The sequence below is a fragment of the Thioalkalivibrio sp. ALE31 genome, assembly GCF_000377405.1.
In the GTDB taxonomy this organism is placed as follows: Bacteria; Pseudomonadota; Gammaproteobacteria; order Ectothiorhodospirales; family Ectothiorhodospiraceae; genus Thioalkalivibrio.
In genome coordinates this window covers 420,465-476,596 of the sequence record NZ_KB905021.1, presented here as the reverse complement: position 1 = coordinate 476,596, position 56,132 = coordinate 420,465, and the positions used below count along the sequence as shown (strand labels likewise).

General features: G+C 66.5%; 54 protein-coding genes, 2 rRNA genes and 1 pseudogene (1 of these 57 only partly in view). 20 read left to right on the top strand and 37 right to left on the bottom strand.

The genetic code is table 11. From position 1 onward, the window contains the following. A protein-coding gene (efp, locus tag D103_RS0105715) for an elongation factor P (RefSeq protein ID WP_026279163.1) crosses the window boundary here: on the bottom strand, nt 1-509 show its 5' portion. It extends 55 nt beyond the left edge of the window; 509 of the gene's 564 nt are visible here — the first part of the coding sequence; the start codon lies at nt 507-509; the stop codon falls past the left edge of the window. A gap of 77 nt (nt 510-586) precedes the next feature. Between efp and epmB the strand changes: the two genes are divergently transcribed. The 3 genes from epmB (at nt 587) to D103_RS0105700 (ending at nt 5,711) form a co-directional block, all read left to right on the top strand. Beyond that, on the top strand, nt 587-1,615 hold the full coding sequence (gene epmB / locus D103_RS0105710) for an EF-P beta-lysylation protein EpmB (RefSeq protein ID WP_018876100.1): 1,029 nt from the start codon (nt 587-589) through the stop codon (nt 1,613-1,615). 134 nt (nt 1,616-1,749) lie between these two features. Further along, nucleotides 1,750-3,642 carry a hypothetical protein gene (locus D103_RS0105705; protein WP_018876099.1) on the top strand — a complete coding sequence of 631 codons (1,893 nt, stop codon included), beginning with the start codon at nt 1,750-1,752 and terminating at the stop codon, nt 3,640-3,642. Beyond that, nucleotides 3,639-5,711: an EAL domain-containing protein gene (locus D103_RS0105700; protein ID WP_018876098.1), complete on the top strand. Its 2,073-nt coding sequence runs from the start codon at nt 3,639-3,641 to the stop codon at nt 5,709-5,711. Before D103_RS0105705 ends, D103_RS0105700 begins: the two co-directional genes overlap by 4 nt. 290 nt (nt 5,712-6,001) lie before the next feature. Here the strand turns inward: D103_RS0105700 and dnaJ are convergent, their stop codons facing one another. The 4 genes from dnaJ to hrcA form a co-directional block, all read right to left on the bottom strand. Continuing rightward, complete coding sequence (gene dnaJ / locus D103_RS0105695; protein ID WP_018876097.1) at nt 6,002-7,150, bottom strand: molecular chaperone DnaJ; 1,149 nt, start codon at nt 7,148-7,150, stop codon at nt 6,002-6,004. A 121-nt stretch (nt 7,151-7,271) separates the two neighbouring features. After that, nucleotides 7,272-9,203: a molecular chaperone DnaK gene (gene dnaK / locus D103_RS0105690; RefSeq protein WP_018876096.1), complete on the bottom strand. Its 1,932-nt coding sequence runs from the start codon at nt 9,201-9,203 to the stop codon at nt 7,272-7,274. A 135-nt stretch (nt 9,204-9,338) separates the two neighbouring features. After that, complete coding sequence (gene grpE / locus D103_RS0105685; RefSeq protein WP_018876095.1) at nt 9,339-9,923, bottom strand: nucleotide exchange factor GrpE; 585 nt, start codon at nt 9,921-9,923, stop codon at nt 9,339-9,341. A 121-nt stretch (nt 9,924-10,044) separates the two neighbouring features. Then, on the bottom strand, nt 10,045-11,103 hold the full coding sequence (hrcA, locus tag D103_RS0105680; RefSeq protein ID WP_018876094.1) for a heat-inducible transcriptional repressor HrcA: 1,059 nt from the start codon (nt 11,101-11,103) through the stop codon (nt 10,045-10,047). A 400-nt stretch (nt 11,104-11,503) separates the two neighbouring features. Here hrcA and D103_RS0105675 point away from each other — a divergent pair, with 400 nt between their 5' ends. Continuing rightward, complete coding sequence (locus D103_RS0105675) at nt 11,504-12,382, top strand: NAD(+) kinase (protein WP_018865770.1); 879 nt, start codon at nt 11,504-11,506, stop codon at nt 12,380-12,382. Between the two features lie 4 nt (nt 12,383-12,386). Further along, nucleotides 12,387-14,048: a DNA repair protein RecN gene (gene recN, locus D103_RS0105670; protein WP_018876093.1), complete on the top strand. Its 1,662-nt coding sequence runs from the start codon at nt 12,387-12,389 to the stop codon at nt 14,046-14,048. A gap of 98 nt (nt 14,049-14,146) precedes the next feature. Here the strand turns inward: recN and D103_RS0105665 are convergent, their stop codons facing one another. From D103_RS0105665 to D103_RS0105655, 3 genes are read right to left on the bottom strand one after another with little or no spacing between them, the layout of a single operon-like run. Beyond that, nucleotides 14,147-14,629 (bottom strand): gamma-glutamylcyclotransferase, encoded by a 483-nt coding sequence (locus D103_RS0105665; RefSeq protein ID WP_018876092.1) that lies wholly within the window; start codon nt 14,627-14,629, stop codon nt 14,147-14,149. Between the two features lie 8 nt (nt 14,630-14,637). Continuing rightward, nucleotides 14,638-15,150, bottom strand: coding sequence for a YcgN family cysteine cluster protein (locus tag D103_RS0105660; protein ID WP_018865773.1), 513 nt, complete (start codon nt 15,148-15,150; stop codon nt 14,638-14,640). After that, nucleotides 15,143-15,844: a hypothetical protein gene (locus D103_RS0105655; protein ID WP_018865774.1), complete on the bottom strand. Its 702-nt coding sequence runs from the start codon at nt 15,842-15,844 to the stop codon at nt 15,143-15,145. The genes D103_RS0105660 and D103_RS0105655 overlap by 8 nt, the downstream gene beginning before the upstream one ends. A gap of 100 nt (nt 15,845-15,944) precedes the next feature. On the opposite strand from D103_RS0105655, the gene D103_RS0105650 reads away from it, so the two are divergent. From D103_RS0105650 to D103_RS0105640, 3 genes are all read left to right on the top strand, one after another. After that, nucleotides 15,945-17,078: a hypothetical protein gene (locus tag D103_RS0105650; RefSeq protein WP_018876091.1), complete on the top strand. Its 1,134-nt coding sequence runs from the start codon at nt 15,945-15,947 to the stop codon at nt 17,076-17,078. A gap of 90 nt (nt 17,079-17,168) precedes the next feature. Beyond that, nucleotides 17,169-17,384, top strand: a complete 216-nt coding sequence (locus D103_RS0105645) for a hypothetical protein (protein ID WP_018865776.1) — start codon at nt 17,169-17,171, stop codon at nt 17,382-17,384. Between the two features lie 53 nt (nt 17,385-17,437). Then, nucleotides 17,438-17,872 carry a hypothetical protein gene (locus D103_RS0105640; RefSeq protein ID WP_018876090.1) on the top strand — a complete coding sequence of 145 codons (435 nt, stop codon included), beginning with the start codon at nt 17,438-17,440 and terminating at the stop codon, nt 17,870-17,872. Between the two features lie 249 nt (nt 17,873-18,121). On the opposite strand, the gene D103_RS0105635 is transcribed toward D103_RS0105640, so the two are convergent. Next, nucleotides 18,122-18,799: a tetratricopeptide repeat protein gene (locus tag D103_RS0105635; protein WP_018865778.1), complete on the bottom strand. Its 678-nt coding sequence runs from the start codon at nt 18,797-18,799 to the stop codon at nt 18,122-18,124. Between the two features lie 206 nt (nt 18,800-19,005). Here D103_RS0105635 and D103_RS0105630 point away from each other — a divergent pair, with 206 nt between their 5' ends. Next, the gene (locus D103_RS0105630; RefSeq protein ID WP_018865779.1) at nt 19,006-19,260 is read left to right on the top strand and encodes a hypothetical protein; all 255 of its coding nucleotides are present in this window, start codon (nt 19,006-19,008) and stop codon (nt 19,258-19,260) included. Between the two features lie 96 nt (nt 19,261-19,356). Here the strand turns inward: D103_RS0105630 and D103_RS0105625 are convergent, their stop codons facing one another. The 18 genes from D103_RS0105625 to ffh all read right to left on the bottom strand — a co-directional run bounded on the left by D103_RS0105625 (nt 19,357) and on the right by ffh (nt 35,175). After that, complete coding sequence (locus D103_RS0105625) at nt 19,357-19,545, bottom strand: hypothetical protein (protein ID WP_018876089.1); 189 nt, start codon at nt 19,543-19,545, stop codon at nt 19,357-19,359. A 229-nt stretch (nt 19,546-19,774) separates the two neighbouring features. After that, nucleotides 19,775-21,913 (bottom strand): TonB-dependent receptor domain-containing protein, encoded by a 2,139-nt coding sequence (locus D103_RS0105620; protein ID WP_018876088.1) that lies wholly within the window; start codon nt 21,911-21,913, stop codon nt 19,775-19,777. 233 nt (nt 21,914-22,146) lie between these two features. Then, on the bottom strand, nt 22,147-22,320 hold the full coding sequence (gene hemP / locus D103_RS13810; RefSeq protein ID WP_018865782.1) for a hemin uptake protein HemP: 174 nt from the start codon (nt 22,318-22,320) through the stop codon (nt 22,147-22,149). Further along, entirely contained in the window at nt 22,317-22,733 is a 417-nt protein-coding gene (locus D103_RS0105610; RefSeq protein WP_018865783.1) for a biopolymer transporter ExbD, read from the bottom strand. Before D103_RS0105610 ends, hemP begins: the two co-directional genes overlap by 4 nt. 3 nt (nt 22,734-22,736) lie before the next feature. Continuing rightward, a complete protein-coding gene (locus tag D103_RS0105605) occupies nt 22,737-23,486 on the bottom strand; it encodes a MotA/TolQ/ExbB proton channel family protein (RefSeq protein ID WP_018865784.1) in 750 nt (249 codons plus the stop codon). A gap of 42 nt (nt 23,487-23,528) precedes the next feature. Continuing rightward, on the bottom strand, nt 23,529-24,491 hold the full coding sequence (locus D103_RS13805) for an energy transducer TonB (protein WP_231366581.1): 963 nt from the start codon (nt 24,489-24,491) through the stop codon (nt 23,529-23,531). A gap of 272 nt (nt 24,492-24,763) precedes the next feature. After that, the gene (locus D103_RS0105595) at nt 24,764-25,246 is read right to left on the bottom strand and encodes a peptidylprolyl isomerase (RefSeq protein WP_018865786.1); all 483 of its coding nucleotides are present in this window, start codon (nt 25,244-25,246) and stop codon (nt 24,764-24,766) included. 105 nt (nt 25,247-25,351) lie between these two features. Beyond that, nucleotides 25,352-27,262, bottom strand: a complete 1,911-nt coding sequence (gene htpG, locus D103_RS0105590) for a molecular chaperone HtpG (protein ID WP_018876086.1) — start codon at nt 27,260-27,262, stop codon at nt 25,352-25,354. Next, a complete protein-coding gene (locus tag D103_RS0105585; protein ID WP_018876085.1) occupies nt 27,259-28,167 on the bottom strand; it encodes a 23S rRNA (adenine(2030)-N(6))-methyltransferase RlmJ in 909 nt (302 codons plus the stop codon). Before D103_RS0105585 ends, htpG begins: the two co-directional genes overlap by 4 nt. 90 nt (nt 28,168-28,257) lie before the next feature. Next, complete coding sequence (gene soxX / locus D103_RS0105580) at nt 28,258-28,944, bottom strand: sulfur oxidation c-type cytochrome SoxX (protein WP_018876084.1); 687 nt, start codon at nt 28,942-28,944, stop codon at nt 28,258-28,260. A 231-nt stretch (nt 28,945-29,175) separates the two neighbouring features. After that, complete coding sequence (gene soxX / locus D103_RS0105575) at nt 29,176-29,865, bottom strand: sulfur oxidation c-type cytochrome SoxX (RefSeq protein WP_018876083.1); 690 nt, start codon at nt 29,863-29,865, stop codon at nt 29,176-29,178. A 28-nt stretch (nt 29,866-29,893) separates the two neighbouring features. Then, nucleotides 29,894-30,703 (bottom strand): sulfur oxidation c-type cytochrome SoxA, encoded by an 810-nt coding sequence (gene soxA / locus D103_RS0105570; protein WP_018876082.1) that lies wholly within the window; start codon nt 30,701-30,703, stop codon nt 29,894-29,896. Nucleotides 30,704-31,116: 413 nt separating this feature from the next. Next, nucleotides 31,117-31,683 carry a methylated-DNA--[protein]-cysteine S-methyltransferase gene (locus D103_RS0105565; protein ID WP_018876081.1) on the bottom strand — a complete coding sequence of 189 codons (567 nt, stop codon included), beginning with the start codon at nt 31,681-31,683 and terminating at the stop codon, nt 31,117-31,119. Between the two features lie 23 nt (nt 31,684-31,706). Next, nucleotides 31,707-32,063: a 50S ribosomal protein L19 gene (gene rplS, locus D103_RS0105560; RefSeq protein ID WP_018865793.1), complete on the bottom strand. Its 357-nt coding sequence runs from the start codon at nt 32,061-32,063 to the stop codon at nt 31,707-31,709. Nucleotides 32,064-32,072: 9 nt separating this feature from the next. Then, entirely contained in the window at nt 32,073-32,840 is a 768-nt protein-coding gene (gene trmD / locus D103_RS0105555) for a tRNA (guanosine(37)-N1)-methyltransferase TrmD (protein ID WP_018876080.1), read from the bottom strand. A gap of 9 nt (nt 32,841-32,849) precedes the next feature. Further along, nucleotides 32,850-33,359 (bottom strand): ribosome maturation factor RimM, encoded by a 510-nt coding sequence (gene rimM, locus D103_RS0105550; protein WP_018865795.1) that lies wholly within the window; start codon nt 33,357-33,359, stop codon nt 32,850-32,852. A gap of 38 nt (nt 33,360-33,397) precedes the next feature. Then, nucleotides 33,398-33,658, bottom strand: coding sequence for a 30S ribosomal protein S16 (gene rpsP / locus D103_RS0105545; RefSeq protein ID WP_018865796.1), 261 nt, complete (start codon nt 33,656-33,658; stop codon nt 33,398-33,400). A gap of 128 nt (nt 33,659-33,786) precedes the next feature. Further along, nucleotides 33,787-35,175 carry a signal recognition particle protein gene (gene ffh, locus D103_RS0105540; protein ID WP_018865797.1) on the bottom strand — a complete coding sequence of 463 codons (1,389 nt, stop codon included), beginning with the start codon at nt 35,173-35,175 and terminating at the stop codon, nt 33,787-33,789. Nucleotides 35,176-35,338: 163 nt separating this feature from the next. Here ffh and D103_RS0105535 point away from each other — a divergent pair, with 163 nt between their 5' ends. The 4 genes and pseudogenes from D103_RS0105535 to D103_RS14285 all read left to right on the top strand — a co-directional run. Further along, entirely contained in the window at nt 35,339-36,139 is an 801-nt protein-coding gene (locus tag D103_RS0105535; RefSeq protein ID WP_018876079.1) for an inner membrane protein YpjD, read from the top strand. A 97-nt stretch (nt 36,140-36,236) separates the two neighbouring features. Next, on the top strand, nt 36,237-37,523 hold the full coding sequence (locus D103_RS0105530) for an HlyC/CorC family transporter (RefSeq protein ID WP_018876078.1): 1,287 nt from the start codon (nt 36,237-36,239) through the stop codon (nt 37,521-37,523). Continuing rightward, complete coding sequence (radA, locus tag D103_RS0105525; RefSeq protein ID WP_018865800.1) at nt 37,523-38,869, top strand: DNA repair protein RadA; 1,347 nt, start codon at nt 37,523-37,525, stop codon at nt 38,867-38,869. The genes D103_RS0105530 and radA overlap by 1 nt, the downstream gene beginning before the upstream one ends. Before the next feature lie 402 nt (nt 38,870-39,271). After that, a pseudogene (locus D103_RS14285) lies at nt 39,272-39,464 on the top strand (hypothetical protein); the annotation flags it as partial. 314 nt (nt 39,465-39,778) lie between these two features. On the opposite strand, the gene D103_RS0105520 reads toward D103_RS14285, so the two are convergent. The 4 genes from D103_RS0105520 to D103_RS0105505 form a co-directional block, all read right to left on the bottom strand. Continuing rightward, on the bottom strand, nt 39,779-40,390 hold the full coding sequence (locus tag D103_RS0105520) for a DUF3501 family protein (protein ID WP_018876077.1): 612 nt from the start codon (nt 40,388-40,390) through the stop codon (nt 39,779-39,781). Nucleotides 40,391-40,437: 47 nt separating this feature from the next. Next, on the bottom strand, nt 40,438-40,743 hold the full coding sequence (locus tag D103_RS0105515; RefSeq protein ID WP_018142071.1) for an encapsulin-associated ferritin-like protein: 306 nt from the start codon (nt 40,741-40,743) through the stop codon (nt 40,438-40,440). Between the two features lie 62 nt (nt 40,744-40,805). Next, entirely contained in the window at nt 40,806-42,158 is a 1,353-nt protein-coding gene (locus tag D103_RS0105510; RefSeq protein ID WP_018876076.1) for a heterodisulfide reductase-related iron-sulfur binding cluster, read from the bottom strand. A 153-nt stretch (nt 42,159-42,311) separates the two neighbouring features. Beyond that, the gene (locus D103_RS0105505) at nt 42,312-42,731 is read right to left on the bottom strand and encodes a rubrerythrin family protein (protein WP_017940769.1); all 420 of its coding nucleotides are present in this window, start codon (nt 42,729-42,731) and stop codon (nt 42,312-42,314) included. 235 nt (nt 42,732-42,966) lie between these two features. On the opposite strand from D103_RS0105505, the gene D103_RS0105500 reads away from it, so the two are divergent. From D103_RS0105500 to queD, 4 genes are read left to right on the top strand one after another with little or no spacing between them, the layout of a single operon-like run. Then, nucleotides 42,967-43,272 (top strand): exodeoxyribonuclease VII small subunit, encoded by a 306-nt coding sequence (locus D103_RS0105500; protein WP_018876075.1) that lies wholly within the window; start codon nt 42,967-42,969, stop codon nt 43,270-43,272. Nucleotides 43,273-43,282: 10 nt separating this feature from the next. Then, nucleotides 43,283-44,176 (top strand): (2E,6E)-farnesyl diphosphate synthase, encoded by an 894-nt coding sequence (gene ispA / locus D103_RS0105495; protein ID WP_018876074.1) that lies wholly within the window; start codon nt 43,283-43,285, stop codon nt 44,174-44,176. 14 nt (nt 44,177-44,190) lie between these two features. Continuing rightward, a complete protein-coding gene (gene dxs / locus D103_RS0105490; RefSeq protein ID WP_026280277.1) occupies nt 44,191-46,092 on the top strand; it encodes a 1-deoxy-D-xylulose-5-phosphate synthase in 1,902 nt (633 codons plus the stop codon). Nucleotides 46,093-46,134: 42 nt separating this feature from the next. Continuing rightward, nucleotides 46,135-46,518: a 6-carboxytetrahydropterin synthase QueD gene (gene queD, locus D103_RS0105485; RefSeq protein WP_018865805.1), complete on the top strand. Its 384-nt coding sequence runs from the start codon at nt 46,135-46,137 to the stop codon at nt 46,516-46,518. 322 nt (nt 46,519-46,840) lie between these two features. Here the strand turns inward: queD and D103_RS0105480 are convergent, their stop codons facing one another. Genes D103_RS0105480 through D103_RS0105470 form a run of 3 tightly spaced genes read right to left on the bottom strand, consistent with a single transcriptional unit; the run spans nt 46,841 to nt 49,380 of the window. After that, the gene (locus D103_RS0105480; protein WP_018876072.1) at nt 46,841-48,259 is read right to left on the bottom strand and encodes a PhoH family protein; all 1,419 of its coding nucleotides are present in this window, start codon (nt 48,257-48,259) and stop codon (nt 46,841-46,843) included. 32 nt (nt 48,260-48,291) lie between these two features. Then, complete coding sequence (locus D103_RS0105475) at nt 48,292-48,768, bottom strand: peroxiredoxin (protein WP_018876071.1); 477 nt, start codon at nt 48,766-48,768, stop codon at nt 48,292-48,294. A 57-nt stretch (nt 48,769-48,825) separates the two neighbouring features. Further along, a complete protein-coding gene (locus D103_RS0105470; RefSeq protein WP_018865808.1) occupies nt 48,826-49,380 on the bottom strand; it encodes a glycine cleavage system protein R in 555 nt (184 codons plus the stop codon). A gap of 228 nt (nt 49,381-49,608) precedes the next feature. Between D103_RS0105470 and dapA the strand changes: the two genes are divergently transcribed. The 3 genes from dapA to D103_RS0105455 are packed head-to-tail and all read left to right on the top strand — an operon-like array spanning nt 49,609 to nt 52,454. Further along, nucleotides 49,609-50,487 (top strand): 4-hydroxy-tetrahydrodipicolinate synthase, encoded by an 879-nt coding sequence (gene dapA, locus D103_RS0105465; RefSeq protein ID WP_018877304.1) that lies wholly within the window; start codon nt 49,609-49,611, stop codon nt 50,485-50,487. 8 nt (nt 50,488-50,495) lie between these two features. After that, nucleotides 50,496-51,662 (top strand): outer membrane protein assembly factor BamC, encoded by a 1,167-nt coding sequence (bamC, locus tag D103_RS0105460; RefSeq protein WP_018876070.1) that lies wholly within the window; start codon nt 50,496-50,498, stop codon nt 51,660-51,662. A gap of 21 nt (nt 51,663-51,683) precedes the next feature. After that, the gene (locus tag D103_RS0105455) at nt 51,684-52,454 is read left to right on the top strand and encodes an MBL fold metallo-hydrolase (protein ID WP_018876069.1); all 771 of its coding nucleotides are present in this window, start codon (nt 51,684-51,686) and stop codon (nt 52,452-52,454) included. 196 nt (nt 52,455-52,650) lie between these two features. Here the strand turns inward: D103_RS0105455 and D103_RS0105450 are convergent, their stop codons facing one another. From D103_RS0105450 to D103_RS0105440, 3 genes are all read right to left on the bottom strand, one after another. Beyond that, nucleotides 52,651-52,857: a hypothetical protein gene (locus D103_RS0105450; RefSeq protein ID WP_026279164.1), complete on the bottom strand. Its 207-nt coding sequence runs from the start codon at nt 52,855-52,857 to the stop codon at nt 52,651-52,653. A gap of 137 nt (nt 52,858-52,994) precedes the next feature. Continuing rightward, nucleotides 52,995-53,110: ribosomal RNA gene (rrf, locus tag D103_RS0105445) — 5S ribosomal RNA — on the bottom strand. A gap of 111 nt (nt 53,111-53,221) precedes the next feature. Beyond that, a 23S ribosomal RNA gene (locus D103_RS0105440) occupies nt 53,222-56,100 on the bottom strand. Nucleotides 56,101-56,132: the final 32 nt, after the last annotated feature.

Genomic DNA, 56,132 nt, shown 5'->3' with positions numbered 1-56,132 from the left:
TCCTCGACGAACAGCGGGACCTTGACCACCGCACCGGTCTCGAGGGTCGCCGGCTTGGTACCGCCCTGAGCGGTATCGCCGCGCACGCCCGGATCGCACTGGGTAATCTTCAGCTCGGTGAAGGCCGGCGACACCACCGACAGCGGCTCGCCGTTCCACAGGGTCACGGTGCAGATATCCTGCTCCTTCAGCCACTGCCCGGAATCGCCCAGCGCGGCCTCGCTCACGGCATACTGCTCGAAGGTGTCCGGCACCATGAAGTGCCAGAACTCGCCATCGTTGTAGAGATACTGCATCTCGGTGTCCATCACGTCGGCCGCCTCCACCGACTCGCCGGACTTGAAGGTCTTCTCCAGCACCCGGCCCGTGCGCAGATTGCGCAGCTTGACCCGGTTGAAGGCCTGGCCCTTGCCCGGCTTGACGAACTCGTTTTCCACGATGGCCTGCGGATCGCCGTCCAGCAGCAGCTTGAGACCGGCCTTGAATTCGTTGGTACTGTAGGTTGCCATTGCGTGCTGTTCCTCGATGATGCGTGGCGCGGGCATACCGCCCCGTCCGGAAACGATTCATGCCCACAAAGCCCGTCATGATAACGCGCGAGCCGCGCGGAACCCAGCCACCCGCGCCGCGTGCCACGCCGGCCTGGCAGCAGGCGCTGGCGCGCGCGGTCGCCGATCCCGAGGCCCTCGCCGCACGCCTCGGGTTGCCGCTCGACGACCTGCCGGGCATGCAGACCGGGCACCGACTGTTTCGCACCCGCATCCCGGAGAGCTACCTGGCGCGCGTGCGCCCGGGGGACCCGCGCGACCCGCTGCTGCTGCAGGCCCTCCCGGATGCCCGCGAGGCCCTGGAGGCCCCGGGCTTCGTCAGCGACCCGGTCGGCGATCACGACGCCCTGGCCGCACCCGGCGTGGTGCACAAGTACCACGGCCGCGTGCTGCTGCTGACCACCGGGGCCTGCGCCATCCACTGCCGGTACTGCTTTCGCCGCGAATTCGACTATTCCGAGCACAATCCGGCCCGGGATGACTGGGCGCCCGCGCTGGAGTACATCGCGGCGCATCCGGACATCCGCGAGGTCATCCTCAGCGGCGGCGATCCGCTGAGCCTCTCCGATACCCGCCTGGCCCGACTGGCCCAGCGGCTGGACGCCATCCCGCACCTGGAACGCCTGCGCATCCATTCGCGCCTGCCGGTCGTCCTGCCGGAGCGGGTCGACGACCGCCTGCTGGATTGGCTCGGTCAGGGGCGGCTGCAACACATCCTGGTGCTGCACGCGAACCACCCGCGCGAATTCGCCGCCCCGGCCGACGCGGCACTCGTCCGCCTGCGCGCCGCCGGCGTCACGCTGCTCAACCAGGCGGTCCTGCTGGCCGGGATCAACGACGATGCCGCCACCCTGATCGAACTGCAGGAGGCCGGCTTCCGCCTGGGCGTCCTGCCCTACTACCTGCACCAGCTCGACCGCACCCGCGGCACGGCCCATTTCGAGGTTTCGGATCGCCGCGCACAAGAACTCCACCGGGCCCTCCAAACGCGGCTGCCGGGCTACCTGGTTCCACGCCTGGCGCGCGAGATCCCGGGTGCATCCGGGAAGACCCTGCAAGCCCCGTAGGCCGGGCGTGAGCAAAGGCCGACGCCTCCCACACCAAAAACACGGTTTGCTGCTACAGTAGCGCCAGACCCGGGGCGTGAACGCGCCCTCCGGAAAGTCCCACGCAACCGGCCCAGCGACCACTGGACACGCCCATGCTGCACGCCCTGCCCGAGCTGCCCGCCCAACCGGCCGGCCCTGCCAGCTTCCCGCACCGGACGCCGCAGGCCCTGCGGGCCTGGTGCGCGGAACTGCCCGGCAGCGAGCCCGAGCTCGGCATGCAGCAACTCGGCGAGGCCCTCGAAGGGCTCAACCAGATCGCGCTGCAGCCCGGGGTTCGCGCCAGCCTGGTGCGCATACTGGAAGACCACCTCCTGCCCCTGTTCCCCGTGCTGGAGCGCCTGCTGCGCCAGCGCCCCCTGCCACTGGGGCGCCGCAGCCGCGATCGTGCCGAGGTCCTCGGCAGCGCCCTGCGCGCTCTGCTCCAGGCCGAACTGCTGGTGGTCCGGGAGCGCATCGACGCCGACGACACCCGGCACGCGGAACGCCTGACCGCGCCCCTGCAGGCCGCCGTCGCGCTGCTGGGCGCGCTCGCCGTGCACCACTGGCGGCTGTATCAGAACCTGCCCTCCGGTCACTGGCAGCAACTCTACGACCTGCTGCGCCTGGCACGGGCCCAGCACATCGCCGACCACGGCCCCGCCACCGACCAGCGCTTCGGGCCGCTGCATACGGATCGTATCGAGGCCATGAGCGCGCGCCTCATGGTGCTGGGGAGCACCGATCCGAACGCCCTGAAGATGGGCGAGATGGACCTGCTGGTTCGCTGGATCAACGGGATCGAGCTGACCTGTACCACCGCTCCCGACCCGGACCCGCATCCCGACCTGCCGGTGCTGCGCTGCGAGCTCGAGCGCGACCATGCGCCGGGACTGGTCCTCCGCGACCAGCCCGCCGGCGACCTGGCCTGCTTCGTGGAGCTGGGCCCGGCTCTGGCCGCACTGCGCGACGCCCCGGAAAACCTCGAGCCGGTGCAGACCGGAAATGCACAGGCCCTGGCCGAGCATCTCCTGCGCCTGTGGTCGCACCTGCCCACCCGGCGGCACAGTCGCGAGCGCGCGGGCGACCTGCAGCAGGTCTGCGTCATGGGACTGGAACGCATCCATGACTTTCTGCTGGCGGAGATGGAGCGTCGCCGTGACGCCAGCGCCCGGGAACTCGACACGGACGAGAACGGCGAGGCCGGCCTGAAGTCCGTGCAGCAGCGTGATCGCGGCGTCAGCGTCTTCGAGATGTCGCCCGCGGCACTGAGGGGGTCGGATCTCGCGCTGGTCGACAGCCCGCCCGCCGCCGGTCGCGACAGCGATCTCCGGCCGCTCGCGGACGACACCCCCGGCCCCGCCGCGACCGCCTGGGAAGACGTCGGGCGCGGCCTCGAGATCGCCGGCCACGACGAACCGACAGGGCCCATCACCAAGCGCCATCCGCCGGAACACTGGCAGGTGGACGACATCGGCGCCGGGGGCGTCCGCCTGTGCCTGGACGCACCACAGCAGCCCTTGTTGATTGGCGACCTGGTCGGGCTGCGCGCCGTGGACGGCCACCGCTGGACGGTCGGGGTGCTGCGCTGGATTCGCTTCGACGATCAGGTCGGCGAACGCATCAGCATCGGCGTGGAGTTTCTTGCCAATCGCTGCCTCCCCATGCAGATCCAGGATTTTCGCAACGGGGTCGCCGCCGGGGTCCCGCAGCCGGGCCTGTTTGCGCCACAACGAACGGATGCTGACGGGGCCGCCCTGTTTCTGCCGGCCCAGGTCTTCGACCACGAAAAACGGGTGGTCTGCTGGCTGAACGACCGCGCCCGCGTTCTGGAACTGGACAGCGAGCGCACGGGGACTACCCTGTTCACCGAGGTAGGCTGCCGCATGACTGCGCTCGAGGTCGGCAGCCCGACCGCGGAATCCCCCGGCACGGAGGCGGACCCCGGCCTCGCGAATGACAACGGACTGTCCCTCACCACCCGCAACCGCGACGACCAGGCCCCATGAACGAGACCATTCGTACCCTCTTCGTTACCAGTAATCCGAACCGGGCGGAAGAGGTCATCAGCAGCATCCGAACCCGCGGCAGTGCGATCCGCCCGGAGCAGGTTTCGACCACCGACGCCCTCGCCGAGGCGCTGGAGAACCGGCGCTTCGACGTGATCGTACTGATCGAACCCGGCCTGAGCCTGGCCCGCGAGCACGTGGACGAGGCCCAGCATGCCTCCGGCCGGCGGATCCCGGTCGTGATCCTGACCGAACGTCCGGAAGCGGAACGCGTGGACGACTACGAGGCCGGTGCGTACGCGGTGGTGGATCACGAACTGCACGAACTGGCCAGCCTCCTCACCATTCGCGCCGCCGAACAGTTCCAGCTGCGCCAGCGACTGGGTCGCATGGACGCGTCGCTGCAGGAATCCGAGCGCCGCTGCCAGCTGCTGCTGGACAACTCGCGCGACGCCATCGCCTACGTCCACGAGGGCATGCACATCTATGCCAACGCCTCCTGGCGCGAACGCTTCGGCATCGGTGACCCGGAGGACGTCGATGGCCTGCCGCTGATGGATCTGGTCGCGCCGGAGAGCCGCGACGAGCTGAAGGGCCTGCTGCGACGCTTCCAGAACGGCGAGGAGGGCGACCAGACCCATCAGGCCTTCCAGCTGCAGGCCTTCGACGGCACTCCGTTCGAGGCCAACCTGCGCCTCTCCACCGCCAGCGTCGAGGGCGAGGCCTGTACCCAGGTCCTGCTGGATTCGGCCCAGGAGGACCCGGAACTGGCGGAGAAGATCGATTACCTGTCGCAGCGCGATCTGGTCACCGGCCTCTACAACCGCCAGCACTTCACCGGCATGATCGAGACCGCGCAGGGCCAGGCCGCGCAGTCGGAGAAACCGTTCGCCCTGATCACGCTGGCGGTGGACCGCTTCGCGGAGATCCGCGCCAACGTCGGCATGTCCGCCAGCGACCTGCTGCTGGCCGACATCGGCAAGCTGATCGAGGACCAGTTCCCCGAGCCGGCCATCACCGCGCGCCTGGAGGCCGAGCACTTCGGCATCCTGGTGCCGGATACCCGCCGCAACGAGGTGGAGAGCCGCGTCCACGGGCTGATGGAGGCGGTCACCGGGCGCGTGTTCGAGCTCGGCAATGCCTCCACCAACTGCACCCTGTCCGCCGGCATCGTGATCGCCGACGAGACCGCGGTGGATACCGAGGAGCTACTGTCGCAGGCCGACCGCGCACTGCAGGAAGCGGTGGAAGCCGGCGGCGGGACCCACTGCTTCTTCCGCCCGGCCGAGGGCGAGATGACCCAGGCACAGGCCGACCAGCAGTGGCGGCTGCGCATCCAGGACGCCCTCGATCACGACCGCCTGGAGCTGCTGTACCAACCGATCGTGAACCTGCACGGGGCCGACCGGGCGCGCTATTCGGTGTTCGTGCGGCTGCGCGATGCCGAGGGTCATGTCCACGAACCGGAGGCCTTCCTGCCCAGCGCCGAGCGCACGGAGATGGCCCAGCCCATCGACCGCTGGATCCTGAAGACCGCCCTGGGCGTCCTCGCGGAACAGCTGAAGAAGGACCCCGGTACCCAGTTCTTCCTCAAGCTGACCAATGGCTCGCTCGGCGATCCCTCGGTTGTCAGCTGGCTGCACGACGACCTGCACGCCCTGCGCATCCCCGCCGACAACGTGGTGGTGGAGCTGAAGGAACCCACCGTGGTAACCCACCTGAAGCCGGCGATCCACGTGGCCCGGGGCCTGCAGGAGATGCACGGCCACCTGTGCATCGACGACTTCGGCAACGGCCTGAACCCGTTCCAGCTGCTGCAGCACCTGGAGGCGGACCACATCAAGCTGGACCCGTCCTACGTGAAGAACCTGGCCGAGAGCGAGGAAAACCAGCAGCTGATCCGCGAGCATACCGAGGCCGCGCACGCCAAGGGCAAGCAGGTGATCGTGCCGTATGTCGAGGACGCCAGTGTGCTCGCCGTGCTCTACAGCCTGAACGTCAACCTCGTGCAGGGCTACTTCCTGCAGGCGCCGATGCCGGCCCCCACCTTCGACTTCGCCTCAACCTGAGCCCCGCGCGCCCGCACCCCATTTTTCACCACAGAGCGCACAGAGAACACGGAGAAAAGCGGTCTACAGGAAGACGGGAAGATCGGAAGAGGGATGATGTGGGCGGTTGCGTGGGCACTATCGGTGCCGTGCCACGCGGCGGTCAACGGTCCATCCCTTCACCCAAAAAATCTTTCTGTCTTCCAAACTTCCTGTAAATCGCCCTTGCCCTTGCCCGTTTTTTCTCCGTGGCCTCTGTGCACTCTGTGGTGCAATAAACACGAGTGGTCCCCGGCACGACTATGGCCGGGTTACTTGGACCAGAAGTTCAGGTCCTCGAAGAAGCCCTTCACCCCGTCCACCCAGGACTGCGCCTGCGGACTGTGCTTGGTCCCACCGGCCTGAGTGGATTCCTCGAACTGGCGCAGGAGCTGCTTCTGCTCCTTGGTCAGGTTGATCGGCGTCTCCACCACCACGCGGCAGATCAGGTCGCCGACGGCACCGCCGTGCACCGACTTCACGCCCTTGCCGCTGACCCGGAACTGCTTGCCGGTCTGCGTCTCCGCGGGGACCTTCAGCTTGACCCGGCCGTCCAGCGACGGGACCTCCAGCTCGCCGCCAAGGGCGGCGGTCGCGAACGACACCGGCACCTCGCAGTGCAGGTCCGAGCCCTCGCGCCGGAACAGCTTGTGCGGCTTCACCCGCACCTGCACGTAGAGATCACCCGGCGGACCGCCATTCATGCCGGCCTCGCCCTGGCCGGCCAGACGGATGCGATCGCCCGAGTCCACACCGGCCGGGATCTTCACGTCCAGCGTGTTCTGCTCCTGCACCCGACCCTTGCCGTGGCAGGACTTGCAGGGGCTGGAGACGATCTTGCCGGAGCCCTCGCAGCGCGGGCAGGTCTGCTGCACCGAGAAGAAGCCCTGCTGGATGCGTACCTGCCCGACCCCGTTGCAGGTCGGGCAGGTCTCCGGCGAGGTCCCCGGTTCGGCGCCGGAGCCGTCGCAGGCCTCGCAGGACACCGTGGTCGGGATGCGAATCTTGACCTCGGTGCCGAACACGGCTTCCTCGAGCGTCAGGTCCAGGTTGTACTGCAGGTCGGAGCCCCGGTAGGCGCGCTGACCGCGGCCGCCTCCACCACCCCCGAAGATATCGCCAAAGATATCCTCGAAGATGTCGCTGAAGTTGGAGGCCCCGGCCCCGCCGCCGAAGCCGCCGGCCGAACCGTCCACGCCGGCATGGCCATAGCGGTCGTAGGCCGCACGCTTCTGATCGTCGCTGAGGACGTCGTAGGCGGCGCGCGCCTCCTTGAACTTGGCCTCGGCCTCCTCGTCCCCCGGATTGCGGTCGGGGTGGTACTTCATTGCCAGGCGGCGAAAGGCCTTCTTGATATCGGCGGCCGAGGCGTCCTTGGCGACGCCCAGCACCTCGTAATAGTCGCGTTGTGACATGGTCATTTCCAGGTAGATCGTTCGCGCGAACGCGGAGTGCCTTCACGCAAACGCCCGGAGGTACCGTGTACCCCGGGCGTGGCGTGTGGTCGAAGTCCGGCGGCGCCAAGGCGCCGCCGGACGGGCATCAGCCCTGCTTCTTCTGGTCGTCGTCGACTTCCTCGAACTCGGCGTCCACGACATCGTCGCCCTGCTGGCCGCTGTCGGCCTGCTCGGCACCGGCCTCGCCCGCGGCGTCCGCGTTCTGGGCATAGGCCTTCTCGGCCAGCTTGCCGGAGGCCTCGGCCAGCTTCTGCGTGGCCTGTTCGATGGCGTCGGCGTCCTCGCCTTCCATCGCGGTCTTGACCTCGGCCACGGCCGACTCGATCGCGGAGCGCTCGTCGTCGGAGACCTGGTCACCCAGATCCTTCAGCGACTTCTCGGCGGAGTGCACCAGGGCATCGGCCTGGTTGCGTGCGCCGACCAGCTGCTGGAACTTCTTGTCTTCCTCGGCATGGGCCTCGGCGTCCTTGACCATCTGTTCGACTTCCTCGTCGGACAGACCGGAGGAGGCCTTGATCACGATCTTGTTCTCCTTGCCGGTCGCCTTGTCCTTGGCCGAGACGTTCAGGATGCCGTTGGAGTCGATGTCGAAGGTGACCTCGATCTGCGGCACACCGCGCGGCGCGGCCGGGATGTCCTGCAGGTCGAAGCGACCCAGCGACTTGTTGGCGCTGGCCATCTCGCGCTCGCCCTGCAGCACGTGCACGGTCACCGCCGTCTGGTTGTCCTCGGCGGTGGAGAACACCTGGTTGGCCCGGGTCGGGATCGTGGTGTTCTTCTCGATCAGCTTGGTCATCACGCCGCCCATCGTCTCGATCCCGAGCGACAGCGGGGTCACGTCCAGCAACAGCACGTCCTTGACGTCGCCGCCCAGCACGCCGGCCTGCACCGCGGCGCCGACCGCAACGGCCTCGTCCGGGTTCACGTCCTTGCGCGGCTCCTTGCCGAAGAACTCCTGCACCGCTTCCTGCACCTTGGGCATGCGGGTCTGGCCGCCGACCAGGATCACGTCGTCCACCTCGGAGGCGGACAGGCCGGCGTCCTTCAGCGCGACCTTGCACGGCTCGATGGAGCGCTTGACCAGGTCCTCGACCAGGCTCTCCAGCTTGGCGCGGGTGATCTTCAGCGCCAGGTGCTTCGGCCCGGTGTTGTCGGCCGTGATGTACGGCAGGTTGACCTCGGTCTGCTGGCTGGAGGACAGCTCGATCTTGGCCTTCTCGGCGGCCTCCTTCACGCGCTGCATCGCCAGCGGATCGCCCTTGATGTCGATGCCCTGGTCCTTCTTGAACTCGTCGACCAGGTAGTCGATCAGGCGATTGTCGAAGTCCTCGCCACCCAGGAAGGTGTCGCCGTTGGTCGCCAGCACCTCGAACTGGTGCTCGCCGTCCACCTCGGCGATCTCGATGATCGAGACGTCGAAGGTACCGCCACCCAGGTCATACACGGCGATCTTGCGATCCCCGCGCTGCTTGTCCATGCCGTAGGCCAGCGCGGCCGCGGTCGGCTCGTTGATGATGCGCTTGACCTCGAGCCCGGCGATCTTGCCGGCGTCCTTGGTCGCCTGACGCTGGGAGTCGTTGAAGTAGGCCGGGACGGTGATCACCGCTTCGGTGACCTCCTCCCCGAGGTAGTCCTCGGCGGTCTTCTTCATCTTCTGCAGCACGCGCGCGGAGATCTCCGGCGGGGCCATCTTCTTGCCCTGCACCTCGATCCACGCGTCGCCGTTGTCGGCCTTCACGATGCTGTAGGAGACGAGCTTGATGTCCTTCTGGACCTCGCCTTCGTCGAACTTGCGGCCGATCAGTCGCTTGGCCGCAAACACAGTGTTCTGCGGATTCGTGACCGCCTGGCGCTTGGCGGACTGGCCGACCAGCACCTCGCCGTCGTCACTGAACGCGACGATGGACGGGGTGGTGCGGGTGCCTTCCGCGTTCTCGATGACCTTGGCCTGGTCGCCTTCCATCACGGCGACACAGGAGTTGGTGGTCCCGAGGTCGATACCGATGATCTTGCCCATGATTGAAATCTCCTGATGCGAAAAAGTGGCGCTGCAGAGCGTCGTTCTCTGCCAACTTGTACGGGAATCTGGGGCCCCGGGCCGGGTTTTCAAGGGGCGGATTCCTAACACCCCTGATCGGCCCGGGCGGTCGGGTCAGGCGCTCTCGTCGATGTTCGGCGAGCTCGGTGCCTTGGAGACCACCACCATGGCCGGGCGCAGTACGCGGTCCTGCAGCATGTAGCCCTTCTGCATGGTCGCCACCACCGTGTTCGGCGGGTGCTCCGGGTCTTCCTGCATGGACATCGCCTGATGGCGCTCCGGGTCGAAGCGCTGGCCGGTCGGGTCCTCGGCCTGGATGCCGAACTTGTCGAAGACCTTGGTCAGGTTCTTCAGGGTCAGCTCGGCCCCCTCGATGATGCGCTCGACATCCTGGGTCTCGCGGGCCGCCTTCAGCCCCATCTCCAGCGAGTCGCCGACCTCCAGCATCTCGGAGGCGAACTTTTCCATCGCGTATTTGTGCGCGTTCTCCAGCTCGCGCTCGAAGCGCCGGCGCTGGTTCTCCAGTTCCGCCTGGGCGCGCAGGGCCTGGTCACGCCGTTCCTCGGCCAGGGCCTCGAGCTCCTGCAGCCGTGCCTCGGTATCGCCCTCGCCGGGGTGGTCGCCATCGGCCTCGGGGGCCGCCTCGTTCCCGGTCTCGAGCTCTTCCGGTTGTTCCTGGGGTTCCCGCTGTTCCGACATGCTGGCCTCGCGAATCAATGAAAAGTGAAACCGCCCGCCGGGTCGCCAGCCGGCAGGCGGGGGTATTCGGGTTGACTACGGAGACTGTGGGGGCATCCGTTCGGGTTTCAAGGGCGACCCGCTACTTCGGGTCGCCCGGCGGCTGATCGCCCAGGGCCGAGCCGAGCAGACGCGCGGTCACGTCCACGATCGGGATTACCCGGTCGTAGGACATGCGCGTGGGTCCGATGACCCCCAGCACGCCGACCACCTCGCCATCCACACTGTAGGGCGCAGTCACCACCGAGCAATTCTCGAACCAGTCCAGTCCGGACTCGCGGCCGATGAAGATCTGCACGCGGTCGCTGCGAATGCACTGGTCGAGAATCCCGAGGATCTCCTGCTTTTCGTTGAAGGCCTCGAGCAGCTGCCGCAGGCGCTCCATGTCCGCCAGCTCCTCGTAGCCGAGCAGGTGAGTCTGGCCGGCCACGACCACGTCGTCCGGGTCCTCGTCACCGACCGCCTTCTCGCCCAGATCGATCGCCGCCAGCATCATCGCGTCCAGGTCGTCGCGCACGTCGCGCATCTCGCGCAGCAGCTCGGCTCGCACGGCGTGCAGGCTCTTGCCCGCCAGATGGGCGTTCAGGTAGTTGGCCATGCGCTGCAGCTCGTCCTGGCCGAAGTCGCGCTCCAGCTCCAGCACGCGGTTCTGCACCTCCTTGCCGTCGATGACCAGGATCGCGAGGATGCGTCCCTCGCCCAGGCGCAGAAACTCGATCTGGCTCAGCGCGACGTTGCGATGCCGCGGCAGGCGCACCATCCCGGCCATGCGCGTCACCCGCGACAGCAAGTTGCTGGTGGTGTCCATCAGATCCTGGGTACTGGCATTCGGGTCGAAGCCGGACTGGATCGCGCGCACCTCCTCCGGCGAGGGGTTGCGCACCTCCAGCAGGCTGTCCACGAACAGCCGGTAGCCGGCCGGCGTCGGGATGCGCCCGGCCGAGGTGTGCGGCGAATGGATCAGGCCCATGTCCTCGAGATCCGCCATCACGTTGCGTACAGTGGCCGCGCTCACGCTGAGCCCGGAGGTGCGGGCCAGGGTACGCGAGCCGACGGGCTGGCCGTCCCGGATGTAGCTCTCGATCAGGGTCCGCAACAGGGTACGGGCCCTGGCGTCCAGATTGATGAAAGCGTTTTCCATGGGTCGTCAGCGCTCCACTCGGTCGAGTGCCAGAAGGTACCAGTCTTGGATGGTGCCGGAATCGGGTCAAGGGAAACACTGATGAATGTATGCGTTCGCGCTCGAGTCGCTTTTGCGTGCGAACAAGGCGCGGCGACCGCCGTGCAGTCATTCTGCACAAGGGAGCCGCAACGCCGTGCGCGCTCAAAAGCGGCCGAGCCCCTTCAGGGTTGGCGCCTCATGTTCCCCGATCCTGCGTTGCGGCCCGAATCAGTCAACAACGGGCCGGTAGAACCACTACCGGCTGCGCACCGCGCCTGATCTCGGAAAACATGAGGCACCAACGCGAACGCATACATTCATCAGTGTTTCCCTGGAAACCCCGGGTGCAGTCGCGGTCCCTTTTCCGGATAATGCCGCCATGATGCCAGACTTCAACAAGGTCGGATTGGTCGGCAAGACCAGCGATTCGCGCACCGCCCCGCTGGTCGCCACGCTGGTCGGCCTGCTCCAGGAGCGCGGCCGCCAGGTCTTCATGGAGCAGGAGATCGACGGCTTCGAGCGTCCGGAGCGGGTCGGGCTCCTGCCGCTGGAGGAGCTGGCCAGCGCGGTCGATCTGCTGATCGTCATCGGCGGCGACGGAACCCTGCTGGCCACCGCCCGCAAGGTCGCCGACGCCGACACGCCGCTGCTGGGGATCAACCTGGGTCGCCTGGGATTTCTCGTGGATGTCTCCCCGGACACCGCCCCGGAGGAACTGGGCGAGGTCCTGGACGGGGCCTTCGAACGCGAGCCGCGGGCGATGCTGGAGGCCGAGCTGATCCGCGACGGGGTCACCATCCACCACGGGATCGCGCTGAACGACGTCGTGGTCCATGTACTGAGCGTGGTGCGCATCATCGAGTTCGACACCGCGATCGACGGCATGGACGTCGGCCGGCTGCGCGCCGATGGCCTGGTGGTGGCCACGCCCACGGGTTCCACTGCCTACGCCCTGTCCGCCGGCGGGCCGATCCTGACCCCGCAGCTGGACGCGATGGTCATGGTCCCGGTGTGCCCGCACAGCCTGAACCACCGCCCGCTGGTGGTCAGCGGCCGCTCCACGGTGGAGATCCGCCTGTCCAGTGGCAGCCGTTCCCCGGCCCAGGTCGCGCTGGATGGCCAGGAGAACGTGGACTTCGCCCCGGGCGACCTGCTCCGCATCCACCGTCGCGAACAGGCCCTGACCCTGATCCATCCCCGCGAACATCACTTCCTGCGCGTGCTGCGAACCAAGCTGCGCTGGGGCGAGCAGCCCTGATCCCATGCTGCGACTGATCAGCATCCGCGACTTCGCCATCATCGACCAGCTGGAACTGGAGCTGGACACGGGCCTGAGCGCCCTGACCGGCGAGACCGGGGCAGGCAAGTCCATCCTGATCGACGTGATCGGCCAGCTGCTGGGCGACCGCGCCGACGCCGGCATGGTGCGCGAGGGGGCCGAACAGGCCGACCTGTCCGCGGAGTTCGCCCTGACCGACACGAGCCCGGCTGGCACGTGGCTGGCGGAACAGGACCTCGCGGACCCCGACGACGACGCGGTGCTGCTGCGGCGGGTCCTGACCCGCCAGGGAAAGAGCCGTGCCTGGATCAACGGCCGACCGGTCGCGGTCGGCCAGCTGCGCACATTGGGCGAGTGGCTGGTGGACATCCACGGCCAGCACGCCCATCAGCAGCTATTGCAGCGCGACACCCAGCGCCTCTGGCTGGACGGCTTCCTCGAAGGCGACCGGGTCTCCCACGTGCGCGAGGCCCACACGGCCTGGCGCGAGGCCGCCCGCGCGCTGGAGCAGGCCCGCGAGAACCAGGCCGACACCTCCGACCGCCTCGACCTGCTGCGTTTCCAGACCACCGAGCTGGCCGAACTGGCCCCGGTCCAGGACGAATACCCGCAACTGCTGGCCGAGCAGAACCAGCTCGCCCACGGCACCGAGGTGCTGAGCGCGCTGCAGACCGCCAGCCAGCAGATCGAGGACGACGCCGGCGTCGATGCCCAGATCGGCCATGTGCTGCACGCGCTGCAGGACGCCGCGCAGCACGACGAACGGGTGAACCCGACGCTGGAGCTGCTGGAGTCCGCGCGCATCCAGATCACTGAGGCCGGCGACACCCTGCGTCGGCTGGCCGACGGCATCGAACTGGACCCGGAACGCCTGGCCGAGCTGGACCAGCGCGTCGGCGAGTACCTGCGCCTGGCGCGCAAGCACCGGGTCGATCCCGAGGCCCTCCCGGGCCTGCACGACGAACTGCAGACCGAGCGGGACGCCCTGGAGAACGGCGACCAGACCCTCGAGGCCCTGGAGGCGCGCGAACAGGAGACCCGTACCGCCTTCGACTCGGCTGCCAAGGCGCTGAGCAAGGCCCGCCAGCAGACCGCCAAACGCATCGGCCAGGCGGTCACCGACACCATGCAGGAGCTGGGCATGGCCGGCGGCCACTTCGAGATCGCCATCGAGCCCGCCGACAAGCCACAGGCGCACGGTGTGGATCACATCGAGTTCCGCGTCGCCGCGAATCCCGGCTCCGCCCCGCAGCCGATGGCGAAGGTCGCCTCCGGCGGCGAGCTCTCGCGTATCGGGCTCGCGCTACAGGTGCTGGCCAGCCAGCAGCAGACCGTACCCACGCTGATCTTCGACGAGGTCGACAGCGGCATCAGCGGCGCGGTCGCCGAGGTCGTCGGGCGCAAGCTGCGCACCCTGGGCGAGCGCCATCAGGTCCTGTGCGTGACCCATCTGGCCCAGGTCGCCGCCCAGGCCCACCAGCAGCTGGAGGTGCAGAAATCGCACGGCAAGGACGGCACCCGCACTGCCATCCAGCCGCTGGACGACGAGCGCCGCGTCGAGGCCCTGGCCCGCCTGATCGGCGGCACCCAACTCACCGAGACCACCCGCACCCACGCCCGCGAACTCCTGTCCTCCGCCGGTTAGTCCACCACGAAGGCCACAAAGGACAACACGCAGGATGCGATGAGCGCAGCGGATCGTGGAGCGGCCGCTACAGGATCACCACCGCTGAACCATGCAGTTCAGGACCGCGCCGGCCAGATGCCGTCCGCCAGATGGCGCGCACCGGGTGGCAGACGCGGCATCCAGTAGACCCAGAGGGCCGTGGGACCATCCTCGGTCCAGGCGGGCACCAGGGCCCGGCGATACTCCCCGCGGCCGTCCGGGCGCACACCCTCCAGGGCGTCGACGCGCGGCAGGGCCCGCGGCGGGTCGGGCAGGCGAATCCACTCGCCGTGCACAAGCTCCTGCGCCGCATCCGGGGCTGATGGCGCGAGCCCCCGGAAGCGGCGCTGACGCCCCGCGTCACGGAGTGGGTCCTGCCCGGCTTTCAGCAGAATGCTGTCGGCGGCAATCTGCACGGCGGGGTAGCCCACGGGTAAGTCATATAGCGACCCGACAATGGTCGCGGTGCGAATCCGGAGGGCCCGAGCGCAGAACGCGCGGTGGTTGGCGAAGCCCTGTTTCAGCGTCCCGTACACGAACAGGTCGACGAATCCCGCCATACCGATGGCTACTCCTGCGGGAAACGCACTACCGGGCGCCACAGGCGCGCGGACTCCGGCACCTGGCCGGGCCAGTCGACCACGTAGTCGATCAGGGGGAGGTCGGGGGCATCACACTCGCGGATGACCCGGCCGGCCACCGAGACGCGGGCGCGCTTGACCGTCTCCGGATCGCCCGTCAGCAGAGGGTGCCAGGTCGGCAGCGGGTGGCCCTCGAAACGCAGGCGATAGGCACAGGTGGGCGGCAACCAGTGATAGTGGGGCAGGTCCTTTCGGGTCAGCTGGATGCAGTCCGGCACGAAGTCCCGGCGGTTGGCGTAGTCCGAGCAGAAACCGGTCTCGCAGTCGAGCAGGTCGCAGGCCAGCCAGGTAAAGGCCAGCTCGCCCGAGTCCTCGTCTTCCAGCTTGTGCAGGCAGCAGCGCCCGCAGCCGTCGCACAGGGCCTCCCACTCTTCGTGGCTCAGGGTCTCGAGCGGGCGCTCCCAGAACGGGCGGGCATCCGGCGCGGCCGATTCACTCATGATCCCCGTAGTCCTCGCCCAGGCGGCGGCGCCCTTCGTCGCGCAGGCGTTCCACGGTCTGTCCCCAGCGCTCCTGGGTCACGTAGTGCATCAGCACACGCCCGCGGCGCGGGACCAGGATGGCCAGCCCGTCCTCGGGGTAGAGCCAGTAGCTGTGATCGGAGTCCATGCGCAGGCGCTCGCGCGGCTCGCCAAAACGCTGGGTAATCAGGTCCTCGGTCCAGTGGGCGCGCGGGATGTAGCTCATCTCGACGATCGGGACGTTGCCCAGCGATGTCAGGGCGTCGTCGCTCAGTCCGTAGCGCCGGGCCCCGCTGGGCATGGGCCGCTCGGACGTCGTCTCGGCCTCGATCCGGTCCAGCGCCGCCTCATCCAGATCCGGGCGCAGGATCAGGTTGGCCTCGAACGGCGGAATGCGCGCGTTCACGTAGTAGGCCTCCACCGAACGCGAACCGTCGGCATCCACGAACAGGCGGATATCCGGCACCGGCAGGCGGCCCATCAGGTCGGCCATGGTGGTCTCGCCCAGCACGATGCCCAGCACCCGCGTGCGCTGGCGATCCCCTACCTCGATCTGCCACGGAAGGTCGGAGAACTGCTGACTGCGCATGCCACCCGGGTTGGAGTAGACCCACATGGCCAGCGCCAGGATGACCCCCATCGCCACCAGCCCGATGATCCAGCGTACATGCATCGCGCAATTCCCCTTTAAGACACAAAGCCCGGCCGTGGCGGGCGCGGCATGCCGCCTCGTATAATGCGGCGCTCGCCCGACCACCGGATACCAGCCCGCCATGTTCGCACGTTTGTCTGCCTGGATCACCGCCCGCTCCGTCCCCGGCGACAGCGGCGGGCGCATCCTGATCCTCGCCCCGCGGGCCACCCTCGAGACGGCCGCCGACTGGCTCGCGGAGCTGGCCGACGCCGTCGGGCCGATCACGCTGGGGGTCACCGACTGCGGCCATGACCGCGAGGCGGCCGGCTTGATGGATGCCACCCCGGCGCTGGCGATGCGCCCGGACCTGGCGGCCCCGCGTCTGGCGCGGCTGCGGCCGCGCGCCGTCGTGGTCATCGGGCCCCTGCGGGCCGGCGAGCACGACCTGGGCCCCGCACTGGCCTCGCTCCATGCACCGCGCATCTGGGTGAATGCCGAGGGCGACACCGGGGGTGTCGAGTGGGATGCCGTGTTCGCGGCGCGCGAAGACGCCCCGGCCCCCGGGATCGCCGAAGTGATCGGCGACCCGCTCGCCGGGGCGGTGGAACTGCCGGCCCCGCCGTCCGACTCCAGCGGATTCTGCGAACGCTTTCGCGAATACCACGAAAAGGGCCATCCGATCCTGCTGGCACCCAATACCGGCCCGGGCGAGGAGGCCTTCGCGTTTGCCGTGCTGTTCGCGGTTCTGCGCAAGAGCGCGGCCATCCTGCTGCTGGCTCCCGCGGACCCGGCCCGTCACGAGCCGGTCTATCGCGACGCCATCAAGTACTCGCTGCCGATCATCCGCCACAACCGCTTTATGACCTCCTTCGTGCCGCGCAAGAACCGGGTCTACTACATCGAGGATCCGGAGACGCTGCACGCCGCCTACACCTGCGCCCAGGTGACCCTGCCGGGCGGCACCCTGGCCGCCAGCGAGACCCCGCCCGACCTGGGCCTGCCGCTGGCCTGTGGCAGCGCGGTCATCTGCGGCCCGGCGGAGCATGAACGCCACCCGGATGCCGCCACGCGACTGCGTATCGCCGCCGAGCACACCGGCCTCGTCGCCCGCGGCGAGGACCCCGAGCAGGTGGCCGACGAGGTGCTCGCGCGCCTCGCGGAGGGGATCGACCCGGCGGCACGGCGCGCACGCCTCGCTGAATGGCAGTCCCGCCAGTCCGGCGCACGCGCCGCGGTGCACGCCCGCCTGCAGGCCCTGCTCGCCCCCGCCTGACCCGGCGCGGAGCCGCCGGGCGGTGAAATGCAACTAATTGATCTATAATCGGGTCAACGAGTTACAGGTTTACCGGACAGGTTCACGCACATGATCGACGCCAGCCACTCCCTCGCGGGCATCCAGAAGGGCATGACCAGCATGCGCCAGCAGGCCCACACGGTGGCCACCGAGAACGCGGGCAGTCGCGAGAGTATGGGTGCCCAGGTGGGCATGATCGCCAGCCAGAATCAGGTCGAGGCCTCGGTGAAGACCCTGCAGGCCGAGGACCGGATGATCGGCTCGTTGCTGGACGTACGCGCCTGAATCCGGGCAACGCCTGAGAACACGCCTTACCAGGAGGCTCGCCGAGTTACGCGATGGAAGTCCCGGTCACCAACCCGTCTGCTGCGGTACCGGTCGGCACACGCCCGACCGGCAGCGACCGGCTGGGCCTGGGGCAGCTCTCCACCCCGGCCGATTTCGATCGCCCGCTGAACGACCCCGAGGCCGGCGAGGCCCGCCGCCCGATCGAGGATCGCGCGGAACAGGACGAGAACCGCCGCGGCGATGCCGAACAGGACCAGGGCCTGGCCTTCCCCCCGCGCTCGGAACAGGAGATGGCCTCGCGGGCCCGGGTCGCGGCCCAGATCGAGGCCTTCCGCAGTGGCAATGACGCCGAAGGGGCCGCGGCGCCGGACGGTGGCGTGCTGGGCGGCGTCGGTGTCGAGGCCCTGCGCCGCCGCGTGGAACTCGCGGTCAGCCTGGCCGGGCCGGCCGAGGAGCCACGCCGCGAACTGAACGTGGTGGTCTAGCCCTCCGCGGAGCGCACGAAGAAGGTCCACAGCGCTTCACAGGAAGGCCCGGAAGATCGGAAGAAGCGCGTTGGGGTCATGACGCAGTGCCCTCAGTCCCTGCGTGACACGCCACCCCCACGCTCTCGTCATCCCGAACACCAACAGCACCGATCAGCCGTAATCGCGAGGCGCGCAGCGCCGTGGCGATCGGCTCGCGAGATCCCGGCGCTTCCTTCAGGTTGCATCCCTGACAGGCGGCCGTGCCGGCTACTGCAGGCGCGGCGCTGCCTTGGCCTGTGCCTGGTTCTGCAGCCACTCCTGGGCGCGTTCGCCCGCGTGCAGGCGCTCGTCGGGGCTCAGCTCGCGCGCCACGCGCTCGCGGTAACGCGCCGCGCTCGCAATCCCCATCTCCGCCGCGATCGCATACCACTTGAACGCCGACACATCGGAGCGTTCCACGCCCTCGCCCATCGCGAACAGCCGCGCGAGATTGGCTGCACCGCGCCCCTCGCCGGCCTCGGCCGCCAGCAGATACCACTGGGCCGCCTGTTCCGCATCCTGCGGCAGGCCCCGGCCCTCGTCGAACTTGAGCCCCAGGTTGAACATCGCCTGGGCATTCCCGCGCTCCGCGGCAATATGGAACCAGCGGGCCGCCTCGTTGGGGTTCGCCTCCAGGCCGTCCCCCTGCTCGAACAGGACGGCCAGGTTGAAGGCGGCATCCGGGAACCCGGCCTCGGCCGAACGCTGATACCACTGCGCGGCCTCGAGGGGATCCCGCGGCAGGTGCTGCCCCTCATCCAGCAGGACCCCCAGGTTGAAGGCGCACTGCGGGTCCCCGGCCTCGGCCCCCTGCCGCCAGAGGGTCATCGCGACGGCGTGTTCGCCGCGGGCCCAGGCATTGCGAGCCTGCTCCAGGAGAGATTCTTGCGAAGAGGATTGCGCCATCACTGCCGTCCGGAATTGCCTTTGTCTCACTCTAGCGACCCCGCGAAGGGCCGTCGACAAACCGCACGAGGATGCGTGACAGAAACCACGCCCCGGGCGAAACGCAAAGCTGTGATGAATTTCCCGAAACACCGGAGGGGGCTCAAGGGTCGAGAGGTGTGAACGCAGTTGCGCGTTTACATCCACCTCAATGGACAGGAGTTTCCATGAAGCATTCCACCAGGATCCTGGCCGCCGCGGCCATCGCACCCTTTGTACTTCTGATGGGCTGCTCCGACGGCGACATGGGCATGGACGAGTTCGAGGAACAACAGATGCAGGAACAGCCCGAGGGCGGTGAAGGCGGCATGCAGAGCGCCCCGCCACCCGAAGGGAGCATGCAGGAGCCGCCGCAGGAGGGCGAGATGCAGCAACCCCCGTCCGATGGCGGCATGGAACCGGAGGGTGACGGCAACTTCTGACCCCCGGACGCCCTGCAGGGGCGTCCAATCCGGATAAAGCAAAAAAGCCCCGGCACGCCGCGCGTGCCGGGGCTTTTTGTTTCGGGTCAGCCGGGATCAGTTGCTGAAGGTATCCTCCATCTCGTCCCCGGCATCCTCCATCGCGTCGCCAGCATCGTCCATGGCGTCGTCGATGTTCTCGCCGGCCTCTTCCGCCGGGCCCTGATTGTCACAGCCCGCGAGGGTCGCGCTGCCCAGCGCCATCATCAGGGCAAGCATCAGAATCGTCAGTCGTGATTTCCACATGGTGTTCTCCTTTACCGTTGCAGTCCGTTCCGGATCATTCCCTACGCACGGGCGGATCACCCGCCGTCGGGACACTCGGCTCTAAGGCCCGGTTGAGCGCCGTTGGTTCGATTCGTTCGGCCCCTGCGCCTGCAAACTGTGATGCACACCCGCGGAAACCGATCCATAAAAAAGGCCGCGGACAACGCCGCGGCCAATCGGAGGCACATGCAAACCCCGTTCGGGGGTCTCAGAAGCGGTGCTTCAGGCCCACCGAGAAGGTGCGCGGCTCATTGGGCCGGGCCCCGTCCGGATACCGCGAGATGATGCTCTGCTCGTCCAGCACATTGGTGGCGCGCACGAACAAGTCGGTATCCTTGCCCAGCGGATATCGGCTTACCAGGTCCAGCGTGGTCAGCGACTCGGTGCGATTGAAGCCGCCCGACGCACGATTACAGCCGTCACTGCTGCAGGTCTCGTCGATGTACTTCAGGATGGCGTAGTTGTTCCAGCCACTGCCATGCTCGAGCCCCGCGCGCAGACTGAACTGGTGACGCGGGATCGCCTGCAGGCGGTCTCCCTTCTGCACACCGGAAACCGCGTTGTCCGCGCTGTATTCGGCGCTGGTGTAGGTATAGCTAGCCTCCAGCGGGGCCCGGAAGCTGCCGAGATCCATGCTTGTGGACGTACGCAGTTCCAGACCGGAAATCACCGCCTCTCCGGTAGTGAACGTCCCGGAGGTGGATCCGTCCGAGCAGGGCGTGGCGATCGAGCAGTTCTGCACGAAGTCGGAGAAATCGCTGTAGAAGCCGATGGCCTCGACGAAGGCGTTATCACCCTGATAACGGGCACCCAGTTCCCAGTTGGTGCTGGTTTCCGGATCCTGTTCCTCGGTCGCACCGCCGCCCAGGGGGGCAAATCCCCGGTGTACGCCGGCAAGGACCTGCCAGCGATCCGTCACGTCATAGGTAAGCGAGGCCCCGGGCAACCAGATGCTGCTCGAATTGGAACGCCGGGAGTCCACAACCGTGCGCTGCGCGTCGCCGTATTGAGTACGCGAGGTCTCGACGTCCTCGTAGCGCAGCAGGAGGTTGGCGGTCAGCCGATCGTTCACGTACCACTCGTCGGCCACCCAGAAACTCCAGGCCTTGGCATCCTCGAACCGGTTGTTGCTGCCCGTCGGCTGGATCGTATCCTGGTAGACCAGCGAGCCGTTCACCTGGTCATAGATATCATCCGGCTGGAACCGATCCATCTCGTCCTGATGATAGCGGGCACCCGCGCGCAGCCAGTGGTCCCCGAAGTCCATGCTCAACTCGGTCTGGACACCCTCGGAGACATACTCGCGGTTGTTGTTGCGATACGTCAGGTCCGCAACATCCTCCTCGCCCCGGAGGATCCGCTGCGCGGTGGCACCCCCCTGGTTGGCGTCGTCGATAAATGCACTGCCGCCACCAAGTTTGAACCAGTTACGCGCGAATTCGTTGCGGTACAGGGTGGTGGTCATGCGTACGCGATCCGACCAGTCGATGTCGTGCGTCAGGCTCAGCCCGAGGTGATCGTTATTCATCTGGTCGATCTCGGAAAGGCCGTATCGCCGGTTGGGGTCCCGCGCGAAATCCTCGTCGGTCAGACCGAGGTAGGTCTCGTTCGAGGTCTCCTCCGAATACTGGATCTTGGTCTCGATGCTCTGGCGCTCACCCTCCCAGCGCAGTTTTCCGACATAGTCCTGGATGTCGTACCCGGTATCCCGGTTGCTGCGATCGATGTCCTTGAAACCGGCCCCGTCCCGCTGGACCGTCTCGATCATGTAGCTCCAGTCGCCGGAACGGTCGCCAAACATGGCATGCACATCGGTGCCGCCGCGATCGTTCACCACCGCCTCGATGGACCCTTCGCGTTCGCGGGGGAGTGGCGTGGACACCAGGTTGATCACCCCCCCGGTCGTCTGGGGGCCATGGCGCAGCAATGGCGCTCCCTTCAGTACCTCGATCTCGTGGATCCGCTTCGTGGTCGGGAAATAGTAGGCCGCCGGGTTGGAGTACGGTGCCGGCGCGATCAGCACGTTGTCCTCCATCAGGGTCACCTTGCTGCTGCGCCCCGGCGGCGCCGCCCGGATACCGATATTCGGCCGCAGGCCCGCGCCATCCTCCTCTCGGACATAGACGCCGGGCACCGTCTTGAGCGCCTGATGGATATCGGTGGTCCCTTCAGTTTCCAGCTGTTCACGCCCCACAACGGCCGCCGAACCGGGCAGCCGCTGTGTCGCGGTCACATCCCCGAGAATCTGGACCGGCGCAAGCCGGACCTCGGGTTCGGGGACTGTCCCTGGGTCGGCTTCCTGGGCATGGAGCGCGGGAATACCCGCGACCCCGGCGATCGCGAGCACGATCGCCCGCCGTTTCCAGGCGCCGTGGATGGGCGAACGCGTTGCTCGCGGTTCGGTTCGGTGGGTCGGCTGGTGGTTTCGAGCCATGGTGGTCTCCCTTGAATAGCCAGTATCAATACCGCCCGGACGTCGAGACGCCGCGGATCGGTGACGGATTGGAGGCTGGCTGAGGGAGGGGCTCCCCTGGCTGGCAGGTGTCACGGTACGGACCGTGACGGGTGTTTCGTGTGGCTCTACTTGGTCAGGATCAGCTTGTCGTTCGCGGTGCGGCGCAAGGTGTACCACTCGCCACGGTGGCAGATGCGGATCTGCCGCGCGGGTCCCAGCAACTGTTCGCTGGCGATCTCGCGCGGGCCCGTCTGCTCGCGGGCGGCGGGCTTGACCGATTCAGAAGAGCCGGAATTCATCGTTCCCCCTCCGGTTCGGAGACGAAGGCCATGCGGCCCACCCCGGACTGGCGCACCTCGGCCATCACCCGGGCCAGCCGCTCGTAGCGGGTGTCGCGGTCCGCGCGCAGGTAGATCGCGACGTCCGGTTGTGTCTCGAGCACATCGCGCAGGCGCGTCGGGAGCTGCTCCAGCGCAATCGGCTCGTTGTTCCAGTAGAGATCGCCACCCCCGTCCAGCGCCAGGGTGACGCTTTCGGGCAGTTCGTCCACCGGCTCGCTGGTGGCCTGGGGAAGATCCAGATCCACCGAGTGTGTGATCACCGGCGCGGTGATGATGAAGATCACCAGCAGCACCAGCATCACATCCACCAGCGGGATCACGTTCATGTCCGACATCGGCTCGTTGGAATCACCCATGCGTCCGAAGGCCATCGCTCATACCCCCTGATGCAGGCCGTCGTCCGGCAGCGCATGCGGATCGGTACGGCGGTCGCGGGCCTGGCGTGCATTGCCCGGCATCAGGTCAGAGTGCATCAGCAGGGCATGCACATCATGCGCGAAGGCCTCGAAATCCTGGTGCAGCAGACGCTGGGAACGATTGAAGATATTGAAGAATGCGACCGCCGGAATGGCCGCGGCCAGACCGGCGGCCGTCGCCACCAGGGCCTCACCGAGCGGCCCGGCGACCAGGTCCATGGATACCGACGACTCCTGCGAGATGTCGATCAGCGCGCCGTGGATCCCCCAGACCGTACCCAGAAGCCCGACGAACGGTGCCAGCGCCCCGACCGAGGCGAACACGATGTTGCCGGCCTGCATGCGCAACAGCTGGCGGTCCATCGCCTGGCGGATTCGGCGCACCACGTGGTCGTCCAGACGCTGCTCGGCCTTGTCCGAGCCATCCCGCACACCGCGATAGTCGTCGAACGCCGCGAACGCCTCCTGGCCGATCGCCGCCAGCGGACCGCGCTGATCACGGATCGCATCGTGAAAGGCCGGCGCCGTCTGGCTCGCATCAAAGGCCTCCAGCGTCGCGCGGTTGTCGCGGCGCACACCGAACAGCGTGAACAGCTTGCTCGCGGCAATCGCCCAGGTCGCCACCGACATCACCAGCAGGACCAGGAAGACCGCGATCAGCACCGGGTCGCCATGGCGAAACACGTAGAAAACATCGAACTCGTTCATGCAGTCATCCTCGACGGCGCCCCTGCGGCGGGGCTCACGCGTTTATCGAATCGAAAATTCCATTGGCACCAGGACCACGCCCTCCACCGCGCGGCCGCCACGGCGCGCCGGCTCGAATTCCCAGTGCTCGATCGCTGCCTGAGCGGCCTCGTCCAGACGCCGGTGGCCACTGCTCTCCTCCACCGACCAGTCCAGCGGCTGCCCCTGCGCGGAAACCCGGACCCGCAGGAGCACGGTCCCCTCCTCGCCACGACGCAGCGAGATCCGCGGATAGTCGGGCGGCGGATTGCTCAGGTAATCCGCCCCGAAACCCGGCTCCTCGAAGGGCTCGTCCTCCTGCCCCGCCGGCCCACTGGCGGTCGCGCCCGTCTCCGCCTCCTCGTCCCGCTCCGGGGTGAATCCGGCCGGCTCTGGTTCCGGCTCTGGTTCCGGCTCTGGTTCCGGCTCTGGTTCCGGCTCTGGTTCCGGCTCTGGTTCCGGCTCTGGTTCCGGTTCTGGCTCCGGTTCTGGCTCTGGCTCTGGCTCTGGCTCTGGCTCTGGCTCTGGCTCTGGCTCTGGCTCTGGCTCCGGCTCTGGCTCCGGCTCCGGCTCCGGCTCCGGCTCTGGCTCCGGCTCTGGCTCCGGCTCTGGCTCCGGCTCCGGCTCCGGCTCTGGCTCTGGCTCTGGCTCTGGCTCTGGCTCTGGCTCTGGCTCTGGTTCCGGTTCCGGTTCCGGTTCCGGTTCCGGTTCCGGTTCCGGTTCCGGTTCCGGTTCCGGTTCCGGTTCGTCCAGTGTCTCCGCAACGGCCTCGGGTTCAATCGCCGGCTCGCCCGGCAGGACGCTATCCAGATCGACCCAGTGGGCCTCGATGCCACCGCCCCGGGTGCCTATGGATTCCGGCTCGGCATCGCGCATGACCCAAAGCGAACCCAGCACTCCGGCATGCAGCGCGAAGCTGGCGGCCACCCCCAGCGCCAGCGTTCGCCGGCGTCCGGGGGGAGTTGTGTTCGTACGTTTGGCCATCATCGAGCACGCTCGCTGCAAGGACTGGACACCTTCAGCCGGGTCCGGTGATCGTGGCGGGCGCGGAGGATGATCCGGTCGCCGTTGCCATCAACGGAGGGCACCCTATACGGAATGAGAATGGTTTGCAATATCACTATCGGAAATGAAGCCCCGAGCACGGCACATCGGGCGGGCCCGGAACGAAAAAACCCGCCCCGGCGGCACCGGAGCGGGTCGGACTGGCGAGCCTTCACGCCTCGTGGTCAGGCCAGCGTGGCGCCGGCCCGGCACGCTCAGTGCTGGTGACCGCCCTCGCCATGGGCGTGGCCGTGCTCCAGCTCTTCGGCGGAGGCCTCGCGGACCTCGACGATCTCGACGTCGAAGTTCAGGGTCTCGCCGGCCAGCGGGTGGTTCCCGTCGACCGTGGCGGTATCGCCCTCGACCTTGGTCACGGTGACGGTCAGCGGGCCATTTTCGGTCTGCGCCTGGAATTGCATGCCCGGCTCGACGGATTCGACGCCCTGGAACGCATCCATCGGGATCTCCTGGACCATGGCATCGATCTTCTCGCCATAGCCTTCTGCCGGGGAGACCTTGGCCTGGACCTTGTCACCGGCGGCCTTGCCTTCCAGCTCCTTCTCCAGGCCCGGGACGATCTGGCCGTTCCCGTGCAGGTAGGCCAGCGGCTCGCGGCCTTCGGAGCTGTCGATCTTCTCGCCAGCGTCGTTGGTCAGGGTGTAGTGGATGGCCACCACGGCGTTCTGCGCGACTTGCATGGGCTTTGCCCTCTTAATACATGAACTTGTAAGGGTAACGCGGAACACGGCCGCGCGTCAGGTCCACCCGCCGGCGATACGGTTTCCGGCGGGTGGCCAATCGGGTCAGGCGGCCTTCTGCAACAGGAGGCGATTGAGCCGCGCGACGAACCCGGTCGGGTCCTCCAGTTGCCCGCCTTCGGCCAGCAGGGACTGCTCGAACAGCAGCGAGGCGAGGTCGTTGAAGTCGTCTCCTTCGGCGGCCTTCAGACGCTCGACCAGGGGGTGCCCCGGGTTGACCTCCAGTACCGGCTTGCCGGAGAAGGTCTCCTGGCCGGCCTGCTTGAGCAGTTCCTGCAGGTACAGCGCCATCTCGTGCTCGCCGAGCACGATGCAGGCCGGAGACTCCACCAGCCGCCGCGAGGCGCGCACACTGTCGACCCGATCGCCCAGCGCCGCCTGCAGGCGCTCGGGCAGATCGCCCAGATCGTCGTCGCCCGCCGGCTCGTCGCTACCACTCTTCGGGTCTGCCTCCTCGCCGATGATCTTGTCGAGGTCCAGGTCGCCCTTGGCAACATTCTTGATCGCCTTGCCATCGAACTCGCGCAGGTGCGACAGCAGCCATTCGTCGACCCGGTCGGACAGCAGCAGCACCTCGATCCCGTGCTTGCGGAACACCTCCAGATGCGGGCTGTTGCGCGCGGCGGAGGCATTATCGGCGGTGATCACGTAGATCGCCTCCTGACCGTCCTTCATGCGCTCGATGTAGTCCGCCAGCGCCACGTTCTGGGTGTCGTCACTGTTTTGGGTGCTGGCAAAGCGCAGCAGCTTCGCGATGGTCTCCTGATTGGCGAAGTCCTCGCCGGGGCCTTCCTTCAACACCCGCCCGAAGTTCTTCCAGATCTCGGCGTATTTCTCGGGTTCGTTGTCGGCGATGGACTGCAGAAGCCCGAGGATCTTCTTCACCGAGCCGGAGCGGATCGAGTCGACCAGGCGGTTGTCCTGCAGGATCTCGCGCGAGACGTTCAGCGGCAGGTCAGCCGAGTCCACCACACCGCGCACGAAGCGCAGGTAGTTGGGCAGCAGCTTTTCCGCGTCGTCCATGATGAACACGCGCTTCACGTAGAGCTTGACCCCGTGACGGGCATCGCGGTCCCACAGGTCAAACGGGGCCCGCTTCGGGATGTAGAACAGCGTCGTGTACTCCTGGCGCCCCTCGACGTGGTTATGCGTCCAGGCAATGGGGTTCTCGAAGTCGTGCGCGACGTGCTTGTAGAACTCCTGGTACTCCTCGTCGCTGATCTCGCTCTTCGAACGGGTCCACAGCGCGCTGGCACGGTTGACCGTTTCCCATTCGTCGGTCGGGTTGCCCTCGTCATCCGACTTGCGCATGCGGATCGGGAATGCCACATGATCCGAATACCGCCCGATGATGTGGCGCAGGCGCATGGGCTCGAGGAATTCGTCGGCGTCTTCCTTCAGCGTCAACGTAATCTCGGTGCCAGCCTCGGTGCGCTCGCAGGCGGTGATGGTGTATTCGCCGTCGCCCCGTGACTCCCAGCGGGTACCCGCATCCGGCTCACTGCCGGCGCGGCGGGTCTCCAGGCGCACCTCATCGGCCACGATGAACGAGGAATAGAAGCCCACCCCGAACTGGCCGATCAACTGCGAGTCCTTTTTCTGGTCCCCGGTCAGCTTCTCGAGAAACGCCTTGGTGCCGGAACGCGCAATAGTCCCGATATGCTCGACCACCTCGTCCCGGGACATGCCGATGCCGTTATCGCGCACCGTCACCGTGCGCGCCTCCGGATCCACCTCGACGTCGATCGCCAGTTCCGCCGGCTGCGGAATCGCCTCCGGCTGGGCCAGGGCCTCGAAGCGCAGCTTGTCACAGGCATCGGCGCCATTGGAGATCAGCTCGCGCAGGAAGATCTCGCGATTGGAGTACAGCGAGTGGATCATCAGCTGCAGGAGCTGACTGACCTCGGTCTCGAAGCGGCGGGTCTCGGGTTGCGGTGCGGTCTGGGTTTCACTCATGGCCTGCTCGTCCCTTGATTGATCTCGACACGTCGCAAGGTTGGGTCGCCCGTGCCGTTTTCAAGGACAGCGGCCTGGTAGAGCCCACCGGCACCTTCCGGATCCAGGACCTGCCACACCGGCGCCAGCAGCTCGGGGAGATGCGCCTCCAGTTGCCACGGGGGCCGCAGCACCAGCATCCCGGAACCCGCCAGCCCCATGTGGCGTTCGGGGTCAGGCGCGATGCGCAGCTCGCTGGCCAGCCACGGATCCTCCAGCTCGGCTCTCAAGTGCTCGCGCATCGCGTGATCCGGCCGGCCCGCGAGGATCGGATACCAGATCAGGATGATGCCCGTGTTCCAGCGCCGGCGGATCGTCGTCACCATCTCGGCCACTTCGCGATACTCGGCCCCGCGCTCGTAGGAGGGGTCCAGCAAGGCCAGGCCACGGCGCGGCTCCGGGGGAAACAAGGCCCGCGCGGCCTCGCGCGCGTCGCGTTTGTGCACGTGACAGCGCGGATCCCCCGCCAACCGCGCCCGCAGACGTCCGTATGCCTCGGGATGCAGCTCGCAGGCGATCAGTTGATCGCGTTCGCGCAGCCGCGCCTGGATCAGCAAAGGGGATCCCGGGTACTCCGTCAGACGCGGGGGCCGGGGCTGCATAGACCGCAGCGTGCCGAGAAACTCCCGCACGCCCGAGGGCAAGGGCTGTTCCGTCGCCCACAGGCGGGCGATACCGGCCGCGGCCTCGTCGGTCTTGCGCGCCCGCGCACCGGTCAGGTCGTACCCGCCGGCACCCCCGTGCAGGTCCAGTGCCACGAAGGGCTTGTCGCGACCGCGCAGGGATTCCAGAACCTGCCAGAGGACCAGGTGCTTGTGCACATCGGCGAAATTGCCGGCGTGATAGTCGTGTTGGTAGCTGAGCATGCGTCCCTCAAACAAAAAGCCACCGCGAGCGTACCCGCGGTGGCTCAAGAAGGGCAGCCGATAGCGACCGCCCTCGACCGTGTGACCGGTTTACTGGTTGACCGGAGACTCCGGGTCCAGCAGATACGCCATCACGTGCGCGATCTGCTCTTCGGTCAGGAAGTTGTTGTGGCCAAAGCGCGGCATCTTGGTGCACGGGAAGTACTGGTGGGGGTTGGACACCACCTGATGCACATAATTCACGACCGAGCTGTCGGTTCCACGGGTGGCCCCGTAACCCGCCAGGCTTGGGCCCAGCGTGCCGTAGAGCTCCTCGGCTGGATCCATCTGGTGGCAGGCATAGCAGTTGCCGCCCGGCTCGCGGGTACCGTGGTCGTCATTGCGATGACCGATCCGATAGCCGTAACCGGAACGCGCCAGCTCGGCACCCCGACGCCAGTTCCCCAGGCGCGGGCCGCCCGGCGGCTCTTCGTAGCTCTCGCGCGCCATCGCGATGACCTCGCCGGCCGTATCGGCATCCGGCTCGCCTTCGAGCGAACAGGCCGCCTGGATGCCATCCTGGACCATACGGTCCCGGGCTGATCCACCCTCCTGTGCCTCCTGCTCGAAGCTGTAGCTGTCCGTCTCCAGCACGAGGTATTCCGCATACTCTTCGGCGGTCATCGCCGTAATATCGACTTCGCCGCCTCGCTCGCCCATCCAGCCGTCGCAGCCTGCAATCAGCGCCGTCGACGCCACGATGGCCAAGCTCGCCCCCACTGTCTTGTTACTGAGCATCCCTGATATCTCCTCTTGCGTCGGCTGTTGCCGCTTCTTGCCCGCGGTGAGACCAGCGCCTCAAGGCATTCAGCCCGGCTGCCCTGATGGCTGGAGCGTCTCGTTCCCGTCCGGGACCCGCGCGCGGACGGGAGGCCGAGCGCGATGGGACCCTTTTCTGAATCCCCGCAACCCTGCGCGGGGACTCAAAAAAGGGCAGTCCTTGCGGACTGCCCCGATCCAGCAAATGGCTTACTGGTTGTTGACCGGCGACTCCGGATCCAGCAGGTAGGCCATGATATGGCTGATCTGCTCGTCGCTCAGGAGCTGGTGACGGTCGGAGTTGAAGCGCGGCATCTGCGTGCACGGGAAGTACTGGTGAGGATTGGAAATCACCTCGTGCACATAGCGCAGAACCGCTTCGCTGGTACCGCGGTTGGCACCGTAGTTCTGCAGGCTCGGGCCGATGGTGCCCTGGTCGGACACCCGCGGGTCGAACACGTGGCAGTTGTAGCAGTTGCCACCCGCCTCGCGCTGGCTGTGGTCATCCGTACGGTGACCCTGGCGGTAGCCGTAGCCGGAGTCGGCCAGTTCGGCACCCTTGCGCCAGTCGCCCAGCTCGATGCTTTCCGGTGCCTCGTAGGACGCACGCGCCATCGCGACCACACGGCCGGCGGTCTCGCCGTCCGGGTCACCTTCCATGGAGCAGGCCTTCTGCAGTTCATCCTGGGTCATGCGATCACGCCAGGTACCGCCTTCCTGCATCTCCTGATCACGGAAGCTGTCCGTCTCGAAGATGAGGTGTTCGGCGAGTTCCTCGGCGCTCATCGCGGTGATGTCGACATCCGAACCCTTGCTCCCGTCGGCGACAGCGCAACCTGCGGTCAGGGCGACGGATGCGAACGCGGCCATGCCGGCCGCAACAGCATTCTTCTTAAACATACTTGGTGTCTCCTATTGCGTCCGTAGGTTACCGCTTCAGGTCGGGCAGGACGGCCGGTTCGCCGCGCGCCGCATCGTTCCAGAACGAGATCAGAGCGGTGTTGACCGGGGTGTCCGCCTTGATACCGGCGTGACGCATCTGCCACACGCAACCGCGGATACGGTGGTTCTGGCTACGCACGTTGTCGTGGCCAGCGCGGTGGGCGGGCCAGGAGACAGCCTTGGTCCATTCTTGGCCATTGCGCATTTCGGGCAGCACGGAGGCGCGGATCTGCTTGCCGGAATCGCCGTGGCAGGAGGCGCAGTTGAAGTCCATCGCACCACCGCGGCGGAAGAAGAGCACCTCACCGGCGTCGCGCATGGCCTGCTCTTCCGGGTGATCCAGCGGCGGGTTCCACGCCATCCCGGAGGACTGGTGGGCGATATAGGTGGTCAGCTGCATGATGTCGGAGCCGTTGCCGTGACGGCGGGCCACCGCGGGATCATCGCTGGTGAAGCCCTGCAGTTCCTTCATGCAGTGCACCAGGCGCATCTCGAAGTCCATCACCTTGCCGGTGTCCTCGAAGTAGCGCGGCAGCTCGACGTAAGCACCCTCAAGCTCGCCCGGGCCCTTGCCGAAGTCGCAGCCTTCCAGGGAGACGTTGTTCGGGCCACGCTCGGCGTAGAACAGTTCTTCGCCTTCGTCGATCAGCCACAGGGCGGGGTTGTCCGGCATCATCATGATGTTCATTTCACTCTGATGCAGGTAGGCGGAATCGGGATTGTTCTGCAGCAGGTTCTGCAGGACATCATTGGGGTCCTGCCACTCGCCGGCCTGAGCTGCAGCCCCAACAGCCATTGCTACGGGCAACGCAAGCAATGCTTTCTTGAACATGGAAACCTCCATCACACGGGTTTTTTTCGATGAAGCCCGGGACTGATCTGGCCCGGACCTGTGTAGCAGAGTGCTGAACCCGAGTCCGTGCTGTCAACACAAAAGACTATATTAGCGTTTCCTAAAAGTCTGTTTTTGAAAGGTTCTTGGGCATCAACACCGAGGGGCAGACGGGGGACCACTCCAATCTATTCCCGGTTTTGGGGAATTTTTTTCAGCCGCCGTTCAGGGCGGCTCGGGCGCGCAAGAAACTGAAAAAAGAGATGAAGATTCCCCGCAGGGGAAACAAAGCACGCAGACCAGCCGCCGCGGAGGCGGGAAGAATCATCGGGGGGACGGAAGGAAGGGAGAAAAACCGGCACGCGACGGGCGCCGGATCATTCGTGGTTCAGAACCCCCTCGTGCGCCAGCAACAGGCGCTTGACCTGGGCCAGCTCGCCCACCTGATCGCCTGCGTAGCCGCCCACATCATGGGTACGACGAAAGCGGGAGGACACGACCCGATGGCAGGGGATGAACAGCGGCCAGGGGTTGGCGCGACAGGCCTGCCCCACGGCGCGGGGCGCCGAGCCCACGCGGGCCGCAATCTCGGAATAGGTGCGGACCTCGCCGACCGGGATCTCCGACAGGGCCGCCCAGACGCGGCGCGCATGGGCACTGCCCGGCGGGACCGCGGGGGTCGGCTGCCAGGCGGACGCATCCCGGCCATAGGCGTCCGGGGCAAACGGTGGCGGGCGACGATCGGCCCCCGGGATGTCGGCCAGCGGGACCAGCTCCCGGGGATCATCCGGGTCCTGCCAGTCGCAGGCGAGGAGCTCACCGTTCGCGGATTCCAGCCACGCAAAAGCCAGCGCGACTCCGGGGAGGAGACAGCGCTGGCTGCGGGTCGTCGATCCAGCCGACATCGAATAGCGAAAAGCCAGGGGTGACGGGGTCACGGCCATTTGCCGCACCCCGCCGGCCGGCGTTACTTCGCCGCCTTGACGTCTTCCTTGATGCGGGCGGCCTTGCCGGTGCGGTCGCGCAGGTAGTACAGCTTGGAGCGACGCACCTTGCCGCGGCGCTTCACCTTGATCTCGGCGATCTGCGGGCTGTGGGTCTGGAAGGTCCGCTCCACGCCGTTGCCGTAGGAGACCTTGCGCAGGGTAAACGCGGAGTTGAGGCCGCGGTTGCGCACGGCAATCACCGCGCCCTCGAAGGCCTGCAGGCGCTCGCGGTCGCCCTCGCGCACCTTCACCTGCACCACCACGGTATCGCCGGGCCCGAAGTCGGGCACATCCGACTTCATCTGCTCGGCTTCCAGTTCCTGAATGACGTTATTCATTGCTCGACCTCAATCATCGCTTTCGGTGCGCGAGCCGCCTGTCCGGCCACTCACACGGTATTCGTCCAACAGGGCCGCATCCTCGGCCCCGAGTTCCAGCCGGGCCAGCAGGTCCGGCCGCCGGCTCCAGGTCCTGCCCAGCGCCTCACGGCGGCGCCAGCGACGGATGGCGCCATGGTCGCCACCCAGCAGTACCGGCGGTACTGCCCGCCCGGCCACGGTCTCCGGCCGGGTGTAGTGCGGGCAATCCAGCAGCCCGGCACTGAAGGAATCCTGTTCGGCGGAGTCCGCATGCCCCAGGACCCCCGGGAGCAGACGGGCGCAGCCATCGACGACCGCCATGGCCGCGAGCTCCCCGCCCGAGAGCACGAAGTCGCCGAGCGACCATTCCTCATCGACCCGCGCCTCGATGAAGCGCTCGTCGATGCCCTCGTAGCGCCCGCAGACCAGGGCCACCCGGGGGCGCGCCGCCAGCTCGCGCAGCATCGCCTGCCGGATCGGCCGCCCCTGCGGGGTCAGCGCGATCACGTACGGGACCGCGTCCGCGTCCGCCACCGCCGCATCCAGCGCGGACGCCAGGGGCGCGTACTGCATCACCATGCCTGGCCCGCCGCCATAGGGACGGTCGTCCACGGCCTGGTGGAAGCCGGCGCCCCAGGCGCGCGGATTCCAGTATTTCAGGTCCAGCCGGCCGCGCTCGACGGCCCGCCCGGTCACGCCGGCTTCGCCAACCGCCGCGACCAGTTCCGGAAACAGCGTGATGACGTCGAAACGCACCGGCGCCGCTTAAAAATCCGGATCCCAGTCGACCCGCACGCAGCGAGCCTCCAGGTCCACATCCAGCACGTACTGCTCGCGCACCCAGGGGATCAGGCGCTCCCGGTCCCCCTGGACCACCAGCACGTCGTTGGCACCGGTCTCGATAAAGCCCGAGATGGTGCCCAGTGCCGTGCCGTCGCGATTCTCGACTGCCATGCCCAGCAGGTCGGCCCAGTAGTAGGCGCCCTCTTCGGCCGGGGGCAGCCAGTCGCGTTCGATCGCCAACTCGGCGCCGATCAACCCGTAGGCGGCATCGCGATCCGCCGCCTCGCGGAACTTCATCACGACGCCCGCGCCATGCGCGCGGCCGCCTTCGATCTCGACCAGGCGCCAGTCGTTCCCGTAGTGCATCCACAACTGCGGGAACTCGGTAATCGCGGCGCGCGGCTCGGTCTCGGAAAACACCCGGACCCAGCCCTTGACGCCATAGACCCCGGAGACACGCCCGACGCGGATGCGCTCACCCGCCTCGTTCATGACCGCAGCCAAGCGTCAGTACAGCGGACCGGACGACCTCAGGCCGCCGCGGACTGCTGCTTGCGGTAGCCCTTGACCAGATGGTTCACGCGCTCGGACATGCCGGCGCCGTGACCCAGCCAGTAGTCCACGCGCTCGAGATCGATGCGCAGCGGCTCTTCCTGACCGCGGGCCACCGGATTGAAGAACCCGATCTGCTCCTTGTAGCCGCTATCGCGACGAGCGCGGGAATCGGTAACCACGATCGAATAAAACGGGCGCTTCTTGGCGCCGCGGCGTAGCAGGCGAATCGTAACCATGTAGTGTTGAACCCCGTGAGTCCGTTTTCTCGAGAAAACGCGCGATTATAACGAATCCGGCCAGCAACACAAGGGAAGCGGCAGGGCTCCCCACGGCTGCAAGCGGTCGTTCGCGCGAACCTTGACCATCAGCGGAACGGCATCCCGCCGCCGGGGCCACCCATACCCCCCATGCCGCCCATCTTGCCCCCCAGGGCGCGCATCATCTTCGACGCGCCGCCCTTGGAGAACTTCTTCATCGCCTTGCTCATCTGGGTGTGCTGCTTGAGCAGGCGGTTCACGTCCTGGATCTGGGTGCCGGACCCGGCCGCGATGCGCCGCTTGCGCGAGCCCTTGATCACGTCGGGATGGCGGCGTTCGTGCTCGGTCATGGACGAGATCACCGCCATCATGCGACCGATCTCCTTGTCGCTGGCCTGGTTCTTGACGGCGTCCGGCAGCTTGCCGCCACCGGGGAGCTTCTCGAGCATGGAGCTCATGCCCCCCATCTTCTGCATCTGGCCCAGCTGGTCGCGCAGGTCGTTCAGATCGAAACCACGCCCCTTCTTCAGCTTGCGGGTCAGCTTCGCGGCCTGGTCCTGGTCGACCTGGCGGCTGGCCTCCTCGACCAGCGACAGGACATCGCCCTTGCCCAGGATGCGCGAGGCGATACGCTCGGGATGGAACGGCTCCAGCGCATCCGGGCGCTCGCCCATGCCGATGAACTTGATCGGCACCCCGGTGATCTGGCGCACCGACAGCGCCGCACCGCCGCGGGCGTCGCCGTCCGCCTTGGTCAGCACCACGCCGGTCAACGGCAGGGCCTCGCCAAAGGCGCGCGCGGTATTCGCGGCGTCCTGGCCGGTCATGGAATCGACCACGAACAGGGTCTCGATCGGGTCGATCACCTGATGCAGCGCCCGGACCTCGGCCATCATGTCCTCGTCGACATGCAGCCGGCCGGCGGTGTCTACCAGCAGGACCTCGACCCCCTCGCGGCGGGCGCGGGCCACCGCGTCATCAGCGATCGCCTCGGGCTTCTGGCTGGTGTCGCTGGGATAGAACGTGACACCCACCTGCCCCGCCAGCGTCTCGAGCTGCTGGATCGCCGCCGGGCGGTAGACGTCGCAGCTCACGACCGCGACCTTTTTCTTCTCGCGCTCGCGCAACAGGCGCGCGAGCTTGCCAATGCTGGTGGTCTTGCCCGCGCCCTGAAGACCGGCCACCAGCACCACCGCGGGCGGCTGATGGGCGAGGTTCAGGGAGGCGTTCTCGCCCCCCATGGTCGCGATCAGTTCGTCATGGACGACCTTGATCAGGGCCTGGCCCGGCGTCAGGCTGCCGATGACCTCCTTTCCCAGCGCCTTTTCCTTGACGTCCTTGATGAACTCGCGCACCACGGGCAGGGCCACGTCGGCCTCCAGCAGTGCCATGCGCACCTCGCGCAGGGCGTCCTGGATGTTGTCCTCGGTGAGCCGCGCCTGACCTTTCAGGCGCTTCATGGTCTCTTGCAGGCGGCTGGAAAGGCCGTCGAACATCGCGTGTCCTCTTCTGATCCGTGCGCGGGCGGCGGGCTTGGGCCGACCGCGGGACCGGACAGTATACCGGTCTCGCGGCCTTGCATGCAGGCCCGCCGCGGGGCGACCCGCAACCGCCGCCGGCATGTGCAATCCACCGGCATTGCAGCGATAATCCGGCGTCATGATCATTGCCACCGGACTCCTCGCCGTCGCGCTGTATCTCGTCACCGCGGGCTACCTGGCCATCACCGCCCGACGCCAGCCGCTGACGCCCGGCCAGCCACGAGCGGCCCTGGCCCTGTGGGGGCTGGCCCTGCTGGCCCATCTGGGCGCGCTGCTGCCGATGGTGCTGACCGAGACCGGGCTCAATCTGTGCCTCGGCAACGCCCTGTCGGCGTCGCTGTGGCTGGTGGCCGCGCTGCTGTGGCTGACGAGCTGGCGCCACCCGCTGGCCATCCTCGGCGTGGTGATCCTGCCGTTGACGGCGCTCGCTGCCATGACCGCGCTGCTGTGCGACGGTGATACCCGCTATGCCACCTCCGCGGGGATCGACCTGCACATCCTGTTTTCCGCGCTGGGCTGGGCCTTCCTCGCGCTGTCGACCGCCCAGGCCGCGGTGATGGCCGCCCAGCATCGCGCGCTGCACAACCACCATGCCTCGGGTTTCGTGCGCGCCCTGCCGCCCCTTTTCTCGATGGAGGTGTGGCTGTTCCGGATGATCTTCATCGGCTGGCTGTTCCTCGGGCTCAGCCTGCTGTCCGGCCTGGTGTTCGTGGACAACCTGTTTGCCCAGCATCTGGTGCACAAGACCACGCTGTCGATCCTGGCCTGGCTGATCTTCTCCACCCTGCTGCTGGGGCGCTGGCGCCTGGGCTGGCGCGGCACCCGCGCGCTGGCCTGGACCACCGGCGGGTTTGTCGTGCTGGTGCTGGCCTATTTCGGCTCCAAGCTGGTGCTGGAGGTCATCCTCGGGCGGATCTGAATGCCCCCGAGGCGGCTTGACACCCCGGCGCCCCTTGCCTGAAATGACCCCGACGACGCCACCGCGTCCGCCCCAACCCTGACCGCAGGCCGCGCCCTTGCAAGAGATCCCGCTGTCCGTCCTGTTCGGCGCCCTGGTGGTGCTGTTCCTGCTGTCCGCGTTTTTCTCCGGCTCGGAGACGGCGCTGATGGCGCTGAACCGCTACCGGATGCGCCACCGCGCGCAGACCGGCCACCGCGGCGCGCAACTGGCCGCGCGGCTGCTGGACAAACCGGACCGGCTGATCGGCCTGATCCTGCTGGGCAACAACTTCGTCAACATCCTGATCGCGCAGATCGCCACCTTCATCGGCTGGCGCCTGTTCGGGGATACCGGGGTCGCCATCGCCACGGGCGTGCTGACCCTGACCCTCCTGATCTTCGCCGAGACCGCCCCGAAGACCCTCGCGGCCCTGCACAGTGAGCGCATCGCCTACCCCGCCGCATGGGTCTACTCCGGCCTGATCAAGGTGATGTGGCCGGTAGTGTGGCTGATCAACCTGATGGCCAACGGGGTGCTGCGCCTGTTCGGCGTGCACATGAACGCCGGCCAGCGCGCCGCGCTGAATACCGATGAACTGCGCAGCGTGGTCTCGGAGGCCGGCGCACTGATCCCAGCCAATCACCAGCGCATGCTGCTGAACCTGCTGGACCTCGAGCGCACCACGGTCGAGGACATCATGATCCCGCGCAACGAGATCGTGGTGATCGACCTGAACGAGCCATGGAACGAAGTCGAAGACCAGCTGATCCACGGGAGCTTCACACGCCTGCCCGTGGTGGAAGGCGAGCTGGACCGTATCGTCGGCTTCATCCACCGCCGTGACGTGCTGCCCCTGGTCGAGCGCGACGAATTCGGCCCCGACGACCTGCGCCAGGTGGTAACGCCCCCGTATTTCATCCCCGAGGGCACGGCACTCAACCGTCAGCTGATCAACTTCCAGCAACAGAAGAAACGGATTGGCCTGGTCGTGGACGAGTACGGCGATATCGAGGGGCTGATCACCCTGGAAGACCTGCTGGAGGAGATCGTCGGGGAGTTCACCACCGACTCCCCGGCGATGAGCGACGACGTCCTGCGCCAGGAAGACGGCTCCGCCATGGTCGACGGCGGCATCCACCTGCGCGAACTCAACCGCGCCCTCGGTCTGGACCTGCCGCAGGACGGCCCCAAGACCCTGAGCGGCCTGATCGTCGAACACCTGGAGAGCATCCCCGAGGCACCGGTGAGCGTGAAGATCAACGGCGTGGTGATGGATATCGCCCAGATCAAGAACAACACGATCCGCACCGTGCGCGTGGTCGCACCGGACCTGCCCGCCACGCCCGACAACAAGGAAGCCTGATGGCGAAGGCAAAGACCCAGTACGTCTGCCGGGATTGCGGCGCGGTCAGCCCCAAATGGGCCGGCCAGTGCGGCGACTGCGGCGCCTGGAACACCCTCGAGGAGGCCACCCCGGCCGCCAGCGCCGGCCCGCGCGGCGGCTACGCCGGCGAGGCCGCCGGCATCACCCGGCTGGGCGAGGTCGAGCTGGCCGAGGTCCCGCGCACCGGCACCGGGCTGTCGGAGCTGGACCGCGCGCTGGGTGGCGGGCTGGTCCACGGCTCGGTGGTGCTGCTGGGGGGCGACCCGGGGATCGGCAAGTCCACCCTGCTGCTGCAGACCCTGGCGATGCTGCCGGTCGGCGACACGCTCTACGTGACCGGCGAGGAGTCGGCCCAGCAGATCGGCATGCGGGCCCGGCGCCTCGGTCTGGAGGTCGACGGGCTGCGCCTGCTCACCGAGACCCAGGTGGAGAACGTGATCGCCACCTGCGAGCGCGAACGTCCGCGAGTGCTGGTGATCGACTCCATCCAGACGCTCTACACCGCCGCGCTGCAATCCGCGCCGGGCTCGGTCGGCCAGGTGCGCGAGAGTGCCGCCGCCCTGGTGCGGCTGGCCAAGCAGCGCGGCATCACCGTGATTCTGGTGGGTCATGTGACCAAGGACGGCCAGCTCGCGGGGCCGCGCGTCCTCGAACATATGGTCGACACGGTGCTGTATTTCGAGGGCGACCCGGACGGGCGCTACCGCATGCTGCGCGCGGTAAAAAACCGTTTCGGCGCCGTCAACGAACTGGGTGTGTTCGCGATGCTGGAGAACGGCCTGAAGGCCGTCTCCAACCCTTCCGCAATCTTCCTCTCCCGCCACCAGGGCCCGGTGCCCGGCAGCGTCGTGATGGTCACCCGTGAGGGCACGCGGCCGCTGCTGGTCGAGGTTCAGGCCCTGGTCGCCGAGAGCCATGCCTCGCAACCGCGGCGCATCACCGTGGGGCTGGAGCAGAACCGCCTGACCATGCTGCTGGCCGTGCTTCACCGGCACGGGGGCGTCGCCCTGTTCGACCAGGATGTCTTCATCAATGTGGTCGGCGGCGTGCGCGTGACCGAGACGGCCGCCGACCTGCCGATGCTCGCGGCCGCGCTATCGAGCTTTCGCGACCGGCCACTGCCGCAGGAGATGCTGGCCTTTGGCGAGGTCGGGCTGGCCGGCGAGATCCGGCCGGTGCCGAATGGGGAGGAGCGCCTGCGCGAGGCGGCCAAGCATGGCTATACACGCGCCATCGCCCCGGCGGCCAACGCGCCGCGCAAGCCCATCAAGGGCATGGAAGTCGTCGCGGTCTCGCGCCTCTCCGAAGTCCTCGACGCCCTCTAGCGCCTGCCGGCGCGAGGCTGGCTCTGGTTCGTCATCCGCTGTTTACAGTGCCTTCGATCCGCCACCTGCCTTGCTGTGGCCGGCCATAGTTCATCCTCTGGTGTTTACGTGCCTTCGTCGAGCCGCCTGCCAGGCGCTGACTCGCCAGCGCGCCCCGAGGTACTTCTTTGCTCGTGCAAAGAAGTACCCAAGAAACACGCCCGACTGCCGCGACCCCGGCCCGCGTAGCGGGCCGGGGTTTCCCTCGCTCCGAGGCTTTTCGCGGGCGGCGCTGAACTCGCTACGCCTTCGGCTCCGCTCAGACATCCAGCGCCTCTGATCCCGCGAAAACCCTCTCCACTCGGCGCGACGACAACGGGGAGGTAGGTCAAAACAACAGCTGTCCCGGCGTTGTTGCAGTGGATGATGGCTAGGCTTTCGGACATCTTCGGCACGCTCGGCCTGTGGCCGTTGCGTGCCGCGCCCGCGGAGCGGGCGCCGGGGGGCTTTCGGACGGCAATGCTCATTGTGGTGTCGTGGCGTTTGAATAGCTGCTGTTTTGACCTTCGCTCCCCGTATGGAGCCCCTCGTGGAGGGCGTGATGGGCCGGGAGAAGCGCTGGATGTCTGAGCGGAGCCGAAGGCGCAGCGAGTTCAGCGCCGCCGGCCCAGCGCGTCCGGAGCAAGGTTCCCGGGCGAAATCCGGGTGCCCTTCTTTGGGTCCTTTCTTGGGCAAGCAAGAAAGGACCTCGGGGCGCGCTGGCGAGTCAGCGCCTGGCAGTATGTGGACCGGAACCACCGTAAACACCCGATGCCGAACCAGGGCCAGCCACCACGAGGCAGGCGGCCAGACGAAGCCACAGTCCGGCATGCGCCGGAAACGAAAAAGGCGCCCGGAGGCGCCTTTCGTGAAGCGGCCATAGGGTCCGCGTCAGTTGACGGCGTCGAGGTCGGCCGCGAGCGACTCGCGCGTGCCCTCGGCGACGGCGTCCAGCCGATGACTGTAGTTCTCGTGCTCCACCCCCACGGCAATGGCCGCACCGGACTTGGCCGCGGAGACCATCTCCGGCGTCAGCTCGAAGCGGAGGAAGTGCACCGAGGAGGTCTTGTCATCGGTCTCGCGATCCAGGTCCTCGTTCGCGATCGGGTAGACCTTGTCGTGGCCTTCGACCTGCACGTAGGTCTTGCGCTCGATCCCGATCAGCTTGGACAGCTGCACCTTGCGCTCGTCCACGTCCGGATACTCGACCATCATGGTCGCCTTCCAGTTGGAGCCATCCGGGATCAGCGGATTGTAGGCGTCGAGCTCGTCCTGGATGCCCTCGGCATCGAAGATCTTCTCGACCCGCAGCATCTCCTGGATCTGGTACTGCATGGTCTTGCGATCCTCGAAATGCAGGGTCACCGCCGGACCCACCTGCACCACACGATCCCGCTTGTGCTGCATCACCTCGCTGCGGAACTGGGGGCGTACCTCGTGGTACTTCTCCAGCGAATACAGGTCTTCACGACTCAGCTTGTCCACACTTGCCTCCATCTGCATCTCGATACCTCCGTCTCATCGGACTGGCCCGCCAGGACCGGCACCCCTCAGTGATCGTGGTGGTGCCCCGTCTTCGTGTAGTCCTTGTCGGACCAGAGGTTGTCTTTCAGTTCGTGGTCGAATACCGGGTTATGGCGCCGGATCCACTCCAGCACCATCGCAGCGTGTTCGATCTCCTCATCGCGGTTGTGCGCGAGGATCGCCTTGAGCTCCTCGTCCTTGCAGCCGTCGATGCGCTGCTGGTACCAGTCCACCGCTTCGAGTTCCTCCATCAGCGAGACGATCGCACGGTGCATTTCGCGCGACTCGTCGCTCAGTTCCTCGACGGGTTCGTGGTAGCTGTCACTGGCCATGTCTTTTCTCCATTCCCGGGCGCGTCTTCCGCCCGTGTCGCGTCCTGTGGGTCGAGCGGCGGCTACAGGCCGTAGGCCTGGCGCAGCAGGGTCAGCGGGTGCTCGGGCGCCTTGTCCTCGCCCTTGCCCTGCAACCCGTTTTCGATCATGTGGCCGGCCATCGGGCAGTCGCTCGAGTAATGATCCGACTCGGCCTTCTGCACGCGGCTGACCACCGGGCGGCAGATCTTGCTGGCCGTTTCATAGAATTCGCTCTTCACGCCATAGGTACCGTCGTGCCCGGAGCAGCGTTCGATGACGTCGATCTCGGTATCCGGCACCAGCTTCAGCAGGTCACGGGTCTTGAGCCCCATGTTCTGCACCCGCAGGTGGCAGGCGGCGTGGTAGGCAATCTTGCCGAGCTTTTCGGGGAAGTCGGTGTTGAGCTTGCCGTCCTTGTGCCGCTCCATCAGGTACTCGAACGGGTCGAAGATGCGGTCGCGCACCGCGATCACGTCGGCGTCGTCCGGAAACATCAGCGGCAGTTCCTGCTTGAACATCAGCACGCAGGACGGCACCGGGGCGACGATGTCGTAGCCCTGGTCGATCATGCGCTTCATCGCCGGGATGTTGGCGTCCTTGGAGGCCTCCACCGACTTCAGGTCGCCCAGCTCCAGCTTGGGCATGCCGCAGCACTGTTCCTTGTCGACCAGGGTGACTTCGATGCCGTTGTGTTCGAAGACCTTGACCAGGTCCTCGACCAGGTGCGGCTCGTTGTAGTTGCCGTAGCAGGTCGCATAGAGGGCGACCTTGCCCTGGGTGGCGCCGGCTGGCTCGGGGTTGCTGACCCCCTTCGCGGCCTTCGCGAGGCGCGAACGCCCCTTTTTCGAGTGGTATTCGGGGACCGGGGCGTCCGGGTGCACGCCCATGGTCTTGTCGAGCATCTTGCGCACGGCACCGTTCTTGTTCGCGGCGTTGACCGCGCCGGCGACCACCGGAATGCCCGCCAGCTTGCCGACGGTGTCGGTGCTGGACATCAGCTTGTGCGCGGTCTTCGCGCCCTCGTTCTGGAAACGGAAGGCCTTGGCCCGAAGCATCAGGTGCGGGAAGTCCACATTCCATTCGTGCGGGGGCACGTAGGGGCACTTGGTCAGGTAGCACAGATCACACAGATAGCAGTGATCGACGACCTGCCAGTAATCCTTCTTGTCGACCCCGTCAACCTCCAGGGTCTCGGATTCGTCGACCAGGTCGAACAGGGTGGGAAAGGAGTTGCACAGGCTTACGCAGCGACGGCAGCCGTGACAGATATCAAAGACCCGCTCGAGTTCGCTGAACAGCGATTCCTCGTTGTAGAACTCGGGGTTTTTCCAGTCCAGCGGATGACGGGTCGGGGCTTCGAGACTTCCTTCACGTTGGTGCGTCGGCGCAGACATGCATCCCTCCGGTGTCCGTATCAGTACGATGCTTCGGGGGAAACACGGAACAACATGCGGGCCCGGCCTTCAGGCACCGCCCACAGGCTGTTCCGTGTCTCCCGGAAAACGGGGCCGGTAACCGGCCCCGCATACTTCCCAGGCAGGAGACGATCAGTCGTCCAGCTGGTCCAGCGCCTTCTGGAAGCGGTTGGCGTGGGAACGCTCCGCCTTGGCCAGGGTTTCGAACCAGTCGGCGACTTCGTCGAAGCCTTCGTCGCGCGCGGTCTTGGCCATGCCCGGGTACATGTCGGTGTACTCGTGGGTCTCGCCAGCCACGGCGGTCTTCAGGTTCGCGGAGGTGGAACCGAATTCCAGGCCGGTGGCCGGGTCGCCGCAGCTCTCGAGGTATTCGAGGTGGCCGTGGGCGTGGCCGGTTTCGCCTTCCGCGGTGGAACGGAACACGGTGGCCACGTCGTTGTAGCCTTCGACGTCCGCCTTGGAAGCGAAGTACAGGTAACGGCGATTGGCCATCGATTCGCCGGCAAAGGCCTCTTTCAGGGCTTCTTCGGTCTTGCTGCCTTTCAGATCCATGGTGCTCTCCTTCTCTCTATGGGTTCTACACAACCACAGGAATGCCTGTGCAGACGGCGGTTTAGACTGGGTCTAAACTGTACGAAAACTCTAGTCCGCGCCCGGTTCAGTGTCAACCGGAAGCCCTCCGCATCATGGGGGCGTCTGTCCCATAATCAAGGGCGGACCGGCGGTACGTCTTTCCTCGCCGCAGCGGATCGGATACTTTCTCACCTTTTCGACCCGGTGATCCATCATGACCGACCCTTCCAGCGCCGACAGCCCGGCGGAATTCGAAGCCAGCCTGGAAGCCCTGGAGGCCCTGGTTGCCCGGATGGAGTCCGGCGAGCTGGGCCTGGAGCAGTCGCTGGGCGAATTCCAGCGCGGCACGGAACTCGTCAACCGCTGTCAGCGCGCCCTCGACGATGCTCAGCGCCGCATCGAGGCCCTGGCGCAAGAGACACCGGCGGACGCCTCTGCCCAGAATGACCACGGCGGGAACACGAACGTTCCCCGGACAGCGGAGCCGAACGACAGCACGGATCCCGATGTCCCGTTCTAGCGAAACGCCGTTGACCGCCATCGATGCCGAACAGGCCCTGTCCCACTACCAGCAGCGCATCGAGGCCGTTCTCGACCGCCACCTGGCCGTAGACGGCGCCCCGGACCCGCGCCTGATCGAGGCCATGCGCTACGCCACGCTGTCCGGTGGCAAACGCCTGCGCCCGGTACTGGTCTACGCGGCCGGACGGACCACCGCCGCCCCGGACGTAGTCCTGGACGCAATGGCCGCGGCCGTGGAGATGATCCACGTCTACTCCCTGATCCACGACGACCTGCCGGCGATGGACGACGACGACCTGCGCCGTGGCCGCCCCACCTGCCACAAGGCCTTCGACGAGGCCACGGCCATTCTGGCCGGGGACGCCCTGCAGGCGCTGGCCTTCGACGTGCTGACCGGCGGCGTGGCGGAACTGCCCGGGGCGACAGGACTGCACGCCGTGCGCGAACTGGCGGGGGCGGCCGGCCTGCACGGCATGGCCGGCGGTCAGGCGATCGACCTCGGCGCCTGCGGCCAGCCCATCGACCTGCCGGAGCTGGAGCGCATGCACCGGCTCAAGACGGGTGCCCTGATCCGCGCCTCGGTCCGGCTGGGCGCCCTGGCGGGCACACCGGACCCCGAGGCGCTGGGGCGACTGACGCGCTATGCCGAATGCATCGGCCTGGCGTTCCAGATCCGCGACGACGTACTCGACGTCGAGGGCGACCCCGAGGTCCTGGGCAAGGCCTGCGGTGCGGACGCCCGGCTGCACAAGCCCACCTTCCCCTCGCTGCAGGGCCTGGAGGCCTCGCGCGAACGCGCAGTGGCCCTGGTCGACGAGGCCCTGGCCGAGCTGCAACCCTTCGGCCAGGAGGCGGACTTGCTTCGCTTCCTCGCGCGCTACATCGTCGACCGCATGAACTGAACCGGCCCGCACCGATGACCCCAACCCCCTTGCTGGATGCAATCCAATGGCCCGCCGACCTGCGGGAGCGCCCGGCCTCGGAACTCGCCGGGGTCGCCGGCGAGCTGCGCCAGTTCCTGATCGAGAGCGTCTCGCGCACCGGTGGGCACCTGGCCGCCAACCTGGGGACCGTGGAGCTCGCGATCGCGTTGCACTACGCCTTCGACACCCCCGACGACCGCATCGTCTGGGACGTGGGGCATCAGGCCTACGCCCACAAGATCCTGACCGGGCGCCGGGAAGGGATGGCCGGTCTGCGCCAGTATGGCGGCCTGGCCGGCTTCCCCAAGCGCTCGGAGAGTGAATACGACGCCTTCGGGGCCGGCCACTCCAGCACCTCCATCAGTGCCGCGGCCGGCATGGCCCTGGCCGCGAAGCACGCCGGGCTGGACCGCCGCCACGTGGCGGTGATCGGCGACGGCGCGATGACCGCCGGGATGGCCTTCGAGGCGCTCAACCACATCGGCGACCTCGACTGCAATCTGCTGGTCATCCTGAACGACAACGACATGTCGATCTCGCCCAACGTCGGCGCGCTCAATCAGTACTTCACGCGGTTGCTGTCGGGCCCGCTGTACAGCTCGGTACGCGAGGGTTCCAAGCGCATGCTGGAATTCGTCCCGCCGATGAAGGCCTTCGCCCAGCGCGCCGAGGAACACATGAAGGGCATGTTCGTGCCCGGCACCCTGTTCGAGGAGCTGGGTTTTCGCTACTTCGGCCCGGTGGACGGACACGACGTCAACGGTCTGGTCTCGATCCTGAAGAACCTGCGCACCACTCAGGGCCCGCAACTGCTGCATGTGGTCACCCGCAAGGGCCAGGGCTACGCACCGGCCGAGGAAGACCCCTGCCGCTACCACGGCGTGTCCAAGTTCGAGCCGGCCAATGGCCTGGCCCCCGCGGCCCCGAAGGCGCCCACCTACACCGACATCTTCAGCCAGTGGTTGTGCGATCAGGCGGCGGCCGACGAGCGCCTGCTGGGTATTACGCCGGCGATGCGCGAGGGCTCCGGCCTGGTCGCCTTCTCCGAGCAGTTTCCGCAACGCTATTTCGATGTCGGAATCGCCGAACAGCACGCGGTGACCCTGGCCGCCGGCATGGCCTGCGAGGGCCAGAAGCCCGTGGTCGCGATCTATTCGACGTTCCTGCAGCGGGCCATGGACCAGGTAATCCATGATGTCGCCCTGCAGAATCTCCCGGTGCTGTTCGCGGTGGACCGTGCCGGGATCGTGGGCGCCGACGGCCCGACCCATGCCGGCACCTTCGACACCGCACTGCTGCGCACGGTCCCCAACATGCTGCTGATGGCTCCCGCGAACGAACGGGAGTGCCGCCAGATGCTGTCCACCGGCTACGCCCACGAGGGTCCGGCGGCGGTGCGCTACCCGCGCGGCGGCGGGCCCGGCGAGCTGCCGGACGGTGGCCCCGAAGACCTGGAGACCCTGCCGGTCGGCCGAGCCGAGGTCGTGCGCGAAGGCCGGAGCCTGGCGATCCTCAACTTCGGCACCCTGCTGGACACCGCCCTGGCCGCCGGCGAGGCGCTGGACGCCACCGTGGTGAACATGCGTTTCATCAAGCCGCTGGATACCGACGTGCTCGCGCGACTGGCCGCCAGCCACGACGGCTTCGTGACCCTCGAGGACCACGCCCGTGCCGGAGGCGCCGGCAGCGCGGTACTGGAATGGCTGTCCGCCGAGGGCCTGACCCTGCCCTGCCAGGTCCTGGGCATCCCGGACGTCTTCACCGAACACGGCTCGCGCGAGCAGATCCTGGCCGACTGCGGTCTCGACACCGCCGGCGTGCTGGCCGCGATTCGCCACGCATCCAGGCAGGAGAATTGCGCGGAGGACGGCGGCCGGCTAGGCTTCGCGGGCTGACAAAACCCCGGCCGGTCGACGGCCGCTCGCCCGGAAAAGATCATGAGTGCCCGCTACACCCTCCGCGTCCTGACCGACTTTGCCTCCGCGCATACCCTGCGCGATTACCCGGGGCAGTGCGCGAACATGCACGGGCACAACTGGAAGGTGGAGGCCGAGGTCCAGGCCGAGACCCTGGACGACGCCGGCATGGCGGTGGACTTCAAGGTGGTCAAGACCGCAGCGCGCGAGATCGCCGGGCAGCTGGATCATCGCTATCTGAACGATGTCCCGCCGTTCGACACGGTCAACCCGACCGCCGAGAACATCGCGCAGTGGTTCTTCCGCCAGATGGCGGAACGCCTGAACCGCCCGGGCCTGCGCATGCATGCCCTGACCCTGTGGGAGACCGACCGCGCCTGCGTACGCTACAGCGAGGACGGCTGAGCCGACCCATCGGCGCCAGCACAGGCACCGTCATTGCGAGGAGCCGAAGGCGACGCGGCAACCTGCGTCCGAAACCAGCAGACCCCGTCACCGCGCCAGCCACCAGAGAGTGCCGCAGCCCCTGTCACGGCCTCGCAACGACACGGACTCGTATCGTCATCGCGAGGAGCGAAGCGACGTGGCGAACTCCGTCCGGAACCATCTGCTGCCATAGCTGGCTCACCACCAACCTCCGGAGGTTGCCGCGGCCCCTGCGGGGCGTCGCAATGACGGTGCCCGTTTCCCGCTCCGTTGCCGCCCCCGGGCGTGCCTTACCCGCCGTCTACAGATGATTCGAGGCGTAGTCCGCCAGCCGCGAGCGCTCGCCGCGGGTCAGTGTGATATGCCCGCTGTGGGTCCAGTTGCGGAAGCGGTCCACCACGTAGGTCAGGCCGCTTGAGGTCTCGGTCAGGTACGGGGTGTCGATCTGCGCGATGTTGCCCAGCGCCACCACCTTGGTCCCCGGTCCGGCGCGGGTGATCAGGGTCTTCATCTGCTTCGAGGTCAGGTTCTGCGCCTCGTCCAGGATGATGTAGCGATTGAGGAAGGTGCGTCCGCGCATGAAATTCAGCGAGCGGATCTTGATGCGGCTGGTCAGCACGTCGTTGGTCGCCGCACGGCCCCATTCCCCGGCGCCCTCGGACTTGGACAACACCTCCAGGTTGTCCATCAGCGCCCCCATCCAGGGTGTCATCTTCTCTTCCTCGGTCCCGGGCAGGAATCCGATGTCCTCGCCCACCGGGACCGTGACCCGGGTCATGATGATCTCCTTGTAGGTGTTGTCCTCCAGCGTCTGCGCGAGGCCGGCGGCCAGGGTCAGCAGGGTCTTGCCGGTACCGGCGGCGCCCAGCAGGGAGACGAAATCCACCTCGGGATCCATCAGCAGGTTGAGTGCGTAGTTCTGTTCGCGATTGCGGGCATTGATGCCCCAGACGCTGTGACGCGGGGTCATGTAGTCGTCAACCAGCTCGATCACCGCGGACTCGTTCGGCTGGTCGATCTCCAGCACGATCGCGGATAGCGGGTTCTCCCCCTCGCGGTAGACGAACTGGTTGGGCTGCCACTCGCTGACCAGCGGCCCGGTCACGCGATAGTAGGTACGCCCGGATTCCTGCCAGGAGTCCATCCTGGTGCCGTGCGTCTCCCAGAAATCCGCCGGCAGCTCGGTCATGCCCGAGAACAGCAGGCTGACATCGTCCAGCACCTGGTCGTTGTAATAGTCCTCCGCGTGCAGGCCGATCACCGCGGCCTTGATGCGCAGGTTGATGTCCTTGGATACCAGCGTGACCGGGGTATCGGGGTATTCCGACTTCAGCGCCTGGGCGGTGGCGAGGATGTCGTTGTCGGCCGAGGACCCCGGCAGGGAGGCCGGCAGGCTGGCGTTGAGATTGCGGGTCTGGAAGAACAGGCGGCCGCTGGGTGCGAACGTCGATTCGCTGAGGGAGTCGGCCTGCAGGGGCAGCCCGGCGGCGATCTGTTCGTGCTGCGCGCCGGTGGTGAGTTCGTCGATGAAGCGCGAGACCTGGCGCACGTTGCGCGCGACCTCGGAAACCCCCTTCTTGCCGCGATCCAGCTCCTCGAGCACGACCATGGGCAGGAAGATGTCGTGTTCCTTGAACCGGAACAGCGCCGTGGGGTCGTGCATCAGGACGTTGGTGTCCAGGACAAACAGGCGTTTCGGATCCTGGTCGGTCGCGTTCATGGCACCTCCGGAACGGGGGTAGGGTAAGGGGGTCAGCTCCCCGCGAGTTCGCGCACCGCCGCGAGGACCTCGTCCACGTGGCCCGGCACTTTCACCTTGCGCCACTCCTTGCGCAGCACGCCGTCGGCATCGATCAGGAAGGTGGAGCGCTCGATGCCGCGCACCTGCTTGCCATACATGTTTTTCATCTTGATGACATCGAAGGCATTGCACAGCGTCTCGTCGCCATCGCTCAACAAGTCGAACGGCAGTTCCTGCTTGGTGCGGAAGTTCTCGTGGCTCTTCACGCTGTCGCGCGACACACCCAGGATCACGGCGCCGGCCTCCTGGAAGGCATCCAGGCTGGCGGCAAAGTCGCGGCTCTCGTTGGTGCAGCCCGGCGTGTTGTCCTTGGGGTAGAAGTAGAGGACCACGATCCGGCCCTGGAAGTCGGCCGGGCCCAGGGTCTGGTCGCCGGTCGCCGGGACGCGCAGGTCAGCGGGGACGGGTTGGTTGATTGCGATGCTCATCAGGCGTTGCTCCTTGATTCGTGGGTCTCGAAGCGGAAGGCCGCGTGCCCGGCGGCTTCAGGCCTTGATCGGGTCCAGCACGCCATCCACGTTCAGTTCGTCACAGAAATCCATGAATTCGCCGCGGAGACTGGCGAGGTGCTGCCCGGCGGGGATATCCACCACCATGTTGGCCGCGAACATGCGCGCCCCGGTCTGCTGGGCAATGTAGACCCGGGTCTGAACGTCGCGCAGATTGACCCCGCGGCTGGTGAAGAAATCGGCGAGGGCATTCAGCAGGCCCGGCGCATCCAGGGCTACCGCATCCACGGCATACGGCATGGCGGCCTCGGCGCGCTCCTCCAGTGGCCCGCGGCGTGCCACCACCACCAGCCCCATCTCGGCTTCGAGCCGTTCCAGACGCGATTCCAGCGTGCCGAGGGTCTTCCAGTTGCCGCTGGCACTGAGCGCCATGCAGCAGTACCCGCCCACGACCGTGATCCGGCTCGATTCGAGATTGCAGCCGGTATCCACGATCACGCGGGTCACGCTGGAGACCAGACCCGGCTGGTCGGGCCCGATCAGGTTAAGGATCAGGTGGGTATGGGCACCCGTGCCGACCACTTCAGCCATGCGGCACCCGCCGGCGGCGTGCGGGAACGGGGGCGCGCCATTCCCGGGAGGGACTCGGCATGAAAGCGACAACAGGCATGATGGCTCGCAACATACCACCTTGCCCGGGCGGCGCCAACGGCGTCGCGCCGCGCGAAACCGGGCATCGGTGGCATGCCGGCCGCGGGAATCTTGAATGCCTTGTCACCCGCCCGTTAGACTGCACCATTCCCGATGTTGGAGGAGTCGATGTTTCAAGGCAGCATGGTCGCACTGGCGACCCCGATGCACGCGGACGGCAGCCTGGACTGGCCGGCGCTGGATCGGCTCCTGGAATTCCACATCGAGGCCGGCACCGATGCCATTGTCGCGGTCGGCACCACCGGCGAATCCGCGACCCTCGATTTCGACGAACACTGCGAGGCGATTGCCCACACGGTGAAGACCGTGGCCGGGCGCCTCCCGGTGATCGCGGGCACCGGCGCGAACTCCACGCGCGAGGCCATCGCGCTGACCCGTTGCGCGAAGGAAGGTGGCGCGGACGCCTGCCTGCTGGTGTCCCCGTATTACAACAAGCCGACTCAGGAAGGCCTCTACCTGCATCACAAGGCCATCGCCGAGGCCGTCGACATCCCGCAGATCCTGTACAACGTCCCCGGCCGGACCGCGGTGGATCTGCTGCCCGAAACCGTGGAACGCCTGGCCGACATCCCGAACATCATCGGGATCAAGGAGGCCACGGCGAGTAACGAGCGGACCGCCGAACTGGTCGCGCGGGTCGGCAACCGCATGGACCTGTACAGCGGCGATGACGGCAACGGACTCGCCTTCCTGCTGGCGGGTGGCCACGGGATCATCTCGGTCACCGCGAATGTCGCCCCCCGTCTGATGGCGGCCATGTGCCGCGCCGTCCGCGAAGGCCGACCGGACGAGGCGCGCGCGATCAACCGCCAGCTGGACGGCCTGCATTCCGCGCTGTTCCTCGAGGCCAACCCGATTCCGGTCAAGTGGGCACTGCATCGCATGGGACTCATGGAGGACGGTATCCGTCTCCCCCTGACTCCGCTGTCCGAACCCTTCCATGCGCCGGTCCTGGACGCCATGCGCCAGGCCGGCATAGAGGTCTGAACCCCGACATGAAACACTCCGCCCCGCTCCGCCGCCGCGCGACGCGCACCGCCCTTGCCCTGGCCACGAGCCTCGCCATCGCCGGGTGTTCCACCTCGGGCGACCGCCAGAGCGGTCCCCAGTACGAAATGAGCCGGCAGATGGACAATCTCGAAGTCCCGCCGGACCTCATCGCCCCCGACAGCGAGCGCGCCTACCGCATCCCGGATGCGCCGGGCGAGCGCGTCAGCGCCCGCGAGATGCAGCAGGACTCCCAGGCCCGTCAGCAGCAGCGCCAGCCGGCCGACACCACCGCACCGGTGCAGACCGACGCCCGCGTCCTCCCCGAGTCCGCCGAAGTCCAGCTGATGCGCGAAGGCAGCGTCCGCTGGCTCAGCGTCGAGGCGCGCCCGGAGGAACTGTGGGATCGCCTTGCCGCCTTCTGGGACAGCCAGAATCTGCGCCTGGAACGCAACGAACCCCAGGTCGGCATCATGGAGACGGAATGGGCCGAGGACCGTGCCGGCATCCCGCTCCGGGGCAGTCAGAACATCTTCGCGCGGGCCCTTGGGAACGTATACGACGCCAACACCCGGGACAAGTACCGGCTTCGCGTCGAACGCGACAACGGGCACTCCGCGATCTACATATCCCACCGGGGCGCGTCCGAGGAGCCCGAGGGCGAAACCTGGCGCTGGGCCATGCGGCCCTCTGACCCGGAACTGGAAGCCGAGATGCTCAATCGCCTTCGCGTCTTCCTTGCCACCGGCGAAATGCCGGAAGGCAGCGCCCGGGTCGCCGAGACCATCGGGGACCGCCCGACCGAACTGCACCAGACGGAACTCGAAGGCCAGCCCGTGCTGGTCATTGGCAGCGCCTTCGACCGGATGTGGGCGCAAATGGGGACGCTCCTGGATCGCGCCGGGCTGCTGGTGGACGAGCAGGATCGTGACACCGGGACCTTCGAGGTGACCTATCGCCCCGACGTGGTCGGCGAAGGCGAAAGCGGCGGGTTCTTCAGTCGCATCTTCGGTCGCGGCGGAGACCGTCGCGAGAACGAACGCTACCAGGTCCGCCTGACCGACGTGGGCGACGGCGACCTCCGCATCGAGGCCCGTGATATCGACGGGGACCCCCTCCGGCGTCGCGATGCGGAATTCGTGCTGGACCGCATCGAACAGCAGATTCTCCGTTAATCCCTCCGCGGTGCCGACGCGATGATCCGCTTCTGCTCCCTCGGCAGCGGCAGCGCCGGAAATGCCCTGGTCGTGGAGATCGGCGCGACCCGTCTCCTTGTCGACTGCGGCTTCTCGGTCCAGGAACTCGAACGTCGCCTGGCCCGGGTCGATCTTGCACCCCGCGACCTGACCGCCGTCCTGATCACCCACGAGCATGCGGACCACATCGGCGCCGCCGGCCCGCTGTCCCGGCGGTACGACCTCACCGTATTCACCAGCCCGGGCACCCGCCTGGCGGCTCGCGACGATGGCTTCGCACACGTCCAGGAGATCCAGGCCGACGCCCCGCTGGACATCGACGACGCCTGGGTCTGCCCCTTCACCGTGCCCCACGACTCGCGCGAGCCCACTCAGTTCGCCCTCTCCGATGGAGACCACCGACTGGTCCTGATGACCGATGCCGGGCATATCTCGCCCCATATGGTCGCGATGGCGAGTGGCGCGGATGCCCTCTTGCTGGAGTGCAACCACGACCCAGCCATGCTCGCCGCCGGGCGTTATCCCGCATCCCTGAAGCGGCGCATTGGCGGGGGCTACGGGCACCTACCCAATCATGCCGCCACCGAGCTGCTGCGCAACATCGACCAGTACCGCCTCCGGCACGTCATCGGGATGCATCTCTCAACCGACAACAACGATGAGGCGCTTGCCCGAGCGGCCCTCGCAGACGGGCTCGGCTGCACCCCCTCCGACGTCGACATCGCAACCCAGGACCAGGGCTTCGGCTGGCGCACCACCGCACCCGCCTGACACGCGACCTGGCCTGACGCACCCGGGCTGGGCTGGCCGAACATCCCTCCCGCGGCATCACGCCCGCATTCGCCTGACCGCAGGGCCACTTCCGCATCGACTGAGGACACAGCGCGCTCTTACCCCGCGCCAGGCCAAATCGGCTACACCGTCCGCATCCGCCGCGCTCAGTCGGCAACCTCTGACCAGACCGTTTCTAGCGCCGCGATTCCCGCAGGAAATAGAGCCCGCCAATAACGAACGCCACCCCGATAATCATTGCCAGCGGTCCGCCGAATCCCGCGCCTTCCCTTGGCGCAATCGGCGTAAACGCCAGCTGGCCGCCGAAAATTGCGTAGAGCCCGATCCCGAGCAGTACAAGCCCTACGATCACCAGCCCACCATCGGTCCTTTTTCCTCGCACAATACCTCCCCGCCTCCTGTGCCCAAGTGCCGCACCCGCCACCACGGGCATCGCGTTACCTTGTATCCAAGCCTGCCTCGAAAGCGCCCATAAAAAAAGCCCGACCCCCATGACTGGGAATCGGGCTTCGGATTAATGCCTGGCGGTGACCTACTCTCACATGGGGAGGCCCCACACTACCATCGGCGCAGAGCAGTTTCACTTCCGAGTTCGGGATGGGATCGGGTGGTTCCTACTCGCTATTGCCGCCAGACAAACTGGCCAGATAACCCGGCTTGTGCCGAGTCGTCTGAATTCGGAATGCATTCTAGGCTTGTGTACTTGGTGATGTGTCAGACGAGACCACCAACACTTTGGGTGTTATATGGTCAAGCCGCACGGGCAATTAGTACTGGTTAGCTACACGCGTTACCGCGCTTCCACACCCAGCCTATCAACGTTGTAGTCTTCAACGGCCCTACAGGGACCTCGAGGGTCCAGGGAGATCTCATCTTCAGGTGGGTTTCCCGCTTAGATGCTTTCAGCGGTTATCCCTTCCGCACTTAGCTACCCGGCAGTGCCACTGGCGTGACAACCGGAACACCAGAGGTGCGTCCATCCCGGTCCTCTCGTACTAAGGACAGATCCTGTCAAATCTCCGACGCCCACGGCAGATAGGGACCGAACTGTCTCACGACGTTCTAAACCCAGCTCGCGTACCACTTTAAATGGCGAACAGCCATACCCTTGGGACCTGCTTCAGCCCCAGGATGTGATGAGCCGACATCGAGGTGCCAAACACTGCCGTCGATATGGACTCTTGGGCAGTATCAGCCTGTTATCCCCGGAGTACCTTTTATCCGTTGAGCGATGGCCCTTCCATACAGAACCACCGGATCACTAAGACCTGCTTTCGCACCTGCTCGACGTGTCTGTCTCGCAGTTAAGCACCCTTATGCCTTTGCACTCGTCGCGCGATTTCCGACCGCGCTGAGGGTACCTTCGCACTCCTCCGTTACTCTTTGGGAGGAGACCGCCCCAGTCAAACTACCCACCACACACGGTCCCCGACCTGGATTACAGGCCTGGGTTAGAACTCCAAACTTGCCAGGGTGGTATTTCAAGGGTGGCTCCACCGAGACTGGCGTCCCGGCTTCAAAGCCTCCCACCTATCCTACACAAACAAGCTCAAAGTTCAGTGTGAAGCTGTAGTAAAGGTTCACGGGGTCTTTCCGTCTAGCCGCGGGTACACAGCATCTTCACTGCGATTTCAATTTCACTGAGTCTCGGGTGGAGACAGCGCCGCCATCGTTACGCCATTCGTGCAGGTCGGAACTTACCCGACAAGGAATTTCGCTACCTTAGGACCGTTATAGTTACGGCCGCCGTTTACCGGGGCTTCGATCAAGGGCTTCGCCGAAGCTAACCCCATCAATTAACCTTCCGGCACCGGGCAGGCGTCACACCCTATACGTCCTCTTTCGAGTTTGCAGAGTGCTGTGTTTTTAATAAACAGTCGCAGCGGCCTGGTCTCTGCGACCTCAGCCAGCTCAGGGAGCAAGTCCCATCACCAGCCGAGGCGTACCTTCTCCCGAAGTTACGGTACCATTTTGCCTAGTTCCTTCACCCGAGTTCTCTCAAGCGCCTTGGGATTCTCACCCTGCCCACCTGTGTCGGTTTGGAGTACGGTCTACTGTTAACTGAAGCTTAGAGGCTTTTCCTGGAAGCAGGGCATCAGTGACTTCGCCTCCGTGGAGGCTCGTCATCGTATCTCAGGATTGTGTCCCCGGATTTGCCTAAGGACACTCCCTACATACTTGAACCGGGCACCAACAGCCGGATCACTTAGCCTTCTCCGTCCCCCCATCGCATTAACAGCCGGTACAGGAATATTAACCTGTTTCCCATCGACTACGCATTTCTGCCTCGCCTTAGGGGCCGACTAACCCTGCGCCGATTAGCGTTGCGCAGGAAACCTTGGGCTTTCGGCGGATGGGTTTTTCACCCATCTTATCGTTACTCATGTCAGCATTCGCACTTCTGATACCTCCAGCATGCCTCTCGGCACACCTTCACAGGCTTACAGAACGCTCCTCTACCACTTGCAAAGCAAGTCCGCAGCTTCGGTACATGGCTTTAGCCCCGTTAAATCTTCCGCGCAGGCCGACTCGACCAGTGAGCTATTACGCTTTCTTTAAAGGATGGCTGCTTCTAAGCCAACCTCCTGGCTGTCTCTGCCTTCCCACATCGTTTCCCACTGAGCCATGATTTGGGGACCTTAGCTGGCGGTCTGGGTTGTTTCCCTTTCCACGACGGACGTTAGCACCCGCCGTGTGTCTCCCATGCTCGCACTTCCCGGTATTCGGAGTTTGCAATGGTTTGGTAAGTCGGGATGACCCCCTAGCCATAACAGTGCTCTACCCCCGAGAGTGATACATGAGGCGCTACCTAAATAGCTTTCGAGGAGAACCAGCTATCTCCGAGCTTGATTAGCCTTTCACTCCGATCCACAGCTCATCCCCTAATTTTTCAACATTAGTGGGTTCGGGCCTCCAGTAGGTGTTACCCCACCTTCACCCTGGCCATGGATAGATCGCCCGGTTTCGGGTCTAATTCCAGCGACTGAGCGCCCTATTAAGACTCGGTTTCCCTACGGCTCCCCTTGCGGTTAACCTTGCCACTGAAATTAAGTCGCTGACCCATTATACAAAAGGTACGCGGTCACCCCCGAAGGGGCTCCCACTGCTTGTACGCACACGGTTTCAGGTTCTATTTCACTCCCCTCTCCGGGGTTCTTTTCGCCTTTCCCTCACGGTACTGGTTCACTATCGGTCGGTAGGGAGTATTTAGCCTTGGAGGATGGTCCCCCCATGTTCAGACAGGGTTTCACGTGCCCCGCCCTACTCGATTTCACGTCAAGAGCCTTTTCGTCTACGGGGCTATCACCCACTTTGGCCGACCTTTCCAGATCGCTCGACTAAAACTCAAGACGCTTAAGGGCTAATCCACTTTCGCTCGCCGCTACTCACGGAATCTCAATTGATTTCTTTTCCTCTGGGTACTTAGATGTTTCAGTTCCCCAGGTTCGCCTCCAACACCCTATGTATTCAGGTGAGGATATCCCTAAAAGGGATGGGTTTCCCCATTCGGAAATCCCCGGATCAAAGCTTGTTTGCCAGCTCCCCGAGGCTTATCGCAGGCTACAACGTCCTTCATCGCCTCCTACCGCCTAGGCATCCACCGTGTGCGCTTAACCGCTTGACCATATAACCCCAAAGGGTCGGTCATTTGTTAGC

Coding starts and splice junctions, on each gene's coding strand:
- dapA (WP_018877304.1), top strand. CDS start 49,609: ATGTTTCAAGGCAGCATGGTCGCACTGGCGACCCCGATGCACGCGGAC.
- D103_RS0105645 (WP_018865776.1), top strand. CDS start 17,169: ATGATCGACGCCAGCCACTCCCTCGCGGGCATCCAGAAGGGCATGACC.
- hemP (WP_018865782.1), bottom strand. CDS start 22,320: ATGAATTCCGGCTCTTCTGAATCGGTCAAGCCCGCCGCCCGCGAGCAG.
- htpG (WP_018876086.1), bottom strand. CDS start 27,262: ATGAGTGAAACCCAGACCGCACCGCAACCCGAGACCCGCCGCTTCGAG.
- soxX (WP_018876084.1), bottom strand. CDS start 28,944: ATGCTCAGTAACAAGACAGTGGGGGCGAGCTTGGCCATCGTGGCGTCG.
- D103_RS0105635 (WP_018865778.1), bottom strand. CDS start 18,799: ATGGCGCAATCCTCTTCGCAAGAATCTCTCCTGGAGCAGGCTCGCAAT.
- ffh (WP_018865797.1), bottom strand. CDS start 35,175: ATGTTCGACGGCCTTTCCAGCCGCCTGCAAGAGACCATGAAGCGCCTG.
- D103_RS0105610 (WP_018865783.1), bottom strand. CDS start 22,733: ATGGCCTTCGGACGCATGGGTGATTCCAACGAGCCGATGTCGGACATG.
- D103_RS0105505 (WP_017940769.1), bottom strand. CDS start 42,731: ATGGATCTGAAAGGCAGCAAGACCGAAGAAGCCCTGAAAGAGGCCTTT.
- D103_RS0105675 (WP_018865770.1), top strand. CDS start 11,504: ATGATGCCAGACTTCAACAAGGTCGGATTGGTCGGCAAGACCAGCGAT.
- D103_RS0105500 (WP_018876075.1), top strand. CDS start 42,967: ATGACCGACCCTTCCAGCGCCGACAGCCCGGCGGAATTCGAAGCCAGC.
- D103_RS0105455 (WP_018876069.1), top strand. CDS start 51,684: ATGATCCGCTTCTGCTCCCTCGGCAGCGGCAGCGCCGGAAATGCCCTG.
- D103_RS0105535 (WP_018876079.1), top strand. CDS start 35,339: ATGATCATTGCCACCGGACTCCTCGCCGTCGCGCTGTATCTCGTCACC.
- D103_RS0105520 (WP_018876077.1), bottom strand. CDS start 40,390: ATGCAGATGGAGGCAAGTGTGGACAAGCTGAGTCGTGAAGACCTGTAT.
- recN (WP_018876093.1), top strand. CDS start 12,387: ATGCTGCGACTGATCAGCATCCGCGACTTCGCCATCATCGACCAGCTG.
- D103_RS0105640 (WP_018876090.1), top strand. CDS start 17,438: ATGGAAGTCCCGGTCACCAACCCGTCTGCTGCGGTACCGGTCGGCACA.
- D103_RS0105655 (WP_018865774.1), bottom strand. CDS start 15,844: ATGCATGTACGCTGGATCATCGGGCTGGTGGCGATGGGGGTCATCCTG.
- D103_RS0105605 (WP_018865784.1), bottom strand. CDS start 23,486: ATGAACGAGTTCGATGTTTTCTACGTGTTTCGCCATGGCGACCCGGTG.
- D103_RS0105470 (WP_018865808.1), bottom strand. CDS start 49,380: ATGGCTGAAGTGGTCGGCACGGGTGCCCATACCCACCTGATCCTTAAC.
- soxX (WP_018876083.1), bottom strand. CDS start 29,865: ATGTTTAAGAAGAATGCTGTTGCGGCCGGCATGGCCGCGTTCGCATCC.
- D103_RS0105595 (WP_018865786.1), bottom strand. CDS start 25,246: ATGCAAGTCGCGCAGAACGCCGTGGTGGCCATCCACTACACCCTGACC.
- D103_RS0105700 (WP_018876098.1), top strand. CDS start 3,639: ATGAACGAGACCATTCGTACCCTCTTCGTTACCAGTAATCCGAACCGG.
- D103_RS0105565 (WP_018876081.1), bottom strand. CDS start 31,683: ATGGCCGTGACCCCGTCACCCCTGGCTTTTCGCTATTCGATGTCGGCT.
- D103_RS0105585 (WP_018876085.1), bottom strand. CDS start 28,167: ATGCTCAGCTACCAACACGACTATCACGCCGGCAATTTCGCCGATGTG.
- dxs (WP_026280277.1), top strand. CDS start 44,191: ATGACCCCAACCCCCTTGCTGGATGCAATCCAATGGCCCGCCGACCTG.
- D103_RS0105625 (WP_018876089.1), bottom strand. CDS start 19,545: ATGTGGAAATCACGACTGACGATTCTGATGCTTGCCCTGATGATGGCG.
- D103_RS0105660 (WP_018865773.1), bottom strand. CDS start 15,150: ATGAGTGAATCGGCCGCGCCGGATGCCCGCCCGTTCTGGGAGCGCCCG.
- D103_RS0105650 (WP_018876091.1), top strand. CDS start 15,945: ATGTTCGCACGTTTGTCTGCCTGGATCACCGCCCGCTCCGTCCCCGGC.
- radA (WP_018865800.1), top strand. CDS start 37,523: ATGGCGAAGGCAAAGACCCAGTACGTCTGCCGGGATTGCGGCGCGGTC.
- D103_RS13805 (WP_231366581.1), bottom strand. CDS start 24,491: ATGATGGCCAAACGTACGAACACAACTCCCCCCGGACGCCGGCGAACG.
- dnaJ (WP_018876097.1), bottom strand. CDS start 7,150: ATGACCATGTCACAACGCGACTATTACGAGGTGCTGGGCGTCGCCAAG.
- rimM (WP_018865795.1), bottom strand. CDS start 33,359: ATGAACGAGGCGGGTGAGCGCATCCGCGTCGGGCGTGTCTCCGGGGTC.
- dnaK (WP_018876096.1), bottom strand. CDS start 9,203: ATGGGCAAGATCATCGGTATCGACCTCGGGACCACCAACTCCTGTGTC.
- D103_RS0105705 (WP_018876099.1), top strand. CDS start 1,750: ATGCTGCACGCCCTGCCCGAGCTGCCCGCCCAACCGGCCGGCCCTGCC.
- hrcA (WP_018876094.1), bottom strand. CDS start 11,103: ATGGAAAACGCTTTCATCAATCTGGACGCCAGGGCCCGTACCCTGTTG.
- D103_RS0105630 (WP_018865779.1), top strand. CDS start 19,006: ATGAAGCATTCCACCAGGATCCTGGCCGCCGCGGCCATCGCACCCTTT.
- D103_RS0105475 (WP_018876071.1), bottom strand. CDS start 48,768: ATGAGCATCGCAATCAACCAACCCGTCCCCGCTGACCTGCGCGTCCCG.
- rplS (WP_018865793.1), bottom strand. CDS start 32,063: ATGAATAACGTCATTCAGGAACTGGAAGCCGAGCAGATGAAGTCGGAT.
- D103_RS0105665 (WP_018876092.1), bottom strand. CDS start 14,629: ATGGCGGGATTCGTCGACCTGTTCGTGTACGGGACGCTGAAACAGGGC.
- rpsP (WP_018865796.1), bottom strand. CDS start 33,658: ATGGTTACGATTCGCCTGCTACGCCGCGGCGCCAAGAAGCGCCCGTTT.
- queD (WP_018865805.1), top strand. CDS start 46,135: ATGAGTGCCCGCTACACCCTCCGCGTCCTGACCGACTTTGCCTCCGCG.
- D103_RS0105480 (WP_018876072.1), bottom strand. CDS start 48,259: ATGAACGCGACCGACCAGGATCCGAAACGCCTGTTTGTCCTGGACACC.
- epmB (WP_018876100.1), top strand. CDS start 587: ATGATAACGCGCGAGCCGCGCGGAACCCAGCCACCCGCGCCGCGTGCC.
- bamC (WP_018876070.1), top strand. CDS start 50,496: ATGAAACACTCCGCCCCGCTCCGCCGCCGCGCGACGCGCACCGCCCTT.
- grpE (WP_018876095.1), bottom strand. CDS start 9,923: ATGTCGGAACAGCGGGAACCCCAGGAACAACCGGAAGAGCTCGAGACC.
- soxA (WP_018876082.1), bottom strand. CDS start 30,703: ATGGCTGTTGGGGCTGCAGCTCAGGCCGGCGAGTGGCAGGACCCCAAT.
- D103_RS0105515 (WP_018142071.1), bottom strand. CDS start 40,743: ATGGCCAGTGACAGCTACCACGAACCCGTCGAGGAACTGAGCGACGAG.
- D103_RS0105510 (WP_018876076.1), bottom strand. CDS start 42,158: ATGTCTGCGCCGACGCACCAACGTGAAGGAAGTCTCGAAGCCCCGACC.